This is a genomic window from Hymenobacter qilianensis, from assembly GCF_014489555.1.
GTDB lineage: Bacteria > Bacteroidota > Bacteroidia > Cytophagales > Hymenobacteraceae > Hymenobacter > Hymenobacter qilianensis.
The window spans coordinates 230,687-288,357 of sequence record NZ_CP060784.1; the positions used below are offsets into that span (position 1 = coordinate 230,687).

Genomic DNA, 57,671 nt, shown 5'->3' on the forward strand with positions numbered 1-57,671 from the left:
AAGTTGTGAAAGTTTATGCTTGTTGTTTTCAGCACTTCGCAACTTCACTCCTCATAACTTCACTCTTCGCACCCTCACAATTTGCTATGAAAAACATCTTCTCCCTGGCTGCTTTCGCCGCCTTACTCCTGCTGTTGCCGGCCTGCACAGCCCAGGAAAGCTATCAGAATGCCGCCAGCTGCGCCGAAGTAGAAATCGGTATGACGCAGGAGCAGGTACGCCGCATAATGGGTGAGCCTACGGGCCGCGACACCACTACTGCACCGGGCCAAACGTGGTCTTACCTCTTCGGCAGCGCTACCGACACTACTCCCATCCGCATCGAGTTTGGCGACGATGGGAAAGTCAAAGCTAAGCAGTGCGCGCCCGAAGCGTCCGGCTCCGAGCGCCCGACAGGCAACTAAGCTCATCAAGCTTCAGTCTTATAGAAAAGCCCCCAAGTCGCTTGGGGGCTTTTCGTGAAATACGCTTTTTCCATTCAGCCGATTTATTCACCACTAATCCGCCGCAGTTACCGTTCACTGAAATTCCGTTTCCGGGGGCAAATCCACGACTAGGTTTGAGTCAGTCATTCATCTCAACCCTTACAGCCGTGAACCACTTTTCCTCCTTCCGCCAGTATTGCTACTCGCTCATTCTGCTTTTGCTGCTGAGCTTCTGCCTGCCGGTTCTCCTTTTTGCTGCCGACAATCCGGCCGCGCATCCATCTTTTTCGGTGAAAGTAACGGGCAAAGGCCGGCCGATGCTTCTGATTCCGGGCCTCACCTGCCCCGGCGCCGTGTGGGACGAAACGGTGGCGCGCTACCAGAAGCAGTACCAGTGCCACGTAGTTTCGTTAGCGGGCTTTGGGGGCCAGCCGGCGCAGGCAGCCGTGCCGGAGCATCTGCTCCAAAGCGTCCGCGACGAGCTGCTCACCTACATCAAAACCCAGAAGCTAAACCGGCCAATAGTGCTGGGACACAGTCTGGGGGGCTTTTTGGGCCTTTGGATGAGCACCACCGCGCCGGACGCCATCGGGCCGCTGGTTATCGTCGACTCGCTCCCTTTCCTGGCGGCCGTGCAGAATCCGGCCCTTACTGCCGAAGCCGCCAAGCCGATGGCCGAAGGAATGCGCCAGCAAATGACGGGGGGCAAAATGCCCGTGGCCGCGCAGCGCCAGATGGTAGCCGGCCTGATAACCGACACGGCCCGCATCACTCAGGCCACGCGCTGGGGCCAGGCCTCCGACGCCCGCACCGTGGCCCAGGCCATGTATGATATGTACACCACCGACCTGCGCGCCGACCTGGGCCGCATACAACAACCTGCGCTGGTGCTTGGCGCCTGGGCTGCCTACAAAGCCTACGGCTCGACCAAAGAGAGCACCCGCGCCATTTTTGCCCAGCAATACGCCAAGCTGCCCCAGCATCGCATCGACATGTCGGAGGACGGCAAGCACTTCCTGATGTGGGACGACACGGCGTGGTTTTTCGCCCAAACCGATGCATTTTTAAAGCAAAATGGTATTGCCAAAAAATAGCGGTTTCCCTCCTTCTGCACCGTCAATCAGAAGTGTAGCTGAATGCTGGTGTAGAAGGCAATATTACTCACTGAAAAAGCCCTGAAAATCAACTAGCAATGGTACTCGAAAAGGACTTCACAGCGCTGAAGCTGGAACTGTCGGTGAAGGCAAAAAACGGCGTTGATTTTATTGTGGCGGCCAGCATATTGTGGTCAGTTATTACCGTTATCTGGATGCAGCCGAACCCGCCGGGTCGCAATGCGCTATTCACGCTTATCGTTGGGGGCGCGATGCTTCCTTTGGCGCTTACTTTTTCTAAAATATTCAAGACCAATTGGAAGGTAAAAAGCAATCCGCTGCAGCCATTGGGCTTGTGGCTGAATTTTGCTCAGCTCTTTTATTTTCCTTTTCTATTTTTTGTTTACATAAAACAGCCTCAATACTTTATCATGACTTATGGCATTATAACCGGCGCCCACTTTTTTCCTTACGCCTGGTTTTATAATGTAAAAGCGTACGCGATTATGGCTGGCGTTATTGCCTTTGGCTGCATGTTTATCGGCTTAAATGTTACTGTCGAAGACCTGTATTTAATTCCGCTTTTTGTCACCGTTTCGCTTGTGGTCCTGAGCCTTATGATTTCTGTTTCTTACCAAAAAAACAAAGTGCTTTATAGCGGCCTTGCTGCACCCGTAAATCAGCCGGCAAAAGAGCAATTTGCTTAACTTAATTGACCGTCATGCAGAGGCGGAGCCGAAGCATCTCGCGGGCTGATGTTGTGGTGGTAATTACCTAAAAGAACGTCATGCTGAGCGAAGTTGAAGCATCTCTACTGGTTAGTAGAATCAATACCATTGCAACGAAGCGGTAGAGATGCTTCGACTTCGCTCAGCATGACAATTACTGTGGCAACATCAGCCCGCGAGATGCTTCGGCTCCGCCTCTGCATGACGGTCGATTAGCTAATATGCTAGCTTAATAGTCACACTTGGTGTATAATTCAGCTTCGTTTTAGCTCGACACTTCCCTATGTCCTTTTCATTCTCCCGACGTCGGCTTTACTGGACCTTGCAGATTGTATGCTGGGGGCTATTTGGGGCATTAGGCACCTTAATTATTGTGCTCACAGGGCAGAAGATTACGCCTGGCATGCTGGCGACGCAGGCGTTTATGATGGGCCTTTACATCGCCACCACGCACGGCTTGCGTGCGCTTATTCGGCGAGGCAATTGGCTGAAGCTGTCGGTGCCGAAAGTATTGCTGCGGTTACTGCCGCTCAACCTAACACTCGCTTTGTTGACGCAATGTGTGGTCTGTGTACTGATGATTTATGGATTGAAAGTCTTCACTTTGGAGCAATTCCGGTGGAGCTACCTGCTGCTGTACACCTTAAACATGAACTTCGTATTCTGGCTTTGGTCGGGTTTGTACTTCAGCCTTCATTACCTCGACAACTACAAGCAGGCCGACATTGATAAATGGAAGCTAACTGCCGCCGTGCGCGAAGCCGAGATGCGCACGCTCAAGGCCCAAATCAATCCGCACTTCATGTTCAATGGCCTGAACAACATCCGGGCCCTGGTGACGGAAGACCCGCTCCGCGCCCGCGAGATGATTACGCACCTGTCGGATTTGCTGCGCTACTCCATTCAACTCAACAGCACCGAGCAGGTAACTCTGGCCCGCGAGCTGGAAATTGTGGAGCATTATCTGGAGCTGGAAGCGGTGCAGCTGGAGGAGCGCCTGACCTATTCTCTCGATATAGACCCTGCCGCCTTGGAGGTGCTTATTCCGCCCATGACCTTGCAGCTTTTGGTGGAAAACAGCATCAAGCACGGCATCGCGCCCCGGCCCGCTGGGGGACAAATTACCATCAGCGCCCGCCTCAACGACGCCCACGAGCTGCTATTGGTGAAGGTGCGAAACACGGGCCGCTACCTGCCCATTCCCGGCCACGAGGGCGTAGGGCTGCGCAACGCACGCGAACGGCTGCAACTTTTATTTGGCCAGAAAGCCGGCCTTTCTATTGGCAATGACGCCACCACGCCTGATGTCGTGACGGCCCAGCTCCAACTTCCGCTCACCACCCAACTGCACCCGGCATGAACGCCCTGCTCATCGACGATTCCCGCCTGGCCCGCACCGAGCTGCGCCACCTCCTGCAAGCCTTCCCCGATGTAGCCGTGGTAGGCGAAGCCAAAAACGCCGCCGAAGCCCGCACCCAAATCCAGGTGCTCAATCCTGACCTTCTGTTTCTGGACATCCACATGCCCGGCGGCAGTGGCTTTGAGCTGCTGGCTTCTTTGGAAATTGCCCCCCAGGTTATCTTCACCACCGCCTACGACGAGTACGCTCTGCGCGCTTTTGAGGTCAACGCTTTGGATTATCTGCTCAAGCCAGTGCAGGAAAACCGCCTGGCCGCCGCCCTCGATAAAGCCCGCACCCAGAGTACAGCGCCGCCCATTTTGCCCCCCACCGAGCCCGCCGCCACTCCGCTCAATGCCAACGACCAGGTATTTGTGAAAGACGGCGAGCGGTGCTGGTTTGTACGCCTCTCCGACATTAAGCTGTTCGAAATCAACGGCAGCTACACTCAAATCTACTTCAACGACTGCCGTCCGCTCATTCCTCGCACCCTACAGCACCTCGAAACCCGCCTTGATCCTAAAGTCTTCTTCCGCGCCAACCGTCAGCAGATCATCAACCTAAAGTGGATTGACTCGATTGAGCCGTGGTTTAGCAACACACTTAAGATTAAGCTAAAAGACGGACCGGAGGTAGAAGTGTCGCGCCAACAGTCAGTGCGGTTTCGGGAGGTAATGAGCTTGTGAGGCCCTTCTGGCTTGTTCAACGGGGCCTCACCCCCGGCCCCCTCGCCTAGGGGTAACGCGCTTCAAGCGTTTGCGGGGGAGTCAGACGTCAGTCGTTCAACGCCGCACTTTCGGCTCGCGCCTCAAGTACGGCTACCCGTTCCATCAGCTAAGTTCAGCATCAAAAAAGCCCCCAGATATCTTCTGGGGGGCTTTTTTGCTTTATAAAACCAAGAAAAGAACGCGGTTGCGGTTGCGGAGGTGGCAGCCGACGTGGCCGCGGAGGCTGAGCGGCTGGCTCCCCCGCAAACGCTTGAAGCGCGTTACCCCTAGGCGAGGGGGCCGGGGGGTGAGGCCAATCGTTGCGCGGAGCCGGGGCCAACTAAACCGCCGCCGGCGCCGGCTCGCGGAAGCCAACCCAGGTAAAGCGCTTGATGACAAACTCAGGGTTTGTGAAGGAAGCGTTACCGGCCGGATTGCCGCCCGTCACGTGGAAATCGGAGAAGCCGGCGTTTTGGTTTACATAAATGCCCCCGTGAGGTTGAAACTTACCGGTGTGCCGGCCAGGCTCATCTCATCCATGATCTGCTCCTTTATTTCCTGGTCGGTGGTGTAGGCGCCGCAGCTAATTGCGCCGTGCTCCCGCGCCAGTTGGGCGGCCAAACGGATGCTTTCTTGGGTGTCTTTGGTCTTAATAACCAGCATAATCGGCCCAAACAGCTCCTTGCTATACTGCTCCACCTGGCTCGATTGCACCTCATAGATGCTCGGCGAGCAGGTGCGGGCATTCTGGAACGTTGGGTTGTTGACGGTGCCATGGGCCAGAATGCTGCGACCACCGTTGAGGGCCATCTGCTCTACCCGCTTCTGGGTGTCGGGATTTTGAATAGCGCCCAGCACGTGCGGACCAGCCTTCGGATTGGTAGCCAAGCCCGTAACGGCGGCAGCCAGCTTCTGCACCACTTCCTCATACGGAACCTGCGTACCATTCACGGTTACGCCGGTTTCGGGGATAAAGAAGTTTTGGGGAGCCGTGCACATCTGCCCCGAATACAGACTTACCGAGAAGGCCAGGTTTTGGGCTACCTTATCCAAATCGTCGCAGGAGTCGAGGATGATGCTGTTGACGCCGGTTTTTTCAGTGAATACGGTTTTGCCCTTTAGGCTTTCCACGTAGTCGCCAAACTGAGTACCGCCGGTGTAGTCGATGAGCTTCACGGCGGGGCTTTCGCAGAGGTCTTTGGTGATGAGGCGGTCTTCCGCGTCTACGGCCAGTTGGCAGATGTTAGAGTCGAGACCATTCTCAGCCAGTACCTTCTGCACTTCCGCCACCACAATGGCAATAGGCAATACCGCCTTAGGGTGCGGCTTGATAATGACGGGGTTGCCGGTTACCAACGAGGCGAACATGCCGGGCACCGTATTCCAGGTTGGGAAAGTGGAGCAGCCAATAACCAGCGCAACACCTTTAGGCACAGCGCGCCAGGTTTTTTGAAGCGTGATATTGTACTTGCCCATCGGCTTCTCCCAGGTTGTCTCCTCCGGGAAGCGCGTCTGCTCTTCGTAGCCAGCGGCAATGGCCTCTAAAGCCCGGTCAGCGGCGTGCGGACCTGATGCCTGGAAGGACATCATGTAGGCCTGCCCGGTGGTGTGCATGGTGGCGTAGGCAATTTCAAAAAACCGCTCCTTCATGCCATCCAATACTTCGGTGAGCAACGCGGCGCGCTGGGCGGGCTTCACTTTTCGCCACTCACCAAAAGCTTTCTCAGACCGCTCAATCAGGGTCTGGGGGGCAAAATAGGGATACTTAATGCCTAACGACTGTTGCTCATAAGGCGACTCTTCCTGACCAGCCCAGCCTTCGGGCTCGCCTTGCAGCAGCTCCGTGTAGTGCTGGTTGCGGCGGGCTTCGAAAGCTTCGCGGCCGAGGCGGTCGGCATCGGCGCCGTAGATCTCAGGCGAGGGGTTTTCGGGGAAATGAGCGAAGAAGGTACGGCCGTGTAAGGCCTTGATGGCCGTGTCGAGGGTGGACTGGTGTTTTTGGGTGGTTTCAGTCATTGTGGGGTCAAAAAAGTAACGTAGCTTGTAGATGGGTGCTGAGTGTCGTGTTTTCCTTGAAAAGTGAAACGGCGGCATGAAAAGTGTTTTCACTTTACAGAGCCTAAATTTACAGAATCCGCCCCGAACAGCCCCTATTGCATCTCGCGTATGAAGCCACGATTACTTGCTTTTATCTTTTTACTAAGTACCAGCCTGGGGCTAACGCGGACGGCTACCGCGCAACTAGGGGGAGCCCAGACGCCGGAGCCTGCTACCCAGCCGGGCACCCTGGTTTTCAAGCTTAAATCGGCCGCCGTTTCTGGTGCTCAGCCACCCGGAATTGCCCCCCAGCTGGCGGCGGCTTTGCGTGCGCTAGGGGCTACACGGGTTGAGCAAAAGTTTCCGCGGGCAGTTCCGCCCACTGCTTACCAACCCGGCTCCGTGGAGCTGCGCGGGGTGTATCAGGTCTGGTTTGCGCCTTCTGCCCCACTCCAAAAAGCCCGCTTTACTTTGCTTCAGACGGGCACCCTGGAATACGCCGAGCCTCTTTACGACCGTGGCCTCCTGCGTCAGCCCAATGACCCTTTTGCTGATTCAACGCGTAGCGATGGCCAATTTTACCTTAAAAACATTCGGGCTTACCGTGCCTGGGATGTGACGCAGGGCGATACCAGCGTCGTGATTGGGGTGCTGGATACGGGCATCGTCTTCTCGCACGAGGACATGCAAGGCCAGATAAAGTACAATTACGCCGACCCCATTGATGGAATCGATAACGACGGTGATGGCTACATCGACAACTTTCGTGGCTGGGACTTTGCCGATCAGGACAACAACCCATCGATCAGCGGTACCCGCGACCATGGCTTGCTGGTGGCCGGTCCGGCCACGGGGCGAGCCGACAATAAGCGGGGCATTGCGGGGGTAGGCTTTAAAAGCAAGCTGATGCCGATCAAAGTGTTCTCAAATAGACCTGGGGGGCCTTTTGGCGGCGGCTTTGAAGCAATCGTATATGCTGCCGACCACGGCTGCCGGGTCATCAACGTATCCTGGGGCTCGGTGGGGGGCCGGTCGCAGTACGAGCAGGACGTGATTAATTACGCCGCCATCAACCGCGATGCTGTGATTGTGGCTGCGGCCGGCAACGACGGCCGTGAGCTGGACTATTACCCGGCCAGCTACGAGAATGTAGTCTCGGTGGCCGCTCTTACCGCCCAAGACACGCAGGACGCGACCTACAGCTACCACGTTACCCTATCGGCGCCAGGCCGCGACATTCTGACCACCCGCTACGTGACCGACAGCGCTTACGCGGCCGTGCGCGGCTCCTCGTTTGCGGCCCCTATTGTGGCGGGCGCGGCGGCCTTGGTGCGGGCGCGCTTTCCGCAATACTCGGCGGTGCAGGTAGCTGCGCAGCTGCGCCAGACCACGGATGACATCTATGGTTTGGCGGCCAATGCGCCTTTTCGTGGGAAGCTGGGCACGGGCCGCCTGAATGTGCACCGCGCCGTAGCCCTCACCGACCGGCGCCAGGTGCGCGTTGTGGCCAGCCGATTTGCCCCTCAGCGCACGTATTTCCGCCCCGGCGAGGCTGTGCGCCTGACCACAGAGCTACAAAACCAGCTTCGGGCAATATCAGGGCTTACGGTCACGCTCACGTCGCTTTCGCCCTACCTGAGCGTGCAAAGCGGAACGTTTGCGGTGGGCTCGCTCGTCACGCTGGGCCGCGCTACCAATACCGCTTCGCCTTTTTTGCTGACGGTAGCGGCCTCGGTGCCCCCAAACACCCGCGCTACGCTTCGGTACAATTTCACCAGCACCGATGGCTACACCGATGAGCAATTGCTGGAGGTAGTGCTCAATCCTGATTACGTAGTACTCGATGCCGGCAACCTGCATGTCTCGTTGAACAGTCGCGGCAATCTGGCCTTCGATGATGCCTACTCTACGGTGGGAGCCGGCGTAACCTATCAGGAGGGCCCTTCGCTGTTGGCGGAAGGCGGATTGCTGGTAGGCACCTCCCCTACCCGCGTTGCCGACCGGATTCATAATGACCAAAGTAGTGGCGGGCGGTGGCGTATTGACGAAGACTTTCAAGCGCTTAGCCAAGTGGCCTTGCGCGCTCAGCCAGTGCGGGCTACCCAGGAAGCGGAGGCCAACTTCGTAAATTTGCCCCCACCGGCGAGCTGGGCGCATCGTCCGTGGGGGTGCGCATCCGGCAACGGGCTGCGGCCTGGACCGATGCGCCGCACCGCGATTACGTTGTGCTCGAATACAAGCTCACTAACATAACGCCGGACACGCTACAATCGCTGCACGCGGGCCTTTACCTCGACTGGGACCTGCCGCCGGCCATCAGCCGCAATCTGGCCGAGTGGGATGCCGCTGGTAGCTTCGGGTACGTGCGCGCCACTGGCCCCACCTCCCAATATACTGGCGTGAAGCATCTGGGTGGTGGCACGCCAACGTATTACGCCATCGACAACGAGGTTGTAACGGATGAGCCTGTAACCATGGGTAACGGCTTCAGCACAGCCGAGAAATATGCCGCCCTGAGCAGCGGCACCACCAGGCGCACAGCCGGTGCCATAGCTGGCAGCGACGTATCGCAGGTAGCGGGCGCCAGCTTGGGTACACTGGCTCCCGGCGATTCTATCAAGGTGACGTTTGCGTTGCTGGGGGGCAATTCTTTGCTGGATATACAAGCGGCGGCGGCGGCGGCCCAGAGCCGGTATCGGGCGGTGGTGCTGCCTACCCGCACGGCAGCCGCCACTACGGCGTGGCAGCTCTACCCAAACCCGACCAGCGGCAAGGTACGCCTGGAAGTGCCCGCTGGCTTTGGGGCTAATACGCTGACCGTACATAATGCACTCGGCCAGGAGCTTATGCACCAGACTCTATCTCCCACCCAATCCGCTACAGACCTGAATATGGCGGATCTGCCCAATGGCTTTTACGTGGTTCAGATCAGTGGCCTGGGGGGCAATTTGCAGCGACGGGTTGTAGTGCGGCGCTAAGCCTTGCCACCCAGGCCATACAGCTAGCCTCAACAGAACGCTGGCTACCTGTTGGTGTCATCAGTAAAACGCCCGGCAGAACCGGGCGTTTTTATGCGCTATAATGTAACCCAGGAGTTGTGCATTGCCCATTGGTTTGGCAGCCACCTCACCGCATTTAAGCGCGCCGCAAATACTCCTACAGGCGCGGTGGCAGCGACCGCACCAAAGCCGACTTTTTGGTCACCAATGCATGAATAACGTGCGTCACTACGCCCCACACATCCAGGCGCGCCCCGGCCAGTACCTCCAATGCTGGATAGTCTTCGTTTTCCGCTTCAAGCCAGATACGGTCGTCGCGCAGGCGCAGGCGCTTCAGCGTATGCTCACCGTCGACCACGGCCACCACGATATGCCCATCGGTGGGCGAGATGGCACGGTCGACAGCAATCAGGTCGCCGGCAAAGATGCCTGCCCCCACCATCGAGTCGCCCGTAACGCGGGCCAGGAAAGTGGAAGCGGGGTTGGTAAACAAATGCCGGGACAAATCGAGGGCTGCTTCCTGATGGTCATCGGCCGGTGCAGGAAAGCCAGCCGGCACCGGACAGGCATAAAATGGCAACTCGAGATTCAGGCTCTCCAGCGGAAAATCATAGATCAGAACAGCACTCATCAGCTAGGGGCGGCTTGTACCTGCCCGGGCTGCTATTTACTAAATAAATTAGTAAATAGTTCCGTCTATCTTATTTAAAACCTTGATTAAACAATTTGATTAGCGTAAGGCTTATATATTTAGACAAGCCTAAATTAAACCCTGAGATATATTTACACTCTATATATGTACTGAGATTAGGTGTCAAATTTGACTAATATTTTTAGCTTATCAAGAAAATCAGTATCTTTGTATATGTCGAAAGTAAAGCTTCCTACCCCGCTTCCTGTTCAGCAATACGCACGGTGCGTAGATGACAGCCGCCGCCCCGCCGACTACATCGGCGACTGGCCCACGGCCCAGCAGGTGTACCCGGTACGTGTGCTTCCCAACGCCCGTACCAGGCAGCCGCAGGTCCACGTTTTAGGCTTTTACGCCGAGCGTCCTTATGGTGCATTTGCCCCCCACCGCTTCGAAATGGTGGCGCAGGTGTGGTTGAATTAACCAATTCACTTTTTCGTCAACTCATCTTAGCCTTTCGGCTGCTTCCCTGTATCGGGAGCAGCCGTTTTTGTTTTTACCGGCTGGCTAATTAATGGTCGGGCTTGGGTGAGTTTCTATGCTGGGGGCATTTCTGCCTTCCCTATTCGGAGGCTGGCTTCGCTTATAATTTAAGTTGGCAGTACATCGCCTTTTCGCGGCCAAATCATGGCTGATATTTTCGGCAGCCATTCCAAGAATATATTTGGAAATAATTTTCCCTTATGGAACAGCCCAACGAACAGATTTACAGCATTCCGGCTCCCTACCGCCGCATGGAAAACATGCACATTCTCTTCTGGCTGCTAAAAGATATTGGCTGGTGCATTATCTGGAAGCCGCTTGCGCTCAGCATGATTATTCCAACGCTGAGTATTGCCCTGATTATCACCTGGCGCACCCGCACCATCAAGGCTGAGCTGGCCCACAACCTGGCCATCGTGTTCTGGATTAGTGCCAACTCCTACTGGATGATCAGCGAGTTTTTCAACTTCGAAGCCGTTCAGGTGTGGGGCAGTGTTACCGGCAAGCACATGGCGCTGATTCCGTTTCTGCTGGGCCTTTTGACTTTGCTCTACTACTATCTGGTGCAGAAGCCACGCGAGGCTCGGCTGGAGCCAGTGGTTACTGTGTAGATTCACTTTGTGAAGACTAAAGGCTTGTATGAAGCGTTTGGCTAATGAACATAAAAAAGCGGCTTCTCTGAATAGAAAAGCCGCTTTTTTTAAGCAAAGTCGAATCTTACTTCTGCGACAACTCAGCCGCACCCGATTCCTTTAAGCGAATCAGGTTCAGCGCCGAACCAGCCTTGAACCACTCAATCTGACCTTGATTGTAGGTATGGTTCAGGTTGATCAGATCCGTATCGCCGTCGGCGTGGTGCAGACGGGCCTGAATCTGGCTGCCGGGCGCGAAGCTCGTCAGACCAATGATATCAATCACGTCGTTTTCCTCGATCAGGTCGTAATCGGCCTTATTGGCAAAAGTGAGCGCCAGCATGCCCTGCTTCTTCAGGTTGGTTTCGTGAATACGAGCAAACGACTTCACAATAACCGCCCGTACGCCCAGATGGCGGGGTTCCATGGCAGCGTGCTCACGCGAAGAGCCTTCGCCGTAGTTCTCATCACCCACGACCACCGAGCCAATACCCATCGACTTGTAGGTGCGAGCTACCTGCGGCACAGTGTTGTATGGATTGCCTTGGGTTACCTGATCCCTCACAGAATTGGCCTCGCCGTTGAAAGCGTTGGTAGCCCCGATGAGCATGTTGTTGGAGATGTTGTCCAAGTGACCACGATACTTCAGCCACGGGCCAGCCATGGAAATATGGTCGGTGGTGCACTTGCCCTGCGCCTTGATGAGCAGGCGCAACCCTTTCAGGTCAACTCCTTCCCACGGCTTGAAGGGCTCCAGCAGCTCCAGGCGGTCCGACTCCGGATCAACGATTACCTGCACGCCCAGGCCATTCTCGGCGGGCGCCTGGTAACCGGCATCTTCCACATCGTAGCCCTGGGGGGCATTTCTACGCCCGTTGGCTCATCCAGTCTCACCTGCTGACCATCTTTGGTTGGCAGCGTGTCGGTGAGCGGGTTGAAGGTCAGGTCGCCGGCAATGGCGAAGGCCGTCACGATTTCGGGCGAGGCCACGAAAGCGTGCGTGTTCGGGTTGCCGTCGTTGCGCTTGGCAAAGTTGCGGTTGAAGCTCGTGATGATGGAGTTCTTGCGCTTGGGATCGTCGGAGTGACGGGCCCACTGCCCGATGCACGGACCGCAGGCGTTAGCCAGCACCACGCCGCCCATCTGGGCAAACGTATCGAGCAAGCCGTCGCGCTCCACGGTATAGCGCACCAACTCAGAGCCAGGCGTTACGGTGAATTCTGCGTTTACCGTCAGGCCTTTCTGCACGGCCTGGCCGGCAATGGAAGCGGCACGGGTAATGTCTTCGTAGGAAGAGTTGGTGCACGAACCGATCAAGCCTACTTCCAGCTTTGCGGGCCAGCCATTCTCACGAACGGCCGCAGCAAACTGCGAGATTGGCCACGCGGCGTCCGGGGTGAACGGACCGTTTACATAAGGCTCCAGCGTGTTCAGGTCGATTTCGATCAGCTGATCGTAGAAGTTTGCGGGGTTGGCATACACCTCGTCGTCGGCGCGCAAGTGCTGGGCCACGCCGTTGGCGAGGTCCGCGATTTCGGCCCGGCTGGTGCCGCGCAGATAATCCGCCATCTTCTCATCGTAGCTAAACACCGAGGTAGTAGCACCGATTTCAGCGCCCATGTTGCAGATAGTGCCTTTGCCGGTAGCCGAGAGACTGTTTGCGCCATCACCGAAGTATTCAACAATAGCACCGGTACCGCCTTTCACGGTCAGGATGCCGGCTACGCGTAGAATCACGTCTTTGGCAGAAGTCCAGCCATTAAGCCGGCCGGTCAGCTTCACGCCAATCACTTTCGGGAACTTCAGCTCCCAAGCCATGCCGGCCATTACATCCACGGCATCTGCACCGCCCACGCCAATGGCAATCATGCCCAGCCCGCCCGCGTTCGGCGTGTGCGAGTCCGTCCCGATCATCATACCGCCGGGGAAGGCGTAGTTTTCGAGTACTACCTGGTGAATAATACCAGCGCCGGGCTTCCAGAAGCCGATACCGTATTTATTGGAAACAGAAGCAAGGAAATCATATACCTCACGGTTTTCCTCGTTGGCCTGAGCCAAGTCGGCATCGGCGCCTACGCGGGCCTGAATGAGGTGGTCGCAGTGTACGGTGCTGGGAACGGCGGTTTTGTCTTTGCCGGCCTGCATGAATTGCAGCAGGGCCATCTGGGCGGTAGCATCTTGCATGGCCACGCGGTCGGGGGCGAAATCGACGTAGGAAACGCCGCGCTCGTAGGCTTGCTGCACTTTGCCACCATATAGGTGAGCGTACAGGATTTTCTCGGTCAGAGTAAGCGGACGGCCAACGGCAGTGCGGGCGGCTTCGATGCGCTCGCCCATGCCAGCGTACACGGCCTGAATCATTTCTAAGTCAAACGCCATAGTCGGGAGGGAAAAAGGGTAAAGTGGTAGGCTTCTTAGAAGCAGTACGCAAATATAGGCGGCCGACGTTGCGGTGCATACATTTTATCTTTGCGAACCTATCTTGCTAAAACCTAAAATTGCCCCCCACAGTTTCAGTCTGTGTTTCCTTCGTATTTCCTCCTCTTTATGTCGCTGCGTTCTAAATTTTGCCCCCCAGCTTTAGCTACTGCCTTGCTGTTGAGCCTGGGGGCTTGCCAATCCAATTCCTCGTCTGAAAAAACCGCTGCTGTGCAAAACGAATCCGGCGCTGCTTCCGCCCTCAAGCCCGGCACGTGGCGCGCGGTACTCTCCACGCAGGGTCAGGAAATTCCGTTTTTGTTTGACGTGGAAGCCGTGGGGGGCAAATCTGTGGTGTATCTGCGCAACGGGGAGGAGCGCCTGAAGCTCGACGAAATCACCACGGCCGGCGACTCAACTACCATTACCCTGGGCGTATTCGATGCGGCCTTGGTTGTGCGTCCCGATGGAGCCGATAAGCTGAAAGGCACGTGGGTGAAGTACGACGCGCCGGAGCCGTATAGGGTGCCGTTCACGGCCACGCTTGGGGGGCAAAAATTATTCCCCGCCGCCTCGGGCAAGCCACAGTCGTTCGATGGTACCTGGAGCGTGACGTTTAAAGATAATGAGGGACAGACGTATCCTGCCGTGGGCGTGTTCAAGCAAAATGGCAGCGACATAAAAGGCACTTTCCTGACAACTACCGGCGATTATCGTTACTTAGATGGGCAAGTTGATGGCAATAAGCTCCAGCTTTCCACATTCGATGGCAACCACGGCTACTTGTTTACAGCCACGCGCAACAGCGACACGAACACTATCATCAACGGCGATTTCTACAGCGGCAAAAGCGGCCATGAAACCTGGACGGCCAAGCTCGACGCCAACGCCAAACTCCCCGATGCCAACTCGCTCACGTTCCTGAAGCCTGGCGAGAAAAAGCTCGACTTCAAATTCCCCAACATCTACGAAGGCGGTTCCATCTCCCCTTCCGACCCCAAGTACAAAGGCAAAGTAGTGGTGGTGCAGCTGCTCGGCTCCTGGTGCCCCAACTGCATGGACGAGACCAATTTTCTGGCTCCCTGGTACGAGAAAAATAAAAGCCGCGGCGTGGAAGTAATCGGCCTTGGCTTCGAGCGCAGCCCCGACCAGAAAAAAGCTGCCCAACGCCTCATTAAAATGAAGGAGCGCCTCAACGTTGGCTACGACCTGGCCGTGGCCGGCATCGCCGACAAAGACGCGGCCGGCAAAGCGCTGCCCCAAATCAACAAAGTGCTGGCCTTCCCCACTACCATCATTCTGGATAAAAAAGGCGACGTGCGGAAGATTCACACTGGCTTTTCCGGCCCCGGCACCGGCAAGTATTACGATGAGTTTGTAGCCGATTTCAACAAGACCATCAATCAGCTGGTGAAAGAGTAGAATTGGCTGCGCCTGAACAGCAAGAAGCCCGTTTCCTAGTCTGGAAACGGGCTTCTTGCTGTTTTAAAGAACTTATCAAACTGAGCAAACCAGCTAGTAGTCTGCTGTTACCTGAGCTGACTACCGCTGCCGCTCCAGCAGCACAATTGGCGCGTCGTGATAGGTAGTGCGGGCAAACTCCTGAAAACCGAATTTGCGGGCCAGGCTCAGGGAAGCCACATTTTCGGGGTCGATGATGCAGGTCAGGCGGGCGGTAGGGAAGCGGGGCTCGATCCAATCCAAAGCGGCTTGCACGGCTTGTGAGGCGTAGCCCCGGCCGTGCAGACGCGGATCGAGGACCCAGCCGCCCTCCAGGGTGCCTTTGAGCGAAGGCGTCAGGTCGCGCTGAAAATCGAAGAAACCCACCGAGCCGACGTACTGGCCCGTTGCTTTTTCCTCAATGGTCCAGCTTCCGTACCCAAACATCGCCCAGTGTCCTAGCTGGCTTAGCATGCGCCGCCATACGTCTTCCTCCGTGTGCGGCTTGCCGCCCAGAAAGCGGTAGAAGCCGGGTTGCTGGTGTAGGGCTGCGGCCGCTGGCAGATCGTCGGGTTGCGGGCCACGCAGCAGCAAGTCGGGCGTTTCGAGCGAGGGCACCAGCGGCGCGGGCGCATCGCGTAAGGTTAGCATAGACACAGGGCTGAGATTATTATAGTGGCGAGCAGGTAAATATAGAATTCAAAATACCTTGGGAAAGCTGCTACGCCTTGCGCCGCCGAAAGCGCACCCGGATTTCCTGGCGTGGCCGGAGCGTAATCAGCGGCATCAGGTCAACGGGTGGCTGCTCAATCCGCTCTACCTCGAAGCGGCGCAGCATTTCCAGTAGAACCAGCTGCATTTCGGTGAGAGCAAACTGATTGCCAATGCACAGACGCGGGCCGCCGCCAAACGGAATGTAGGCATACGGTGCCTGTTGGCGCAGCTGATCAGGACCAAAGCGCTCCGGGCGAAAAGCTTCGGGCTCATCCCAGAGCTTCGCAGAGTGATGAATGCCATACAAATACCCCGAAATAAGCGTGCCTTTGGGCAGGGCAAGTCCATTGTAGCTGTCATCGGCGGCGGCTACGCGATCCAGAATCCAGGCGGGTGGGTAAAGGCGCATAGTTTCCTGAATGACTTGCAGAGAATAGCCTAGACCCGGCAAATCGGCGAAAGTGGCGGGCCGGTCACCAAGCACCTGGTCCATTTCGGCCCGCAGCTTGGCCACCACCTCCGGATGCTGAGCCAGCAGATACCACAGCCACGACAACGCATTTGCGGATGTTTCGTGGCCGGCTACCAGAATGATGGCGGCTTCATCCAGCACTTGCTCCTCGGTCATGGGTTCGCCGTTGTCCTCGTAGCGGGCATCGAGCAGCATTTGCAGCAGGTCGTCGGGCGCGGGGCCGCTGGACTGCTGGCGCTGCCGGATGTATTGGCGCACGATGTCGCGCAGCTCGGCTGCCAGGTGGTCGTGGCGCCGAAATTGCCCCCTGGCGTGCTGCCAGGGCCGCAAATACGGCTGGCGCACTGTGCGCACATAAAAGGCCTGAATAGCCGTGAGCAGTTCGGCCATGCGCTGCAACTGCGCCTCGGCTAGGCTGTTGCTAAATACCGAACGCGCGATGATCCGAAACGCCGTGGTCGTCATTAGCTCGTGCACTGCTACTTCCACCGCGCCTCCTTGCTTGGCTGCTTCGCGCTCCAACGGCTCCAGGCAGTCATTGATTTCGGCTTGCATAAGCGTAACCAAACTGCTTATGCGCTGCCGATGAAAGCCGGGCTGAATCAGGCGACGCTGCTGTAGCCAGTAGCTGCCTTCGCTGGTGAGCAGGCCGTGGCCGAGGTAGCGCGCAATGCCGTGCGATAAGTCGGACTTGGGGTAGTTGCGGTGGTTTTTCTGCAAAACATGCTGCACCAGGCCAGGGTCGCGGGTAAGCACGGTGCGCCGAATGCCCCCAGATACACCACAATCGTGTCGCCATAGGTATCGAGGTAATTATTGAGCACCGGAATAGGGTTAGCCGCCAGCGTAATGGAGTTACGCAAGGACTTCCAGCGGGGCACTACGGGCAACGACGCAAAGTGAGGAGGTGGCATACGAGCAAGCTAAGCGGGCCTCAAATTACATCTGCCTCGGCTTTTTACGTGTAGAAAAATGATCTAAAACGCCCAGCCTTATAGGTGTTGGAATTATCGTTCTGGGGGCTTTTTGGTGAATGGCAACACAAAACGCCCGAACGTGCGTACACCTCATCAACGGTGCCCACCGCGTGGCCCTACCGTTACCGCTCCCATTTATCTCCAAAACCAAACACTTCCTCCCTATGTGGATTCAGCAAAAACCCGGCACTCCTGCCCCCTCGACGAATTACAGGGCCGCACCGTAGGCCTCAAATTTGAGTGTAACCACTGCAATACCGAAGTTTTCACCGATCTGATCGGCGTGCCCGCCCCGATTTGCTGGCCAATTCCATGGAGGATGACGGCCAGTTTGAAACCGAGGAAATCAAGTGCCCCGGCTGCGACATGACACATGCTATCACCGTCCGCAGCACATTTGAAGGCGTACAGTTCGATGTGTCGGAGGTGAAGCCCGAGAGCGTGAGCTACCAGGTAGCGGAGCCCGAAGCGTAGACACTCGTTGTTGATCTGACCTTACTTTTCTATACCACCAAGCCTGACGGCTGCCTTTAGAAGGCGGTTGTCAGGCTTGGTGCTTACCGGCCCATTCTTCGCTGATGAAAGCATTTATTTTCGACCTCAATGGCACCATGATCCATGACATGGAATTTCACACCCGTGCGTGGCAATCCATCCTCAACAACGACCTGGGGGGCAATTATTCGTGGGCTGAGGTGAAACAGCAGATGTACGGCAAAAATCAGGAGCTGCTGGTGCGCGTGTTTGGCCCCGACAAGTTTTCGGCGGCCGAGATGGAAAACTTATCCTTGGAAAAAGAGAAGCGCTATCAGCAAGAGTATCAGCCGCACTTACAGCTGTTGCCTGGCTTGCCGGAGTTTCTGGAAGCCGCCCATCAGCGAGGTATTCCGATGGCCATCGGCTCGGCGGCTATTATGTTCAACATCAACTTTGTGCTCGACAATCTGAATATTCGGCATTATTTCCAGGCCATTGTCAGTGCCGATGATGTAACGCTGAGCAAGCCCCACCCCGAAACATTTCTGGAAGCCGCCCAGCAGCTGCACGTTGCGCCCGCCGACTGCATCGTGTTTGAAGACGTGCCGAAGGGCGCCGAAGCCGCTCAGAATGCCGGCATGAAAACCGTGATTCTGACCACGACACACCAGAAAGCTGAGTTCGACGAGCTGGATAACGTGCTTCATTTTGCCGCCGATTTCCACGATCCGTTTATGCAAACGCTGCTATAAACCAGGCGACGAAAGCTTATTTTTCCCGCTCTATTGTGTAGTTGATGAGTTGCTCCAGCGACACGCGCGAGGGCGAATCGGGGAAGGTGCGCAAAATGGTGAGCGCCTCGTCGCGGTAGCGCTCCATCACCTGCACCGCGTATTCGAGGCCGCCGGTTTTCTTCACAAACTCAATCACGGCCTGCACCCGGTCTTTGCGGCCATCATTGTTTTTAACATTGAAAATGACGCGGCGCTTGGTCAGCCAATCGGCTTGCTGCAAGGAGTAGATGAGCGGCAGCGTCATCTTTTTCTCCTTGATATCGATGCCCACGGGCTTGCCGATTTCGTCGGTACCGAAGTCGAAAAGGTCGTCCTTGATCTGGAAAGCCATGCCTACTTTTTCGCCGAAAAGCCGGGCCCGCTCAATCGTTTCTTTATCCGCCCCGGCCGAGGCGGCTCCCACGGCGCAGCAGGAAGCAATAAGCGAGGCCGTTTTCTGGCGAATGATGTCGAAGTACACGTCCTCCGTAATGTCGAGGCGGCGGGCTTTCTCAATCTGTAGCAGCTCGCCTTCGCTCAGCTCCCGCACGGCATTGTTCACGATTTTCAACAAGTCGAAATCGTCGTGCTCAAGCGCTAGCTGCAAGCCGCGCGAAAGCAGATAATCGCCCACGAGCACTGCAATCTTGTTTTTCCAGAGCGCATTAATCGAAAAGAAGCCGCGGCGATAGTTGCTTTCGTCCACCACATCGTCGTGCACAAGCGTAGCCGTGTGCAGCAGCTCAATGAGCGCCGCGCCGCGAAACGTAGCTTCGGGCAGCGGATCGCCGCCGCTGATTTTGGCCGTGAAAAACACGAACATCGGGCGCAGCTGCTTGCCTTTGCGCTTGATGATGTAGCCCATTATCTTGTCGAGCAGCAGCACCTTGGTCTGCATCGAAGCCCGGAATTTGCGTTCAAATTCCTCCATTTCGGCCGCTATCGGGGCCTGTATCACGTCGAGCGTTCCTTTCATGCGGGGCATTGGGCGCTGCAATGATACGCGGCGGCCGCTCAGATTCCTAACCGGCGGCCCCGGCCCCGATCCTGCGCTTTGTTCATTTCAGCTCTGTGGGGGGCAAATTTCGTAGCTTACTTTTGCTTCTCTACTTAATCGGTACAAAAATGCCCCCCAGCCTCTCTCCTACCGCCGTTGAGTTCTTACTGACCTGCTCACGCCACTCCCGGCCCTTTGCCGCCGACGCCCGCTTTCTGCCCGATGGCCAGCCCAAACCTGTAGTTGTGTTTGTGCATGGTTTCAAGGGCTTTAAAGATTGGGGCCACTTCAATGTGCTGGCCGATTACTTTGCCCGTCGGGGCTTTGTGTTTGTGAAGCTCAACCTCTCGCACAACGGCATTGTGCCCGGCGGCACCGGCGACCTAGAAGACATGGAAGCTTTCGGCAACAACAATTTCAGCCTGGAGCTGGACGACCTAGGCGCCGTGCTCGACAGCCTCTACTGGCCCGGCGAAGCGCCTATTCCGGCCGCCGAGATGGATTTGAGCCGCCTGTTTCTGGTGGGCCATAGCCGGGGCGGCGGGCTGGCCATGCTGAAGGCGACTGAAGACGCGCGCGTGCGGGCCGTGGCCGCCTGGGCGCCTATCAGCGACATAGACCAGCGCTGGTCGGAGGAAGTAATGAAGCGGTGGCAGGCCGAGGGCGTGCAGTACATTGATAATACGCGCACCGGCCAGCGCATGCCGCTCTATTACCAACTCGTCGAAGACTTTCAGGCGAATAAAGAGCGCCTCGATATACCAACGAATGTGCGCGAAAAGCTGCGTCAGCCCCTGCTTATTCTGCACGGCGACGAAGACGAAACCCTACCTGTAACCATGGCCCACGACCTGAAAAGCTGGAAGCCTGATGCTGAGCTGGTTATTCTGCCCGGTGCCGGCCATATGTTTGGGGGCAAGCACCCCTGGGACGAGGACCAGCTCCCGAGGCTGGCGCAGGAAGTAGCTGATCGCACCATCGCCTTCTTCCAAGGCATCAAATAGCTTGGCCGCCAGCTTGACCACCCACACGGCCTACCTGCTGCTCGGCAGCAACCTCGGCGACCGAGTTGCCACGCTACGCACCGCTGTGCAGCAGCTAAGCGAGCTGGCCGGCGTGGTTTCTAGCACATCGTCACTTTACGAAACCGCTGCCTGGGGCTTAGAGCAGCAGCCCGCCTTCCTGAACCAAGCGGTGCGGCTTCGCACAAATTTGCCCCCCGAAGCACTGCTGGATGTCTGCCTGCATGTGGAGCAACTGGCCGGCCGCGAGCGGCGCGTGCGCTGGGATGCGCGCACGTTGGATGTTGACGTTCTGCTATATGACGCGCTGGTGCTGGATTCGCCCCGGCTTGTAGTACCGCATCCGGCCCTGCCCCAGCGGCGCTTTGCTTTGGTGCCCTTAGCTGAAATCGCGACTGATGCAGTGCATCCAGTGTCGGGCCAAACGATTGCTGAGCTGCTGGTAGCTTGCCCCGATAAGCTGGAAGTGAAGCAGTGGACTGATGCTTAGCTCGGCGGCTTTCTATCTTTAAAAAGCGAGGGCAGAAACGTGTATTCACATTTCTGCCCTCGCTTTTGTATCATGAGTTTAAATCGGTTAAACCGCCGAGCTAGCCGCCGCTTGGGGGGCAATTTTCTTCACTAATCCCTGCAACACTTTGCCCGGGCCGCACTCTACGAACTCTGTAGCGCCGTCTTGCGCCATCTGCTGAATAAGCTGGGTCCAGCGAACGGGGGCCGTGAGCTGACGCACGAGGTTTTCGCGGATTTCATTGGGGTCAGTGTGCGGGGCGGCATCTACGTTTTGATACACGGGGCAAATACCAGCCGCAAAGGGCGTCGCTTCGATGGCACGGGCTAGCGCAGCTTCCGCCGATTGCATAAGCGGAGAGTGAAAAGCCCCCCCCACACTCAGAGGCAGCGCACGCTTGGCACCGGCCGCTTTCAGCTGCTCGCAGGCAATGGCAATGCCCTGCTGCGTACCCGAAACAACCAGCTGACCGGGGCAGTTGAAGTTGGCCGCCACCACGATATCGCCGCCTTGGCTGATTTCCTGACAGATGCGCACTACTACCTCATCCTCCAAGCCCAAAATCGCGGCCATCGTGCCGGGCTGCTCCTCGCAGGCGGCTTGCATGGCCTGCGCCCGCTGGGCCACCAGTTGCAGCGCATCTTCAAACTTGAGCACCTTCGCCGCCACCAGCGCCGAAAACTCGCCCAACGAATGACCGGCCACCATACTGGGAACCAGCTCGGGTAGGCTGGCGGCCAGCGCTACGGAGTGCAGAAAAATGGCCGGCTGCGTCACGTTGGTTTGGCGCAGATCTTCGTCGGAGCCGGTGAACATAATATCCGTGAGGCGGAAGCCGAGAATGTCGTTGGCCTGATCGAACAGTTGGCGCACGGCTGACTGCTGCTCATAAAGGTCGCGGCCCATACCGCTAAACTGACTGCCCTGACCGGGAAAAATTACTGCTTTCATAAAGCGTGGATTGAAGCGCGATTTAGGATAGGTTGGGTTTAATGAGCGGTCTGGAAACCAACTCAACGGTCGCGCAAGCTGCACAAATTGAGCGGTAAGCCCAAAAAAGCCCCCCAGCATCTATTCTTATAGCCTACCATAAAAAACAGGGCGAACCCGTGGGTTCGCCCTGTTCATGATAATCTTACTGAAGCAGAAATCAGCGCGTGATTTCCACCCATCCTTTATAGGTACGCTTCGTGCTGTTGAAATCAGCAAATTCAACCTCGGCAATGTAATAATACACGCCTTCGGTCACCTTCACGCCACCTTTGCCTTCGGTCGCGTTGCTGGTGCCCTCCCACTCAATGAGCGGCTTTTGGTCGCTTTCGTACACTTTCACGCCCCAGCGGTTAAAGGCCTGGAAACGCGTGCGCCGTATCGGGCTGGCCACTTTGGGCCGGAACGTGTCGTTGCGCTGGTCGGCGTTGGGAGTGAAGATGTTGGGCAGCACAAAGAACAGACAGTTGTCTTTACACTCAATGTTGCTCAGCGCGCTCCGGTTGCCTACCGCATCTACAGCCTGAATGGCGTAGCAGCCCGCAAACGTGGCCTTACCAGGCCGGTTTGGTTTATCCCGGTCCAGCCGGTCCACATAGCTTTGCTGCGTCACGGAGTCGATGACAACTAAAGATCCCTCAGGCGTTTCCCGATACAGAATCCGGTAGTAGGCAATCTCGCGGCTGCAATCGGCGGGCGTGTTGCCCAGCGTCCAGCGCAGCTTGTTGCTATACACCTGGTTGGGTGCCGGGAAGTTAGGCAGCGCGGCCAGGCTGTCGCAGTTGGTTTGCACCAGCGTAAGCACCGGCGGACACGGCACGGCATTCAGCGCGATGCACTTCTCCTGGCTCTTGTTCAACAATGGATCGGGTATATCCGGATTGCTGTACGTGCCGTTTGTCTCCACATAATAACAGTACACCTGTCCTTTGCGCAAGGGCTGAGCCGTAGTGCCCTGATCGACAAATGTGCCCCCGTGGCGGTACCCGTCGCGGTTCCTACCTGCACAAACTGGCTGCCCGGGGCTGAATCGCGCCGATAAATAGTTGTGGGCCGGAGCGCATTATTCCACGGCACGGCATACGTCCAGTTCAGCGTGATACGGTTAAGGCTTGGGTTTGAAACGTCAGCTGTGCCCTCCAGCCGTACGCTCGATGCAGTAGAGGTTTCCGTGAGTACGGCGGAGCCGGGTCCGGCTACTGCATTGCTGAAAAACTCCAGACGGTATGTGAAAGTGTTTGCCAGCGTGTTTATACCAGTATCCACAAACGATAGCTCGTCCAGATTATTCGTGGTGAAAACCAAAGTAGGCGCTGCTGTACCTACCGAACGCAGCAGACGATAGCCTACCGGCGGAATGAAGCCGCTTTGGCTGAAAGGCTTGGTCCAGCGCACTGTAATAGCGCCGTTGGTGGCATCCGTACGATCCACGGTTACATTGGTCAACACTGCGCTCCGACCTTGCAGATTCAGGCACACTTCCGCGGAGGCAATGCTGGCGCCGCCTTTCGGCCGCGGAAACTCTGCATAGATGCGGTAGCAATAGTTTTTGCCCCGCTCAAGTCCTAAACCGCCCCGGTCATCACGGAAAATATCCGTGCCGACCGGCACAGACCCTACCTGCACGAAGCCCGAGCTAGCCGGAATACCTGTTTCGCAAGGGCCAGGAGTAAAGTTAGACGGGCCCTCTTTCCGATAGATCAGAATGCGGCTGGCATTGCTACAGGTATACCGGTCCCAGGTCAGAATAGCGCTGCTGCCTTCCCCGCGGACACCGAGGTTTTGCGGGGTGGCCCTACTACCGTGATACGCCACGCCTTTTCATCAATCAACACGGTGCCGGATGGCGGCTGGTCGTCGGCCTTGAAAACGACGGTATACGGATCGGAAGCAACATCCGTACACTGGGGCGTCCAGCGGAAAGTACCGCTGGCCTGCGGTGGTCCGGTTGAACTCTGCACGAAGGTGGCGGGCGGGAAAATGCCCCCGAAAGCTGATAAGGTTACCTTGTCATTATTCGGGTCAGTGGCCGTAACCGTTTGGGTGATGGGCGTACCGGCTATCACGCAAAGGTCGGGCGGAATGGTAATGGTAGGCCGCAAGTTGTTGGTGGGCTCTACCAGAATCTGCATGTCGCGGATTACCTCCCCTATCAGGCGGGCGGGCCCGGTGCCACTTCGGCGGTACTCCAAGACCGCGAAAGCAAAATTATAGATACCTACTACGTTCGGGGCATTCCACACAATTTGCCCCGTTTGCCGGTCCTGGGTAAAGATTGACGGGCCTCCTCCCGGTGAATTCAGGTAGGGCACCTGCACCCCGCGTGGGTCTGTTAGGTTAGGGAATCTGTAATTAGTAGTAACAACTGGCTGGGGCCGGCAATTATCGATGTTTATTGATCCCTCTACCCCATTGGCCACTTGCTGGCTGGGACGCAGCTCAAATACCAAGGAGTCACCGTCGGCATCGAAAGCGGCGGGGTTGTGCAGCCATACCTGATTGGTGGCGGCCTTATCGTAAGCCGGCGCGTTCAGTACCGGCGACCTGTTTATATTAAGCTCAGGGGCAATCGTGACCCGGGTAGAGATATAAAAGGTTTGGGTATTGGAGTCCGACATATTTCGTACTCCACCATTGCGTAATTCCCCAATGTAACTGACCAAGTAGCTACCAGGAGCATTATAAGTATGCTCAAAGTAATAAACATTAATTTGGGTGCCCGGAATTACCTGACGCAGTGTGGTGCGAGGTATTTCACGAACCCCAGTACAGGTACCATCCCCAAAGAATATCGCGACTTTGTCTTCATCGACCTTAGAGGTTTCATTGTCGGTGAAGAGTACCATCTTGAAGAAAATGCGCCGCGGGTTGCGGGCGCTGACAGGCAGCGTGGTATCTGACTTAGCCTGTATATCGCCGGCCCGGATGTGGGAGGCTTCAGCAGTGGGCGTTACTCCCAAAGAGGCTAGTATGATTAGTACCAACCCCACCAATAACCAACTAACGCGTCGAGGTAGCGGAAGCTTCATATTAAAGGGCGATTAAAGACAATTTTTAGAAGAGCAGAAGGTCAGCAAAAATGCGCTGTTTACCTAACAAACAACGCGCGCATGGTGTTACATATTCGCTATGAAGCTCTAACGGCCCCGCTATTAGATTGATTCACGTCTTTTCTAAACGTCGGATGTCGATTGTTTCGTACTTGGTCGGCCCTTACCTTTGACCATATACAACCGACCTTTCCAAAATCACCAATAACTCCTATGAGTTGGATTACGAAGACGTTTACTAGCAGTATTGGCCGCAAGGTAATTGTGGCCATCACGGGCCTTTTCCTTTGCACTTTCCTTGTTGTGCATTTGGTAGGCAACCTCCAGTTATTTAAGGATGATGGTGGAGCGGCCTTCAATATTTACTCCCATTTTATGGGTACCAACCCGGTAATCCGGACGCTGGAGTGGGTATTGGTGCTGGGCTTTGGTTTTCATATTTATGAGTCGTATACCCTGGCCGCGCGCAACCGTGCCGCACGCAAAGTAGGCTACGTAGATAGCCGCCCTTCGGAAAACAGCCCCTGGTACTCGCGCAGCATGGCGCTGCTCGGCACCCTGATCCTGATTTTCCTGATCGTACACATGTACAACTTCTTCTATCGGGCCCGCTTCGGTGACCTCGATCCAGACATCAACAACAATGACGACCTGTATACTTTGGTTGTCACCTCTTTCAAACAGTGGTGGTATGTGTTGCTCTATGTGGGCGCCCAGATAGCCTTGTGCTATCACCTCATTCATGGCTTCCGTAGCGGCTTCCAGACCTTAGGCCTGAACCACCGCAAGTATACACCTATCATTCGCGTCATCGGCTACATTTTCGCCATCGTCGTGTGTGCTGGCTTTGCCTCGATGCCGCTGTACTTCTACTTTTTTAAATAGTCCTAACCTCGTATTACGATGAATCTGGATTCCAAAATTCCTGAGGGGCCTCTCGCCGAAAAGTGGGAGAAGCACAAGTTCAATGTGAAGCTTGTGAATCCCGCTAACAAGCGGAAGTACGACGTAATTATTGTAGGTACGGGCTTGGCAGGCGCTTCTGCGGCTGCATCGCTGGCAGAACTGGGCTATAACGTAAAAGCTTTCACCTACCACGATTCGCCTCGTCGCGCCCACTCTATTGCGGCGCAGGGCGGCATTAATGCTGCGAAGAACTACCAGAACGACGGCGACTCAGTATTCCGCCTGTTCTACGATACTATTAAAGGTGGTGACTACCGTTCCCGCGAAGCAAACGTGTATCGTTTGGCTCAGGTATCGGTGAATATTATTGACCAATGCGTTGCGCAAGGTGTTCCATTCGCCCGCGAATACGGTGGGTTGCTGGCTAACCGGTCCTTCGGTGGTGCGCAGGTAAGCCGAACCTTCTATGCGCGGGGGCAAACTGGTCAGCAGCTACTGCTGGGTGCCTATTCTGCTTTGAGCCGTCAGATTGCTTACGGCAAAGTGAAGATGTACACCCGCTCCGAAATGCTGGAGTTGGTAGTAGTAGATGGCAAAGCCCGTGGTATTGTAACGCGCAACCTGATTACCGGTGAGATTGAAACGCACGCGGCTCATGCTGTAGTGCTGGCTACGGGTGGTTACGGTAACGTATTCTATCTGAGCACAAACGCTAAGTACTGCAATGTAACGGCGCCCTGGCGTGCGCACAAGAAAGGCGCTTACTTCGCTAATCCCTGCTTCACGCAGATTCACCCCACCTGTATTCCTGTATCCGGTGACTATCAGTCGAAGCTGACGCTGATGTCGGAGTCGCTGCGTAACGACGGCCGTGTATGGGTGCCCAAGACCAAGGAAATGGCTGAACGCCTCCGTGGGGGGCAAATTCGGGTGGCAGATATTCCCGAAGAAGAGCGCGACTACTTCTTGGAGCGCAAGTATCCTTCTTTCGGTAACCTGGTTCCTCGTGACGTGGCCTCGCGCAACGCCAAGCAGGCTTGCGACGAAGGTCGCGGTGTGGGCTCTACGGGTTTGGCTGTTTACCTCGACTTTGCTGACGCTATTAAGCGTGAAGGTGTAGATAAGGTGAGTCAGAAGTACGGCAACCTGTTTGCCATGTACGAGAAAATCACCGCCGAGAATCCTTATGAGCTGCCGATGCGCATCTACCCAGCGGTGCATTACACCATGGGTGGCCTGTGGGTAGATTACAACCTGATGACTTCCATCCCAGGCTTGTACGCTACCGGCGAGTGCAACTTCTCCGACCACGGTGCTAACCGCCTGGGTGCTTCGGCTCTTATGCAAGGCTTGGCAGATGGCTACTTTGTAATCCCCTATACTATCGGTGATTACCTAGCACAAATGCCCCCCACGCCCGTTACCACGCAGCACGCAGCCTTCAAAGAGGCTGAGGAGGCAGTACACGCTCGTACCCAGAAGCTGCTCAGCATCAAGGGCACCCGTACGCCGAACGAGTTTCATAAAGCGCTTGGTCACATTATGTGGGACCACTGTGGTATGAGCCGCAATGCTGAGGGCTTGCAGTTTGCTAAACAGGAGATTCAGAAGCTGCGCCGCGAGTTCTGGTCTGACCTAAAGCTAACGGGCACCAATGAAGAGTTGAACCAAATGCTGGAAATTGCTGGTCGTGTGGCCGACTTCTTGGAGCTCGGTGAGCTTATGGTAGACGATGCATTGAACCGCGAAGAAAGTTGTGGTGGTCACTTCCGCGAGGAGTACCAAACGCCCGAAAACGAAGCTCTGCGCGACGACGAAAACTTCGCTTACGTAGCTGCTTGGGAATGGACGGGTGATAATCAGCCCGAAACCCTTCACAAGGAAGAGCTACAATTCGAAAACGTAAAACTCACGCAGCGTAGCTACAAGTAAGCCCGGAAGTGGGAAGCAAGAAGAAAGAAGTGAGACATTGGTCAGATACTTTTCATCTTGGTTTTCCATCTCACTTCTCTCCTTTCAACTCTCAGTTTCTTATATAAAATGGCCGGTAATAACCCTAATGCAAAACCGATGAACCTTACGCTTAAGGTGTGGCGGCAGCGCAACCGTAATAGCGAGGGCAAAATAGTAGAGTATCAAGTGAAGGATATTTCGCCCGAAATGTCTTTCCTGGAAATGCTGGATGTGCTCAATGAGGACTTATTGCTCAAAGGCGACGAGCCCGTAGCATTCGACCACGACTGCCGCGAAGGCATTTGTGGCTCCTGCGACCTGTTTATCAATGGTCGTGCGCACGGCCCGGAGAAGGGCACTACTACGTGTCAGCTTCACATGCGCAAGTTCAGCGACGGCGACACGATTACCATTGAGCCTTGGCGCGCCAACGCCTTCCCCGTAAACCGCGACCTGAGCGTAGACCGCTCGGCCTTCGACCGGATTATTCAGGCTGGTGGTTACATCAGCGTGAACACGGGCGGCGTACCTGATGGTAACGAGATTCCGATTCCGAAGAACATTGCCGATAAGGCATTTGAGGCCGCTACCTGCATTTCGTGTGGCGCTTGCGTAGCAGCCTGCAAAAACGCGTCGGCTATGCTGTTCGTATCTGCTAAAATTTCTCAATTGGCCTTGTTGCCACAGGGGCAGGTAGAGCGTAAAACCCGTGTAGAGAACATGGTAGCGCAGATGGACAAAGAAGGTTTTGGTGCCTGCACCAACATTGGCCAGTGCGCTGCGGAGTGCCCAGTAGGCATTTCGCTCGAAAACATTGCCCTGATGAACCGCGAGTTTATTAGTGCAAAAGCTACTTCTGACAACCTAGCGTAGGGTTGTGCTGTTATAGTAAAAGAGGGCGAAACGGCTTCCGTTTCGCCCTCTTTTTTGCCCTCTACTTTCCGCTCTCACGCACATGATTACTATCATCATCGGGACAAACCGTCCGAATTCCCGGGCCCGTCGGGTGGCCGTTTTATACGCTGAACTGCTTAAAAACCAAGGCGCCGACTGCCAGCTTCTGGACCTCACCGATTTGCCCTCCGACTTCATTACCTCGGCTCTGTATGCGAATACAGGTCGGCACGATGGCTTCAACGAGCTTTTCGAACTGACTAATAACGCCGACAAGTTGGTGTTCGTGGTGCCGGAATACAACGGCTCTTTCCCCGGCGTGTTGAAAGCATTTATTGATGGCTTGCCCTACCCTGGCGGTATTCGCGGCAAAAAGGCGGCCTTGATTGGAGTTTCAACCGGGGTGCAGGGCGGCATTTTAGCCTTGAGCCATCTGACGGATATCCTGATGTATCTGGGTACGGCAGTGCTGCCGGCACGCGTTCGTTTGCCGGCTATTGATAAGTATTTGAGTGCAGATGGAAAGCTAACGAATCCACTGTACCAGCAGTTGCTGGAGGAGCAAGTGACGCAGTTGCTGGCATTTTAGGCGGTAGCGTATCGGCTACAAATCACGCAGGCGCTTTCCTTGCTGGCGGGCCCACAACCCGTGTTTGGATTGCCCAATCATTTGCCCCCCATAAATACCCTGATGGCCTGAAAACAGATAACTGACCACGCAGGCCAAGCCCGCATACAGGCCGCATTCATGGCCAAATAGCTCCATAGCCATAAGCGTGCAAGCGAGTGGGGTGTTGGCTGCGCCGGCAAATACAGCCACAAAACCCATGCCCGCCAGCAACGGCATAGGTAAAGCTAAGCCAGGCGCCAATACATTGCCCAACGTGGCTCCAATAAAAAACAAGGGCGTCACTTCGCCGCCTTTAAAACTGGCACCCAAAGTGAAGGCTGTGAGCACAAGCTTGAGTAAAAAATCGTAGGGCGGCACCGGTATTTTAAGCGCTTCCTCAATGACGGGAACACCCAGGCCAATGTAGCGCGTGGTACCTAAAGCCCACACGGCCAAGGCTACCAGCGCGCCACCAACTACCGGCCGGAGCGGTGGCCAGGCAATAAACTTTTTAAAAAAGCCCCCCACCAGGTGCGTAAGGCCACTAAAGCTTCGGGCTGCCAGCCCAAAGACAATACCTGCACAGGCGGCGCTGAGCAGCCCGAGCGGTGACAGCGCCGGAACCGCCAGCAGCGGATAAGCGGTGTGCCCCACTCCCCAGTGACGCGTGACATAATCGGCGAAAATAGCCCCCAGAAAGCTGGGCAGAATGGCATCGTAGCGCAGCCGGCCAATCAGGAATACTTCCAGCCCAAAAACGGCGCCCGCCAACGGTGTGCCGAACACGGAGGCAAAACCTGCGCTGACGCCCGTAACCAACAGCAAGGTCCGGTCGCGGGGACGCAGACGTAGTAGGCCGCGGAGTTGGTCGGCTAACGCGCCGCCCATTTGTACAGCGGTACCTTCGCGGCCAGCCGAGCCGCCGAACAAATGCGTGAGCAGCGTACCAATGAGTACGAGCGGCACCATCCGAAATGGCAGGGTGGCCTGAGGAGAATGAATTTCGTCGAGCAGCAGATTGTTGCCGCCTTCCACGCTTCGGCCGAAATAGTAGTATAGTAATCCCACCAGAAAGCCCCCCAGCGGCAACAAGGCAATAATCCAACGGTGGGCTTCGCGCCAGTTCGTTACATAATCCAGCGCCACCAGAAAACCCGCCGAGGCCGTGCCAGCGAGTCCGCCGACGATGGCGCAAATCAGCAGCCAGCGGCCTGCAAACAGCAGTAAGGGCGTGTACTCGGCGCGGAGGGCAGTAAAGTAACGATACATGAATAGGCGATGGCCGAGCGGGAAGTCGGGCGAAGATACATATCCAGCAATAAGCGCCTGCGTGTTCGCATTAGCAGGCCCGGCGCTTACCGCTGAGGGGCTTTTTCTATGCTTCTGACGCTTATTTTATAAAATTTATCTCGTCCGTAAACACTACAAGCAACTCAACGCTTGAATACTTGTCTGTAGGGCAAATCTGATAATTACCGATAGCGGCTGGGGGCTTTTTCTTCGCTAATCGCCTCTCTTCCAAGCTGCGCTGTATCACTTTTTACCTTTATCTCCAAAGTACTTTATGCTAGCCACCCGGAAATTCCGGGTTTTGGCCCCATCCGGCCTCCATTAGTCGAAAAACAAGATAAGCGCCTTCCGGCCCTTCTGCCTTTATTTCATGAAACACACATTACCGTTGTTGCTGGCTGGACTCGGCCTGTCCTTTCACACATTTGCCCAGACGGCCCCAGCCTCTCCTTCTACCTCACGGCCGGCGTTGGTTACGCCGCCAGCTGCCCCACGTGGCACGGCCGGCCTCAGCGGCACCGTTACGGATAGCAAAACCGGTCAGCCCGTAGAATATGCGACCGTCGCGCTGCTCGATCAGACCACCGACAAAGCGGTGGATGGCGGCATCTGTGACGATAAAGGCAGGTTTGCCTTCAGCAAGTTGGCTCCCGGCACCTACAAGGTCAGCATCAGCTTTGTCGGCTACCAAACGAAGGTGCTTGATAATGTGCGTCTGGCTGACGGTGAGGTGAACCTGGGAGGCATTTCGCTGGCTGCCACCACCCAGCAGCTCGGTGAAGTGAAGGTAACGGGCGAGCGGGAGCTAGTGGAAAACAAAGTCGACCGCATCGTTTACAACGCCGATAAGGACATCACAAACAGCGGCGGCACGGCGGCCGATGTACTCAAGAAAGTACCGCTGCTGGCCGTAGATCTGGATGGCAACGTGGAGCTGCGCGGCTCGTCCAACGTGCGCGTGCTTATCAACAACAAGCCCAGCACCATCGTGGCCTCATCCGTGGCCGATGCGCTGCGTCAGATTCCGGCCGACCAGATCAAAACCGTAGAAGTGATTACCTCGCCCTCTGCTAAGTATGATGCAGAAGGCACGGGGGGTATTATTAACATTATTTTAAAGAAAAACGACCTGGCCGGCGTGAATGGGTCGGTGAACGTGTCGGCCGGCACGCGCTCCAGCAACCTGAACACCAGCCTGAACGCGCGCAAAGGCAAAGTAGGCGTCAATGCGAATCTGGGCTCTTTTGGCTTTTATAACCGCGGCCGGGGTGAGACATTCCGCCGCGATTTTGAGGGCACCACCACAATAGCCACGCTGACCCAACTTAGTACAAATCGTACCCTCGGCGGCGGACTTTATGGCCAGGTAGGCGCCGATTACGACCTCACGCCCAAGGATGCTTTCAACATCAGTGCCCGCGGCAATCTGTTTCGCTTTAATGCCCCCCGCACGCTCAGCTCGGAATACATCACCAGCGCTGGCCCCGACATTTACAGCCGCGATATTGAAGTCGACAACCAAAACCGCAACCTTGATCTGAACTTCGGCTACACCAAAACGCTGGCCAAGCCCCGCCAGGAATTCAGCGTTTTGGCTCTTTACAGCGTCAATAAAGGCCTGAACGAATACGACCTCGATCAATTCCGGCCCGAGCTTATCGAACCCGACTACCGCGAGCAGAGCTTCAACGACAGCCGCAACCGGGAAGCCACTTTCCAGGCCGACCTCGTGCAGCCCATCGACAGTACCAGCACGCTGGAGATAGGTGCCAAATCCATTCTGCGCCAGGTAAACACCGATTATCAGATCGAAGCGGATAGCGTGGATGGCCGCGGCTTCCTGCTTCTCCCCGACCGTACCAACCAGTTTCGCTATAATCAGGACGTGTACTCGGGCTACGGCACCTACGGCTTTAGCTTGCAAAAAGTGTACAGCTTCAAGGTGGGCGCCCGCGTGGAGCACACCCGCATCGGCGGCGACTTCTTCTCCAACGACACCGAAATTAGCCAGCAGTACACCAACTTTATTCCCAGCGTTGTAGCCTCCCGCGACTTTGGCAAGGATAAAAGCCAGAAGCTAAAGGTGAGCTATACGCGGCGTGTGCAGCGCCCTAATATCTACTTCCTGAACCCCTATCTGAACACCAGCGACCCTCGCATCTTCTCCTCCGGCAATCCCAATCTGGACGCCGAGCTGACCGATTCCTACGAGCTGGGATACAGCACGTATATCAAAAAGAGTAACCTGAATTTCTCGCTCTACTCCCGCCGCACCAATAACGCTATTGAGAGTGTGTCAAGCCTTGAACCGCTTAAGAGATTTATTACAACCGACACTACCGGGGCTCAGGTAATTTATACCACTTTTCAGAACGTAGCCCGCAATGCTACTTATGGGATGAGCGTGTTTGGCTCGACAAAGCTGACGGAAAAGTGGACCGTGAACGGCAACGTGAATACCTATTATGTAACTCTCAAAAGCTCGAGCTTAAATACCAGCAATAGTGGCCTGATGTACAATGCCAACATCTCGTCGTCCTATCAGTTCGACAAAGGCTACAGTGCGCAGTTCTCAGGCTTCCTGAACTCTCCACGCGTGCAGCTGCAAGGTCGCACCTCGGCTTACCAGTACTATAGCATTGCAGCCAAAAAAGAGCTTTTCAAGAAGAAAGGCAGTATAAGCTTAGGCCTGGACAATCCATTCAACCGCACCATTCGCTTCCGTAATGAGCTGGACGCTGCCCGCTTTACTTCGCGCAGCAACAACTACGTGTACAACCGTGGGGTGCGCGTGAGCTTCAATTACCAATTTGGTAAAATGGATAACCGCGCTAGCCGCCCCAAAAAGAGCATCCGCAACGACGACCAGAAGTCGGGCGGCGACGGGCAGGGACAGGGCCAGCAGTAAGTCCAAAAAAGCCGTTGGTCAGGCCTGACCAACGGCTTTTTTTTGTCAGCGATATTGTGTTCACAGCAAACAAGTAGCCCACGTTTCAGCTTAACTTCAGGAGGCTCAAAATTGCCCCCCAGCCATGAAAAAGGCGTTTCTCCTTCTTGTGTTAGCCGCTCTCTCCGTATTAGGATCGTGTAGCACGACAAGCTCGTCCGGCGCACGTACGCTCAGTCCCGATAGGGAGCTAGCAGATCCCATTCGGCAAGATTCTAATTCTGCCGTAATTGACACGCTTGCCCAACCTTAGCAAACAAACATAAAAGACAGAAGCCGCTGGAGATTCTCCAGCGGCCTCTGTCTTTTATGTTTGTCAGGTAAAACCTAATCTACATTGTCATGCAGAAACCGATTGTCGCCTAACAGCTCATTATCGTCGGAAAGGTTGAAGCGGGAAATATCGCGCTCATTTGATGGCGTTACATTTTCCAGCTTCACATGCCGACGCAGATAAGCGGGGGTTTCCAGCTGATCCTTGATGGCGTCATTGGTCAACCCGTTGCTTAAGTCCTGAAGACGACGGCGACGTTCCTCAGCGCGGGCATCCAGTGTAGGGCGCGGCGCAACATGTTGCTGGGGCTGCGGCGCGGGCTGCTGCACAGCCACAAGTTCCGGAGCCGGCGACGAGGGCGCAGCTACGGGCGGCACATAGTTTGAAACCGACGTTTCCAGATCAAAAGTCACCTTGGGCGGTTCTACCGGGGCAGGCGCCGGTGCAGGAGCCGGCGTGCCAAACGTAGGCACAATCGGTGCAGCGGGCGCTTCCTGACGGTCTTTGTCGAACAAGTTGATCTGAGGATCAGGCTCTTGCTCCTCCGCGACCTTATTGTTAACGAAACCCGTGTTGATGGTGTGTGCATCACGGGCAAAACCCGTAGCAATAACCGTCACGCGGATGCTCTGCCCCAAAGTCGAATCGATGCCGTGGCCGAAGATAACTTCAGCGTCCTGCCCGGCTTTGTCTTGGATGTACTCCGTAATTTCGGTCAGCTCATCCATTTCCAGCTCAGCCTGATCACCCGACATAATGCTGAGCAGAATTTTCTGCGCGCCATGAATATCAGTGTTGTTGAGCAGCGGCGAGGCCAAAGCCTCCTCGGCGGCGCGCTGTGCACGATTTTCGCCATCGGTGATGCTACTGCCCATAACGGCTGCCCCCGAGTCCTTCATGACGGTTTTCACGTCTTCAAAGTCCACGTTCACCTCGCTGGTTACCGTGATAATTTCGGCAATACTTTTGGCCGCTGTGCTCAGCACGTTATCCGCTTTCGCGAAAGCCGCCCGAATAGGCAGGTTGCCAAAAATCTCGCGGAGCTTATCGTTGAGAATCACGAGCACCGTGTCGCAGTTCTCGCTTAGCTCTTTAATGCCATGCTCGGCCTGCTGACGCTTCTTTTTACCCTCAAACAGGAACGGAGCGGTCACGATGCCTACGGTCAGAATGCCTAGCTCCTTAGCCACTTTGGCAATAACGGGCGCAGCGCCGGTGCCGGTACCACCGCCCATACCGGCCGTGATGAACACCATGCGCGTGCCGTTGCTGAGTAGCTCCCGAATCTGCTCGCGGCTCTCGATGGCGGCCTGTTTGCCGCGCTCAGGGTTAGCGCCAGCACCAAGGCCTTCTGTAAGGTCAACGCCGATCTGCAGTTTGGTAGGCACGGTGCTGCTGTGCAGCGCCTGCTTATCCGTATTGCAGATAATGAACTCCACGTCCTTTATGCCCTGGCTGAACATGTGGTTCACGGCGTTAGAACCACCGCCGCCCACACCAATTACCTTGATGATAGACTTTGAAGTGGAAGGAATATCGAATTTATAATTCATGAGGTGAATGGCTAAATGGTTAAATGGCTGTGGGTTGAATGGCTAAGTGGTTGAATGGCTGAATGGTTGGCTGTTCCCGAATCTCGTTGAACAGCCAACCATTTAACCTCTAACCCTTTAGCCATTTGGCCATTTAGTATTGCTTATCGTCAAAATCGTCGATCAACAGGCCTTTGGTGCGGCTGATGATATCCTGAAAGAACTTGCCGGCACCGGATGGCTTTTTGGGTGGTACGGGCGCCTGGGGGGCTTTTTGTGGAACGGCAGCAATAACAGGCGCTTCCATGCGCGGCTCAGGAGCAGCGGGGCGATAGGTTTGCTCTTCGGGCTCGTAGCTGCGGCTCACGCGCTCATCAATTGAACGGTAGCCAGCCAACACCAAGCCGACGGTAGTAGCATACATCGGCGACTTTACAGCCTCAATGCGGCTCTTGCCCAGGTGCTCATTGGGGTATCCAATGCGGGTATCCAGACCTGTTACGTATTCGGTGAGCTGCACTAGGTTTTGGAGCTGCGACCCGCCACCGGTTAGTACAATACCGGCAGCCAGCTTATCGGCGTGGCCGGTACGCTGAATCTCGGCATACACCAACTCCACAATTTCCTCCATCCGCGCCTCAATGATGTGGGCGAGGTTTTTTAGGGAAATCTCCTTAGGAGCCCGATCGCGCAAGCCTGGGATGCTTACAATCTCGTAATCAGAGGCTTCCTCCGCAATGGCCTTTCCAAACTTCACTTTCAGCTGCTCCGCTTGGTTCTGCATTACCAGGCAGCCTTGCTTGATATCGGAAGTCACGATGTTGCCACCGAAAGGCAGTACCGCCGCGTGACGAATGATACCATCCTTGAAAATCGCCAAGTCGGTAGTGCCGCCACCGATATCAATCAGGGCTACACCGGCTTCCTTTTCCTCTTCGCTTAGCACCGACATGCTTGATGCCAGCGGCTCCAGAATCAGATTATCAATTTCAAGCCCGGCTTTGGTAACGCACTTGTTGATGTTGTTGATGGCGGTGCTCTGAGCAGTAATAATGTGGAAGTTGCCTTCCAGGCGCACACCCGACATCCCAACCGGATCCATGATATTTTCCTCGTAATCCACCTTGTAGTCCTGGGGCATTACGTGGATAATCTCGGAGCCGGGCGGAGTTACCAGGCGGTACATATCGTTGGTCAGGCGGTTGACATCATCCACGGTAATCTCGCTATCCTGCGAAGCCCGCGTGATGCTGCCATTGTGCTGCAGGCTCTTGATATGCTGACCGGCAATACCAACGTTCACTACGCCGATATTGATACCAGACTGCTCTTCTGCCTGCCGAATTGCCTTCTTAATCGCGTCTACAGTTTTGTCAATATTGGATACAATACCGCGCACCACACCCTCCGACACGGCTTTACCCATACCGAGGATTTCAAGTTTGCCAAACTCATTTTTGCGTCCTACCAGGACGCAGATTTTGGTGGTGCCGATGTCGAGGCCGACTACAATTTTATCGTTTTGCATGGGGTAGGTACTGGCAGGGTTTGCGGGAAGTTGCAGTGTGTATCTAAAAAAACGCTATTTCGGGCGCTTAAAGGGCCTTTTTAGGCGTTACAGAGATTGTATAGTTATTCGCAAATGATCTGGTCTTTGAACTCGACATTGACGCGGTGGTATGTATCCCATCCTAAAACTGGGGGAATTTGCCGGTAAAATACCATTAGTTTCGCGAATTTTTCTGAAATATTCTCTGGAAACCCAAATTCTACTCGTTGATCTCCTATTTGCTGGGTAAAAGCAAGTTTGCCATTCTGCCCAATAAATACTTCAGCCACTTGAGCCCGCCAAAAGGGGTGCTCGTCGATGTAGCGCAATACTTCGAGGTAGCGGCGGCCCGTGGAGTCACGAAAAAACGTAGCGGGAATGGGAGCTCCGCCCTGACGAGCTACAGGCACAACGCGGGCTGTGAACAGAGGTGAAAGCGGCAACTCATGGCCCTCGGCGTCGAGGTAGCTGTCGCGGCGGGTGTCGGCGTGTATCAGGCGGGCGATGGGACGATTCTGGCGCACGTCGGCGTGCAGGTTGCCGGCCAAGTCGCGGTATACTTCTGCTTCACGCACAAAGCTGTGCGCTTTCAGTCGGGCTTCGAGGGCTTTCAGATTTAATTCTTCGGGTCGGGCACCTTCCAGGCGCTGATAGCCATTACGCGTGAGCAAGGCGGTTACCTCCTGCTCACTGATGAAATAGTTGTTGAATTCGTTACTGATGGTCACGATAACCTGACCCACGGGACGGTTGGCTTGGCGCAGGCCCGCAAACACGGCCAAGCCGATGAGCAGCAACAGGCAAGCCGCTGCAAACAGATAATTTTTGGCGTTAGGCTTGAGTTTCATGCCAGCGGCTGGTTAAAATGGTTCGTAGCTGAGGCACCAATTGATCTATATCACCGGCCCCAACGGTAGCCAGCACGTCAAAATCATTATCGGCAGCGGCCGCCGCTAAGACTTGCTCCTTGGTTTGCAATGACTTCTTGGGAGCTGTTATTTGAGACAGAATCAACTCGGAAGTAACTCCGCTAATCGGCAGCTCACGAGCGGGATATATATCGAGTAGCACCACCTCATCGGCTAGGCTCAGGCTCTCGGCGAAGCCAGGAGCAAAGTCGCGGGTGCGGGTAAAAAGGTGGGGCTGGAAGATGACGCGCAGACGTTTCTGCGGGTACAACGCACGTAGGGAACGAAGGAAAGCTTCGATTTCGCGTGGGTGGTGGGCATAATCGTCAACATAAACCTTATTTTTTGTGGTGACGATAAACTCAAAGCGACGCTTTACGCCCCGATAAGCCGCTACGGCAGCTGCAAGTTCTCCGGCATTTACGCCTTCCAGTTGGGCAGCAAAAATGGCCCCGAGCATATTTTCCACGTTGTGGAAGCCGGGCACAGTCAGCTGCAAATCAGTCAGGTTACCGTGTGGGCTATGCACATCGAAGCGAAACTGGTGGCCATGGGCCGTTACATTCGCGGCGTACAGATTTGCCCCCTGACCTACTTCCAGACCATAATGAATGACCTGCACGTCAGCAGGAACCGCGGTGGCTACACTAGCATCGGCAGTGTGGTTGAGCAACAGCGTGCCGCCGGGCTTTATCTGGCCCACAAACTGCCGGAAGGACTCTATTAGGGCATCCTGAGTGCCATATATATCAAGGTGGTCGGCATCCGTGCTGGTTACGATGGCTACATCGGGGTGCAATGTCAGAAAGCTGCGGTCATACTCATCGGCCTCCACTACAACAGGCTTAGAACCCGCGTCTGCGCCATTGCTTAAGAGTAGATTCGACCCAAGATTCACAGAAATGCCCCCCAGAAAGGCCGAGCAGTCGACGCCCGCGTGGTGGAGCAAGTGCGCCACCATTGACGAAGTGGTGGTTTTGCCGTGGGTGCCGGCTACGGCAATGGTGCGCTTGCCTTGAGTCAGCAAACCCAGCACTTGGCTGCGCTTGCGAATATCGTAGCCTTTTTCGCGCAGCCAGGCCCACTCCTGATGGCCCGCAGGAATTGCCGGCGTAAGCACAACCAGCGTCTGGGGGGCATTTTCACGTACCTCCGCCGGAATATTCTCTACTGCATCCGCATAATGCACGGCAATGCCTTCGGCCGATAAGGCTTCCGTGAGTGGCGTTGGCGTGCGGTCGTAGCCGCTCACCTGGTGACCATTGGCTTGGAACCACCGCGCCAGCGCCGACATACCGATGCCACCGATGCCGAGAAAATAGACGTAGGGAAATGCGGCTACAGGATTCATCGGCGGTCCATGATAGTGAGTAGTTCATCTACAATGGCGGCCGTAGCGTCGGGGCGGGCGAGCTGGCGCACGTTAGCGCTTAGCTGCCGCTGGCGCGACTCGTCGGCTAGTAAGCTCAGCGCCTCATCGTAGAGGCGAACGGGCGCTTCCGCATCCGTGACGAGTATGGCAGCCTGATGGCGAACCAGGGCCGAGGCATTTTTGGTCTGATGATCTTCGGCCACGTTAGGCGAAGGCACCAGCAAACTCGGCTTGCCGGTAAGGCACAGCTCAGACACGGACAAAGCACCAGCCCGCGAAACCACGACATCGGCGGCGGCATAGGCAAGGTCCATGCATTGCACGAACTCTAAAGCTTGAATGCCGTCGGCGGCGAATGGCGCGGCCTGCTCCAGTGCTTTCGGATAGTAGAGTTTGCCCGTTTGCCACAGCAGCTGAACTCCAGCCGCTTTCAGGCGAGGCAGAGCAGCGGCCGTAGCTTCGTTCAGGGTGCGGGCGCCAAGGCTGCCGCCAATCACGAGCAGCGTTTTCTTGTCAGGCGAAAGGCCGAAAAACTTTAATGCTTCGGTACGGTCTCCGGAGGCAATTTCAGTGCGAACAGGGTTGCCAGTCAGTACCAGCTTATCTTTTGGAAAGAACTTTTCCATGCCATCATAAGCCACACAAATGCGGCTTACCCGCCGACTCAGCAGCTTATTTACTAAGCCAGCGTAGGAATTCTGTTCCTGAATAAGGGCCGGAATTCCCCGCGAAGCGGCGGCCAATAAAATAGGAGCCGAAGCGTAGCCGCCAACGCCCACAACCGCTTCAGGGCGGAACTCCTCAATGATTTTACGTGCCTTTTTTACACTCCGAATCACCCGCAGCGGAAACAACAGATTCTGCGGCGTCAGGCGGCGCTGTAAGCCGCTGATATCGAGGCCCACAATGTCGTAGCCGGCCTCGGGCACCCGGGTCATTTCCATGCGACCATTGGCGCCCACAAACAGGATTTCGGCTTCCGGCTGACGCCGCCGCAGCTCGTTGGCGATGGCCACCGCCGGAAAAATATGCCCCCCGTGCCCCCGCCGCTGATAATAATGCGGTAGGGCGCGGCATGCGAAGAAATAAACTGAAGATTCGACTTGGGCATGTAAGCGTAGGCTGTACTAAAGAATTGTGTAGAGTAACCTATGTAGTTACGCGTAGGCGGTTTTCTTGGGAATGCGTGCTGTGTCCTCAGGCTCACCCGTCATGGGGCGAATTTCCCGTTCACCACGGCTGACGCTCAGGATAATACCGATGCTAATACCCGTGAATATCAAGGAGGTACCGCCCATACTCAGCAAGGGCAGCGGCAAGCCCGTGATAGGCCCAAGGCCCACGGCCACGCCCATATTTACCATCGCCTGCAAAACCAGACTAAAGGTTAGTCCGGCCGATAAAAGCCCCCCAAAGGCCCCATAGCTATGGATTACGGTATTCAGGCCCCGATAGAGGAAAGCCAGATACAAAAACAGCACTACCACGCCCCCAATCAGGCCATATTCCTCAATGATAACGGCGTAGATAAAATCGGAATACGGGTGGGGCAGAATGTTGCGCTCGGTGCTTTTACCAGGGCCTTTCCCACTGATACCGCCCGTAGCAATGGCGATATAGCTGTGCTCCAGCTGAAAAGGCACCGGCTTGGTCTTGTCGGTAAAACTCTCAATACGAGTAAGTACCGTTTTGTAGCGCTGACCCGACGAAAGGCCAATACCACCCACAACCGCTCCAATAAGCACCATCACCGCCATCTGCTTGAGTGGCACGCGGCCGATGAACATGAGCAGCAGACAGGTGGCAAACAACAGCAGCGCCGTAGAGGCATTACTCATGATAATAATGCCGCAAATAAGACCCACCCACAGCATTACGGGCAGCAGCGTCGTTTTGAAATCCTGCACATGCTGCTGCCGACGGCTGAGCATACTTGCCAAATGAGAAATCAGGGCCAGTTTGGCCAAGTCGGAAGGCTGGAAGGTTTGGTTGATAACCGGAATAGTCAGCCAGCGCGAGGCTTCGTTGATATTCGAGCCCATGAAATAGGTAAACAGCAACAAGGGCACCGAGAGCAGCAGCGCATACAGCGACAGGCGCGAGTAGTACCGATAGTCGATGCGGTGCGCCAGCCACATAAAGGCCAGTCCCACGAAGATCAGACCCGTGTGCTTAACCAGGAAGTACTCCGTATTGCCCCCCATCTTCTTGTAAGCCAGCGTGCCGGTGGCCGAATACACCACGGCAATACTGATGAAAGAAAACAGCAGCACGATGCCCCACAAAATAGGGTCGCCTTTGAGGTTGCGTTGCAGCCAGAGTTTTACGGGTTCCATAGGCGAATGAGTGAATGGGTGAATGAGTGACGTAATTGAAGCGAGTAGAATGACCGAGCACTCATTCACTCATTCGCCCATTCACTCATAAGCTTTTCCACGGCGGCAGAAAATTGCCCCCCACGGTCTTCGTAGTTCTTAAATAGATCGAAGCTGGCGCAGGCAGGCGAGAGCAGCACCACGTCGCCGGGGGCGGCTAGCTCGGCGGCGCGGCGCACGGCGGTTTCTATACTTTGGGTTTCTTCCAGGTGCGGAACAACGGTGCCGAAGCTGGCTTTCAGCTTTTCGTTATCCACGCCGAGGCAGATCAGCGCTTTCGCTTTTTGCCTGGCCAGCGGCAGCAGGGAAGTATAATCGTTGCCCTTATCCGTGCCGCCCGCAATCCAGATGATGGGCTGCTGCACGCCATCGAGGGCAAACCACGCCGCTTCCACATTCGTGGCTTTGCTGTCGTTGATAAACTTAACGCCATTGATTTCCCCAACTAATTGTAGGCGGTGGGGGCATTTTTGAAGGAAACCAAGCCCTTCTCAATCTGCTCGGAACTCAGCCCCACAACGCGGGCCGCCAAGATAGCCGCCGCCATGTTCTGCTGGTTGTGCTGACCAATCAGCGGCGAGTTGTCCACTGTAATGCTCTCCACCTGACCTTGGGCCCATTCGGGCAAATGCAGCTGAAGCGTGCCATCTTGCCCGTACCAAGCAGCTAAGTTTTCGCCCGCTTCACTATTCTGTTGCTGATCAAAGGCCAAAGCGGTTTTCTCGTAAGCCGAAGCGGCTACCGCTTTGCGCGTTTCCGGGTCGCCGGCATTGTAGATAAAATAGCGGCTTACGTTGCGGGCAACACGCATTTTGGCTGCCGCATAGTTTTCTAAGTTGTAACCGTAGCGGTCGAGGTGGTCGGGGGTGATATTGAGCAGAATAGCCAGCCAGGGGGCAAAATCGTGGGTATCGTCGAGTTGAAAGCTGCTCAGCTCCACCACGTAGTAGTCGTGCTTATCCTCCATAACCTGCTCAGCGAGGCTGTAGCCCACATTGCCGGCCAACCCTACGTTCAGGCCAGCCTCCTTCAGTAAATGATAGGTGAGCAGCGTGGTCGTCGTCTTGCCGTTCGTGCCGGTGATGCAGATGCACTTGGCCTGCGTATAGCGGCCCGCCAACTCGATTTCGGAGATAATGGGCGTTCCTTTGGCACGCAGAGCCTGAATGACGGGGGCCTTTTCCGGAATGCCGGGGCTTTTTACCACTTCGTCGGCGCGCAGAATTTCTTCCAGCGTATGCTGGTTTTCCTCGAAGCGAATACCAGCCTGCGTCAGCTTCTCCTTATAGGCTGGCTTAATAGCTCCCCCATCAGACACGAAAACGGCGTGGCCTTTGGCTTGCGCCAACAGCGCCGCCCCTACCCCACTTTCTGCTGCTCCTAGTATTACGATGTGCATATTTCGGGTTGAATTTCTCGCAGTGTTTCGCGGTGAAGGGCGCAGTGTCGGGCAGTGTGCTGACGATTGAACACTGCGCGACACTGCGCTTCAGCACTGCGTAACACTGCGAGAAATGTCATTAGCGTAGTTTCAAAGTGACCAGAGTAAACACCGCCAGCATAATGCCCACAATCCAGAAGCGTGACACGATTTTGGATTCGTGATAACCAAGCTTTTGATAGTGATGGTGCAAGGGCGACATGCGCAGCAAGCGGCGGCCTTCCCCATACTTGCGCCGCGTGTATTTGAAGTAGCTCACCTGGGCCATTACAGAGAGGTTCTCAATCAGAAACACTCCGCATAGCACCGGAATAAGCAATTCTTTCCGAACAATCAGGGCCAGCACGGCGATGATGCCGCCAATGGCCAAGGAGCCCGTATCGCCCATAAAAACCTGGGCCGGGTAGCTATTGTACCACAAGAAACCCACACACGCCCCCACAAAGGCAGTACAGAATATCACCAGCTCCCCCGAGTTCGGGATGAACATAATATCCAGATAATCAGCAAGAAGGGCGTTACCACTCACGAAGGCGAAAATGGCCAGCGTGATACCGATAATAGCAGAAGTGCCTGCCGCCAGGCCATCGAGGCCGTCGGTGATATTGGCCCCGTTGCTAACCGCCGTAATGATGAAGATGACAATAGGAATGTAGAGGAAGCTGTAGAGGCCGTTGAAGTACGGACCGGCGTAGGCGAACAGGTTGCCGTAGTTCAGTTCGTTGTTCTTGGCAAAGGGAATGGTCGTAATCATCAGCTTCACATCCTGATACACGGTGCTGGCATCCACGGCGGAAAGCTGCCCGTTGGGCAGCAGGTACTGGCGCACAGTTACATCGTTGCTGAAAAACAGTACCCAGCCGACAGTAATACCTAATCCGATCTGACCCAACACTTTAAAGCGCCCACTCAGGCCTTCTTTATTCTTCTGAAACACCTTGATATAGTCGTCCAGAAAGCCAATCAGGCCTAGCCAAACCGTACTCAGCAGCATCAGTACGATGTAGATATTATCGAGTTTGGCAAATAGGAGCACGGGCACTAGTATGGCCAGAATGATAATCAGGCCGCCCATGGTTGGGGTGCCTTTTTTCTCCAACTGCCCTTGCAAACCCAGGTCGCGGATGCTTTCGCCCACCTGCTTTTTCTGCAAAATCCGGATCAGGCTTTTACCAAAAACCTGCGCAATAAGCAGGGAAGTAATGACGGCCATAGCCGCCCGAAACGAGATAAATTGAAACACGCCCGCCCCAGGCAGATTGTAGTGCTCACTGAGGTACGTAAAGAGGTAATAAAGCATGGGCGAGGGGTCAGCGGATAGAAAGTGGAGTTAGGCCAAGATGCAAAGGTTTAGTTTTTTAGGTTGGGGTCAAACGTTGTGTTTTCAGGATTTTTGCCGTAGCGCATGGGTCATTTATTCAGCAAGTCGAACATCTCTTGCAAGACTTGCTTGTCGTCAAATGCCCCCCGCACGCCTTGCACCTCCTGGTAAGTCTCGTGGCCCTTGCCGGCTACCAGCACAATATCGCCGGGCTGGGCCAGGGCAACGGCCGTTTTGATAGCCTCGCGCCGATCTGGAATCGTCAAAACTTTACCTAAATCCTGGGCTTGTACTCCAGCCTGCATCTGGCTTAAAATGGCGTTAGGATCCTCGAAGCGCGGATTATCGGAGGTGAGCACTACGCGGTTGGAGCCTTTAGCGGCCAGGTTGGCCATTACGGGGCGCTTGGCTGCGTCGCGGTTGCCGCCGCAGCCGACCACCGTAATTACCTGCTGGCTGGGCTGCCGAATCTGGGCGATGGTAGAAAGTACATTCTCCAGCGCATCGGGCGTATGCGCATAGTCTACGATGCCTGTCACGCGGGTGCGCTCGGCCACAATGGGCTCAAAGCGGCCCGGCGCCGACGTCAGGCCCGACAGCACGGTAAGTGCTTCCGTGGGGTCTTCGCCCAGCAACACGGCCGCTCCATACACGGCCAGCAGGTTGTAGGCGTTGAAAACCCCAATCAGCCGAAACTGCACCTCGCGCCCATCTATTTCCAGATGCAGGCCATGCACGGCATTCTCCAGCAGCTTCCCCCGGAATGTAGCCATACTGCGCAGCGAATAGGTTTCGCGGCGGGCGGCGGTGTTTTGCAGCATCACCGGACCGCGCTTGTCGTCGGCGTTGGTTAGAGCGAAGGCATCCTTCCCCAGCTGATCGAAGAATCCCTTCTTGGCCTTCAGGTACTCATCGAAAGTGCCGTGATAATCGAGGTGGTCGTGGGTGAGATTGGTAAAAATGCCCCCACGAAGCGCAAAGCCGTGGTGCGGTGCTGCACTACCGCGTGGGAGCTGACCTCCATAAACACATAGGTGCAGCCGGCGCGCAGCATCCGGGCCAGCAACTCGTTCAGCCGAATAGCATCAGGCGTGGTGTGCGTAGCCGGAATTACCTCCTCGTCGATCTGATTCTGTACCGTGGAAAGCAAGCCCACGTGGTGGCCCAACTCCCGGAACAGCTTGTGCAGCAGCGTCGCGCAGGTGGTCTTGCCATTGGTGCCCGTCACGCCTACGAGTTGAAGTTGGCGCGAAGGATGACCGTAAAATGCTGCGGCCATGTGGGCCATAGCTTCAGCGCTATCAGGCACCTGCACGTAAGCGGTGGCCGGGTCGAGGCTGGGGGGCAAATTTTCGCAGACCACCACCGCCGTACCCTGGGCCACGGCTTTGTCGATGAACTGGTGGCCGTCGGTCTGGGCGCCGCGCAAGGCAAAAAATACCATGCCGGGGCCTGCTTGCCGCGAGTCTAGCGTGAGGCCTTGCACCACTACATCGGTAGGGCCATGCTGCGCCATCACCTTTACGGCGGGCAGCAGGTCAACTAGGGGGTGCGCTATGGGAGCTGAATTGGTCAATGTATTCCGGGTGCTGTTTGTACTAGTGAAGGCTAGTTATCAATACCTTCTTTTTATCCTTGCCTACTTCCGGCTTTTTAGCCTCTACTGGCTCTGTTTCTTCGCGGAGCTTCTTTTTCAGTTGTTCCTGGCGCAAAAGCAGCTTCGCTCTTTGCTTCACCGGATCCGGATCGGCGGGGGTTAGTAGCTTGTTTTCTACCAACTTGGTTCGTGCTGGCGGGGGCTGAGGCTTGGTGCCAGCCATAGCGCCAATGGGCTGCAACTCCAGCATAACCACTGTGCCACGGCGCAATGGCGTACCCGCTGCTACCGACTGGCGGTGCACGCGTCCGCTGCCTACGGCATGCACACGCAGCCCCCGGTTTTCAAGCAGAAACAGCGCGTCGCGCAGGGTCATGCCATTTACGTCGGGCACCTGGCCACGGCGCACGGGCTGCGCATGCCAGGCCAACGAGCGGGTATTGGTGTCGGCTCGGACCCATTCTTCGCCCGCCGCTTGCGACTGTTGGTTCACACCCAACTTTTCGCACACCAGCGTCAGCTCATCCTGCAAACCTGCTTTCACGACAGGCACCTGCGTTTTATTCAGCGGCACCCGAGCCAACAATGGGCGCTGGCTAGCAATGTCGCGGGCCATGGCTTTGTCGGCAACTTCGCGGAAAACCGGCGCGGCCACGTCAGAGCCATAAATACGGCCCCGTTTCGGCGAGTCGACTACCACGATGCAGCTGTACTTGGGCTTGTCGGCCGGGAAGTAGCCGCAGAAGCTGGTGGAATACGTGCGCGTGTACTGGCCATTCTTAAACTTCCAGGCAGTGCCCGTTTTGCCCGCAATGCTGAAGTCGTTCGATTTGATGGCTTTGGCCGTTCCTTGCAGCACCACGCCTTCCAGCATCGCGCGCACTTTACGCAGGGTCTCCTCCGAGCAGATCTTGGGGTTTAAAATCTTGGGCTCGAAAGATTCAATCACCTTATCCGCCTGCCGGATTTCCTTTACAATGATGGGCTGGATTTTCACGCCATCGTTGGCAATGGCATTGTAAAAAGCCAGCGTTTGGAGTGGGGCTAATTTCAGCTCGTACCCGATGCTCATGGTGGTGAGCGAGGTGCGGCTCCAGCTCCGGTCGGTGGGGTCTTTTACGTAAGGCCTCGCCTCACCGTGCATCTGAAAACCCAATGGCTTATCAAGTCCAAAGCGCTTGAGGTAATCAGTGTACTTGTCTGGCTTCTGCTGAAAATGGTCGTTTACTAGCTTCGCCACCCCAATATTGGATGATTGTTCCACCACTTTCTGCACCGAAATCTTACCATTGGCGTGCGAGTCGGTTTTCACGGCCCCGCCAATGTACATGCGGCCGTTGCCGGTATCCACCATATCGGTTAGCTCCAGGTCAGGGTTGTCTTCAAACAAAGCCATCATCGAAGCCAGCTTGAAAGTGGAACCCGGCTCGGTGCGGCCTTGGTCGGCAATGGCGTAGTTGTAGTCCTCGCGGTACACGCCATCCGCAGCCTTGCCTAAGTTAGCCACAGCCTTGATTTCCCCCGACTGCACTTCCATCAGAATTACGCAGCCGTATTGCGCATCATTATCCACCAATGACTTGTAGAGGGCATTTTCGGCCACATCCTGCAAGTTGATGTCAATGGTCGTCTTGATGTCGTAGCCGGGCAGGGGCTTTATTTCGGTGCCATCGTAGATGGGCTTATTGCCGCCTGGCAAACGCTCAAACAGTGCTTCGCCATCTTTGCCGGCTAGCTGGCTGTTGTAAGTAAATTCTAGGCCAGCGCCATTTTTGTCTTCATTCAGGAAGCCCACAGTCCGCTGGGCCAAGCCACCGAAAGGCCGAAAACGCTTGTCAACCTTCTCGAAGATTACGCCGCCTTTGTTCTTGCCCGACCGGAAAATGGGCCACTGGGCCAGCTTCTTTTTGTCCTGATAATTGATTTGGCGTGAATTCAGCCGCAGGTAGCGCACCGTCTCTTTCGAGTTTTTGGCGTTCATCAGCTTGCGCTTGTATTCCTTAGCCGAACGGTCGCCGAAGAATTGCGACAAGAGCAAAGCCAGCGAGTCTACGTTCCGATTCAACAGCTGCTTATCGACCACACTTGGGTCCCAGGCCACGCGGTAAAAAGGTAACGAGGTGGCCATGATGCTGCCGTTGTCTGACAGAATAGTGCCACGGGTAGCAAACACGGGCTGGTAAACCACGCGCCGCTCCTGCTCCAATGCCCGCCACCGGTCACCCTCCTTAAACTGAATCCGAGTCACCTTCCACACGATGGCCGCCGAAAACAGGCAGACGCCCAAAAACGCCAGCCGTACGCGGGTAACGATGGATTTTTTAACGTTGCCTTTCAAAGTATTCCGTGTGTATTGCGTTGAACAAGTACCTGGGGGCTTTTTGACCCCCCAAAAGCATAAGCTGGGCTAAAGCCCGAAGTCGTTGATTACTCCTCGATTTCGCCCTCCGCCAGCGCCACCGAGTCAGCAGCGACGGTAGCCAACGAATCGCGCACAGCCCGCGCCATCAACGAATCGGCTGTGATGATGGGCAGTTTATCCAGCTCTGCTTCGTCGAGACGACCAGCAGGCACAGTGATGCGAAACGGTGGTGAGGAGCTTTCAACCAAGCCGTAAGCGGCCACCTTGCGAGCTACCTCACTCTGCTTGCTGGCCTCCATGTAGTCCGATTTCAGGGTTGTATAGTCGGCACGCAAATCTTCCGTTTCCAGCTTTAGCTTCTGGATGTTGCGATTCATGCGGTAGCCGTAGTGCGTGTTGCCGATGTAAAGCAAGGTCAGGAACATGATGAACAGCACGTGCGGCAGGTAGCGCACCGGCAAACCTTCCCGAAACAGGCCATCCATGCGCGTAATGCGCTCGAGCAGCGTAAACACGCTCCAGGAGCTGCGCGCCTTTGTCGGGCGCGGGGCGCGGGGGGCTTCTTCCTCCGCCGGTTCAGGCTCGGGCTCGGGTGCCGGGGGGCAATTACCGGCCGGGGCACGTTGGCGCGGGGCGTCGCCGCAGGTGGTTTAATCGTATTTATAGCCATATCAACTCAACTCTTAGCTTTTTCCTGACTCCGCTCCGCAATGCGCAGCTTGGCACTGCGTGCGCGGCTATTCTCGGCTACCTCCTCCGCCGACGCTTCCACCGGGCGGCGCGTGAGCACCGTAAAGGGCGTATGTTGGTGGCCATAAAAGTCCTTCTCCACTTCGCCGAAAAACTTTCCCTTGGCCATGAAGTTCTTCACCAGCCTATCCTCCAATGAATGGTAGGACATGACCACCAGCCGACCGCCGGGCCGCAGTACCTGAGCCGTTTGCAACAGCATTTCCTGCAAAGCTGTCAACTCATCGTTTACCTCGATGCGAAGGGCCTGAAATACCTGGGCCAAATACTTGTTCTCTTTGCCGCGGGGTGTGCAAGGAGCAATTGCTTTTTTCAGCTCGCCGATGGTCCGCACAGCCTGACCGCGCCGCGCCGTCACGAGCGTGTTCGCTAGCGTGCGGGCGTTGGTCACCTCGCCGTACATCCCGAAGATGCGGTGCAATTCAGCCTCCGAATACTCAGCGACTACCTCAGCGGCTGTGCGGTCGGCCTCAGGGTCCATGCGCATATCCAAGGGGCCATCGAAGCGGGTGCTGAAGCCACGCTCGGCGGTATCAAACTGATGCGAGGAAACTCCCAAATCGGCTAGTATTCCATCGACGGGTAGGGCACCGTGGGCAGCTAGCTCCTGCTGCAAGTCGCGGAAGTTGGCGCGGATAAATGTGAAGTTGGGGCCGGCTAAAGCCGCAGCTTCGTGCTCAGCATCCGCGTCCTGGTCGAAGCTGTAGAGGTGACCGGTGGTGAGCTTTTCCAGAATAGGCTTGGAATGCCCGCCGCCGCCAAACGTGACATCTACGTAGCGGCCTTCGGGCTTAATATCCAGCGCTTGCAGGCACTCGGCCAGCATCACGGGGCGGTGATACACCGAGCCGTTGGTGGGCTGCGCAGTACTCATGCGGCCAGTTGCCCACCGGGGGGCGTTTCGGTGGACAAAAATTTCTGGGCCAGCTTAGAGAAGCTCTGCTGGTCTTTAATCAGGAACTCATCATAGCGCTCCGGGTCCCAGATTTCGCACCGGTTACCCAGGCCCACGATGATGGCTTCCTTTTCGATACCAGCATAGCGCAGCATGGTGCGCGGCAGCATAAAACGGCCAATGCTATCGAAATCGACTTCCGTCATGCCGCGAAAGAAGTTGCGCTGAAACTGCCGGTACTCCTCGTTGAACTCGTCGAGGGCCATCACTTTGTCGTGGATGATGCGCCAGGCGGCGCGCGGGTACAGCACCAGGCAAGGCTCGAAGCCGCGCACCAGCACCAGCTGGTTGCCTGACGCTTCCGGCAGATTTCCCTTCACTTTGGCGGGCAGCACCAAGCGCCCTTTCGGGTCAAGCTTGCACTCATATTCGCCAGAGAGAAGATTCATAGGGAGGGATCAGGCCGATAGGCCACGAAAAAGGGAGGTTAGCAAAAGTACAGATTGCCTATGAAAAGGCAACCACTATTTACCATTTTCTACCACAACGTAAAAACTCATTTTTTGAGATACTGGGGGGCTTTTTTGACTGATTAAACTCAAATGATTGAGTAAAGTGGTAAGCAGTGGTAGCGCTTTTGCCAAAATGTCAGTATCCGTTTTAAGGCGAATCGTAAGCTTTATTGCTGCATTTAATTGCTTCAGAGAGGCTTGACTCTCAGGCTGCCCATCTAATTTTCTGGCTGGAATTACAACTCACAATCCCGCGGGCTGTGTGCCCTATATCCTGCACCTTTCCCGCCGCATTTTGCAAGTGCGGTATCGTATCTTTGCACCCGTGAAGCGCCCACTTACTCATCGGATTTTTAGCGGTCTGCTGGCCTTGCTCATCCTCGCCGCTTCGGTGGGGCTGACGGTGCAGCGGCGCACCTGCAACGTGAGTGGGCGCAGCACGGCCAACATCACCTTCCGTGCTGCTGTCGATGCGTGCCAACCAAGCAACAATGTGCTTGATTGTGGCGCTTCTGTTGCCTCGCAGCTCCGGCAAGCCTGCTGCGACCTTGCTACCGATTTTCACAAGCTGAGCGCGCCTGCTCCCGCCTCGCTGGGGGGCAAATTTCTTGCTGGTCCGGCCATCAGCCCTTGGCCAGCAACCACGGTTTGGCCGCCCATTCCAGCTTCGCCCCTACTGGCGCAGGCTGCTTGCCGCTGGTATGCCTCCGACGCCTCGCCTCCTTCGCGGGCGGGTCGTGTGCTGCTTGCTTTCGGTTGCATTCTGGTAGTCTAGCGTTTCTCCTGATCACTGGGCCTGGCTGAACTGTATCGGCTCAGGCACGCGGGCCATTTGGCTCCGCCATTGTCTTTGGAAATACTTCTACCTCTTTCTGTTATGAATTCCTTTTCAGGGCGCAAGCTGTTGGCGCTGGGGGGCTTTTTGCTACTCCTCAGCGAACCAGCCGCCGCTCAAACTCCGGCTAGCTTGCCCGTACGTGGGCAAGTGACTGATGCTGCCGCCACGGCACCGCTGCCCGGTGCCATAGTGCGCTGGCTCGAAGACCAATCGGGCGCTACAAACACCGACGCGGGGGGCATTTTTAGCATCTTGCGGCCCGCCCGTGGGGCTTCTCATCGCCTCATCATTCAAGCACTAGGCTATCGGCCTGATACCGTTATTGTTGGGGCCACCGAGCAGTCCTTTGTGCGCATCGCGCTGCGCCGTTCTGCCGAGCTAGGCGAAGTGCGCGTGGAAGAGCGGGCGCCTTCTTATTCCGGCCTTACGCCCACCAATACCCAAGTCATCACGAGCCGCGACTTAACCAAGTCGGCCTGCTGCAACCTCGCAGAGAGCTTCGAGACCAATGCTGCCGTAGAGGTGTCGACCACCGATGCGGTGTCGGGGGCAAAGCAGATTCAGCTGCTGGGGCTAGATGGCGCTTACTCACTGCTTACCGTGGATAATCTGCCAGCCCTGCGCGGCCTGGCTACGCCTTACCGGCTGAGCTATCTGGCGGGCCCCTGGATCGAGAGTATCGACATTATAAAGGGTATGGGATCCGTGGTGAATGGCTACGAAGGCATGGCTGGCCAGGTGAACGTGCGCCTGCAGGATCCCGCCAAAACCGACCGCCTGCTCTTCAACGCTTACGTCAACGATCTGGGCAAATTCGACCTTAATCTTAACCTTTCAGCGCCCGTCAGCAAGAAGCTCAGCACGGCCCTGCTCCTGCACTCCGACCACCTCAGCCGCCGCGTCGACCGCAATAAGGATGGCTTTCTGGATTTGCCCCTCGCCACCCAGTACAACGTGTTCAATAAGTGGAAATACCAGTCGGGCAATGGCATTGTAAGCGAACTAGGACTTGGAGCGCTGCGCGAAACTCGCCAGGGCGGGCAGGTGGGGTTTCGGGAAGAAGCCGGCAACCCGTACTACGGCACCTCGCTCGCGACTGACCGCTATACAGGTTACTCCAAAACCTCTTACACCTGGCCCGGCCGCCCCTATCAGAGCCTGGGTTTGATGCTCACCGCCACCGACCACGCCTTTGACTCTCAGTACGGCCGCCGCACGTATGATGGGCGGCAGCGCACGGGTCTGGCCACCTTGCTGTTTCAAAGCGTACTGGGCAACACCGCCCATACCTACCGCGTGGGCCTTAGCTATCTGCACGATAATTACCGCGAGGTTTTACTACAGCCTGACTACGCCTCCGCGCCCTCCGAAACACCCGCTCAGCGCTACCAGCGCGAAAACCGTATCCGCCAGGAGCGGGTACCGGGCGCCTTCGCCGAGTACACGTATCAGAACGCTCGTAACCTGACGGTAGTCGGGGGCCTGCGCCTCGACCGCCATAACCTGTACGGCTGGTTTCTGACGCCCCGCCTCAATATCAAGTACGACGCCACCAAGAATACGGTGTTGCGCCTAGCCGGTGGGTCGGGTTTCCGCACGGCCAATCCCATTGCCGAAAACACGGGCATGCTCGTTAGCTCCCGCGACTTTGTGGTGTCGAATAATCTGCGGCCGGAGCAAGCCTGGAACGTGGGGGCAGTTTTACCCAATACTTCACCCTGCTTGGCCGGCCCGCTACCTTCGTAGCTGACTATTACCACACCGAGTTCCAGAACCAGGTAGTAGCTGATGCCTATTACTCGCCCTATCAGCTTAACATCAGCAACTTGCTGCCGGGTGGCCGCTCATACTCGCGCAGCTTCCAGGCCGAAGTGCAGGTGGAGCTAGTGAAGGGCTTAGAGGCCAAAGCCGCCTATAAATACCTGGATGTGCGCACCGATTATACGGGCCAGCTGCTGCCTAGGCCGCTCACGTCACCCCACCGTATTTTTGCTAATATAGCCTACGCTACCGCTTTTGATAAGTGGCGCGCCGACCTCACAATGCAGGGTTTCGGCAAACGTCCCCTGGCTATGAGCCCCGGCGAGGGTGGGCAGCATGGAGGGCACGTACCGGGCCAGCCACTGCCTAGAGCGCCACGCTTCGCCTTATTCAACACCCAGGTTACCCGCGCCTTCAAGCACTGGGAAGCTTATATTGGCGTTGAGAACCTAACGAACTATCGTCAGCGCGACCCCATCATGGGAGCCAACGACCCATTTGGGCCGAACTTTGACGCCGCAATGGTCTGGGGGCCTGTGTATGGCCGAATGGCTTACGTTGGTTTTCGCTTTCGGCTGGAGTAGTTTACCAGCTAAATACTGTTGCAGCTAAAAAGCCCCCCAGAGGCTTATACTTTCGATTTTCACTCAACAAACACTCTTCATATGAATCGCCTTAAGTCCATCCTATTCACCTTCCTGTTCATTGCCTTAGCGCCGCTGGCCCACGCCCAAACCAAGGCAACTGCCAAGACAAAGACGGATGCTACGGCGCAGATAGCGCTCAAGACCTCCGCTGTGTGCGACATGTGCAAAACCCGACTTGAGAAGTCGCTGGCTTACGAGAAAGGCGTTCAGGCTGCCAACCTCGACGTACCTACCCAGATGCTCACGGTCACGTATCGCCCTGACAAGACCAACCCCGCCGCCCTCCGCACCGCCGTACAACGCACTGGCTACGACGCCGACGACCAGCCCGCTGACACCCGCGCCTACGATAAGTTGCCGGAGTGCTGCAAAAAAACCAACGCAGTTCACAGCGACGGAGCCAAGCACTAGTCACCTAAAATCCAGCAAAAAGCCCGGATTGGGAATGGTCCGGGCTTTTTGCTGGATTTGAATTTTAGAATTGCCTTATAAGCTGTTTATTACCAACAGTATATATATAACGCATCATAGAGGAAGGCTGATAAGGCACGCTCTAAAGACACTGCAAATTTTCCAGCAATACTTATAATCTAAGAACCCATCTAAATAAGGGCCACAACTTTTTTATTTGCGTGTTAATAGATCAAGAAGGTGTCAGAGTAGACCAGAATGCCCCTTTTACGGTTGAATATTTAATCTAGTCTACCAACGTTATTCCTAATTATCTAAATCTTATTATATTCACACCCTACTAATTATCAAATTTCCATTTATGAAGATCAGTTGTCTGCTTCTCGACGATGACCCGCTGGTGCTGGAGTTGTTGCAGGCGTATATAGCCATGACGGATGTGTTGGAAGTGAAGGCTGTCTTCACCGATCCGCTGGAGGCTCATAGCTATCTTACCAGCCACGATGTGCAGGTGCTGTTCTCCGATGTTACGATGCCCCACCTCAGCGGCCTCGACCTGGTGCGTGCCCTGCGCCAGCCTCCGCTGGTCGTCCTGATGACGTCCTTCCCACAGTACGCCATGGAAGCCTTCAACCTTGACGTAATTGACTTTTTATTGAAGCCTATCTCGCTCGATCGTTTTTTGCGCTCCGTAAGCAAAGTAGTGAGCCTGATTCGCAATTCTTCGTCGAGCGAGGCTGAGATCTACGACCAGATTCTGCGGCCGGGCTCCTTTTTCATCCGCACAGATTCCCAGTTCGTGCGCCTGCATTACCGCGAGGTACTTTACATGGAGGCCCTCAAAGACTTCACGAAAATCAATACTGCCGACGGACGCACTCACCTAACTCTGGTCAACCTCAAGAATTTGGAAGAACAATTACCCACCGGCATGTTTGTGCGTACCCATCGCTCTTACTTAGTCAATGCCAACCATATCGAATCGATAAGCGCCCAAGAAGTCAGGGTGGGCGGCCATAGCTTGCCTGTGGGGCAAACCTACCGGGAGCGCCTGACGGAAGGTGTTATCGGCCGCTCGCTTATCCGGCGGCAACACTAGTATTCCGGCTAATTGCCAGAATCTGAGTGGCGGCGGGTAAAGTAAACCGGAAGGTACTGCCCTGCCCTACTTCACTCTCAAAGGACAATTTTCCGCCGTTACGCTCGACAAAATCCTTGCAGAGCAACAGGCCCAGACCGGTACCTTTCTCGCGGGCTGTGCCGAGCGTGGTATGAGGCCCACCCTGCCCGAAGATTTTCTCCCGATCGGCAGCGGCAATCCCCGTCCCGGAGTCGGTGACCGTAATTTCCCACATAGTACCCAAGGGCTGCGCCGCTACGGTTACGGTACCAGCGGCGGGCGTAAACTTAATCGCATTCGCCACCAGATTGCGCAGCACCAGCCGAATCATGTTCAGGTCGGCGTGCACCACAACGGGCTCTTGCACATGGTTTAGCAAGTGAATCCCTTTTCGCTCGGCATCACTGAGCAGCAATGACAGTGTCTCTTCCACGATCTCATCCAGGTATACTGGCTCGGGCCGGGTCGCTTCGCCTCCCATTTGCGCCGCCGACCAATTCAACAGGTTGTCAAGCAGGCTCAAGGTAGTATCCAGCATACGACTGAGCCGCTCGGAGTGCACGGCGAGCCGCTCGGGCGGTAGTGCGCCCATATTCAGCAGAGAAAGCATGGAATACAAAGACCCCAGCGGACTGCGCAGATCATGCGAAATCACAGAGAACAGCGTGCTTTTGGTACGATTCAAACGCCCCAGCTCATCCCGCTGCGCCTGAATATCTACGTTCTGCTGCTGAAGCAGGCCATTGAGGCGGCGATGGCGTCGCCGACTGCGGTACAGTATAATAGCCAGCGCTATCAGTACAACTGTTCCTGTCAGGAGCACATTACGCAGCAGTTGCTGACGGCGCAGCTGGCTGGCCTGAATCTGCCGATCTTTAGTCAGGAGCTGGATCTCGCGCTCTTTCTTTTCGGTTTCGTAGCGCGTCTGAAGTTCAGCTACCTGCGCCGAACGCTGCTCCGCAAACACGCTATCCTGCAGGTCTGCATAGTGACGCAAAGCCTCCAGACTCAAGGAGTAGCGGTTGTCGCGCTGATAGAGATTGGATAACGATTGATAAATGCTACTGACCCGGCCAAGTGCGCGCGCTTTCCGGGCTAAGGGCAAAGCTTGCTGCAGATAAGCGCTGGCTTGCTCATGATTACCAATAGAATCGTGGGCGGTGGCCAGGGAGTGCAGTAAGTCGGCTACATAGCCCGGAGCCGTGGTGGGGGGCAAATTGGTGAGCGCCTGCGTATAAAAGCCCATTGCCACCTCCTGGTTGTTCATGGCCTGATATACCTGCCCAATGCTGGTAAGTGTCTGGCCGGTGCAAGCGCTATCCTGATACTCTAACGCCTTGCGATAAGCACGTTGCAGGTGGTAGAGCGCGCGGCTGTAATGGCGCTGTTGGCGGTGCACATGCGCCATGTTGTTCATGGCTACCACCGTCTGGTACTCATTGCCGGCTTTCTGCCAAGTCACCAGCGCCTGCTCGTGGCTTTTCAGGGCCTGGGGCCATTTAGCCTCGCTGGTATACAAGTGGCCCAGCAGTTCATATCCCTGAGCCACGCCCGCCAAGTTCTGGAGCACAGTGAATGACTTTAAAGCCAGCAGATAGGTTTCGCGTGCTTTGCCGGTGTCGCCTTGGCTAAACTGGGCACTACCTAAAGCATAGCGGACACTAGCAGCTTTATAGGCATTGCGCGTACGTACGTGGTAGCGCAGTGCGGCGGCAAAGTGTGGCACCGCTTCATCGTAGCGACGGAGTGCTTCATAGGCGCGACCCACCTGAAGTTGCGCGGCAGCAGCCTGGGGGGCATTTTTGGCGTTTGTGGCAGCTTTCAAAGCAAGTCTGGCTTGCTTTAACGAGTTCTGCGGGTCGTCTACGGCAATGGGGTGGCTGGCTTGCTGATGCTGCTGCGCAAAGGTGAGCGGTTGTGGACTGGCGGCGTGAGCCGCTGAAGCCGCGCTAACGCATATTACTAACCCAATAAATAAAGCAGCCCCAGATTTAAGAGACTGGCTTGAAAACTCATTAGCTTTCCCTTTTACCCAGCCTACATCCACCATTTTCAGGCATGCCCGCACCAGCCACCCTTGACGGGCGCTGGTCGTTAGGAGAGCGCTGAAAACGGTCGTAACTATCAAAATATCAACCCAGAACACTATATAGCGCTAAGTTGGTATTTTTTTAGTTAGAAAAAAATACAATTCAAATTCAGTATTCGGTAAATAGGCTTCATACCTATATGAAGCCTCAAAAACGCCGGTTTGGCGATAATAATATTCTAAACTGTAATATAATTATTCTTATTATAACAAATACTGAATACGCCTCTGATGTCATACACAAAGCGCGAATTCAGCCTACAATATCCTGCTAAGACCTA

The 57,671-nt window shown here is 55.7% G+C and carries 50 protein-coding genes and 2 pseudogenes (1 of these 52 cut by a window edge); 24 read left to right on the forward strand and 28 right to left on the reverse strand.

Annotated features, from left to right (window positions below):
• Positions 1 to 86 precede the first annotated feature (86 nt).
• The 5 genes from H9L05_RS01035 (at position 87) to H9L05_RS01055 (ending at position 4,332) form a co-directional block, all read left to right on the forward strand.
• Positions 87 to 404 (forward strand): outer membrane protein assembly factor BamE, encoded by a 318-nt coding sequence (locus H9L05_RS01035; protein ID WP_187732667.1) that lies wholly within the window; start codon positions 87 to 89, stop codon positions 402 to 404.
• 188 nt (positions 405 to 592) lie between these two features.
• Positions 593 to 1,519 carry an alpha/beta fold hydrolase gene (locus tag H9L05_RS01040; RefSeq protein ID WP_187732668.1) on the forward strand — a complete coding sequence of 309 codons (927 nt, stop codon included), beginning with the start codon at positions 593 to 595 and terminating at the stop codon, positions 1,517 to 1,519.
• 98 nt (positions 1,520 to 1,617) lie between these two features.
• Entirely contained in the window at positions 1,618 to 2,226 is a 609-nt protein-coding gene (locus H9L05_RS01045) for a DUF7010 family protein (RefSeq protein ID WP_187732669.1), read from the forward strand.
• Positions 2,227 to 2,530: 304 nt separating this feature from the next.
• The gene (locus H9L05_RS01050) at positions 2,531 to 3,607 is read left to right on the forward strand and encodes a sensor histidine kinase (protein ID WP_187732670.1); all 1,077 of its coding nucleotides are present in this window, start codon (positions 2,531 to 2,533) and stop codon (positions 3,605 to 3,607) included.
• Positions 3,604 to 4,332, forward strand: a complete 729-nt coding sequence (locus H9L05_RS01055) for a LytR/AlgR family response regulator transcription factor (protein WP_187732671.1) — start codon at positions 3,604 to 3,606, stop codon at positions 4,330 to 4,332. The genes H9L05_RS01050 and H9L05_RS01055 overlap by 4 nt, the downstream gene beginning before the upstream one ends.
• Positions 4,333 to 4,830: 498 nt before the next feature.
• Here H9L05_RS01055 and H9L05_RS01060 read toward each other — a convergent pair whose 3' ends face one another.
• Positions 4,831 to 6,369 (reverse strand): aldehyde dehydrogenase family protein, encoded by a 1,539-nt coding sequence (locus tag H9L05_RS01060; protein WP_223284655.1) that lies wholly within the window; start codon positions 6,367 to 6,369, stop codon positions 4,831 to 4,833.
• A gap of 150 nt (positions 6,370 to 6,519) precedes the next feature.
• Here H9L05_RS01060 and H9L05_RS01065 point away from each other — a divergent pair, with 150 nt between their 5' ends.
• Both H9L05_RS01065 and H9L05_RS01070 read left to right on the forward strand, forming a co-directional pair.
• Positions 6,520 to 8,643, forward strand: coding sequence for a S8 family serine peptidase (locus H9L05_RS01065; protein WP_187732672.1), 2,124 nt, complete (start codon positions 6,520 to 6,522; stop codon positions 8,641 to 8,643).
• Positions 8,559 to 9,368, forward strand: a complete 810-nt coding sequence (locus H9L05_RS01070; RefSeq protein WP_187732673.1) for a T9SS type A sorting domain-containing protein — start codon at positions 8,559 to 8,561, stop codon at positions 9,366 to 9,368. The genes H9L05_RS01065 and H9L05_RS01070 overlap by 85 nt, the downstream gene beginning before the upstream one ends.
• 178 nt (positions 9,369 to 9,546) lie before the next feature.
• Here H9L05_RS01070 and H9L05_RS01075 read toward each other — a convergent pair whose 3' ends face one another.
• Positions 9,547 to 10,020, reverse strand: a complete 474-nt coding sequence (locus H9L05_RS01075) for a LexA family protein (protein ID WP_187732674.1) — start codon at positions 10,018 to 10,020, stop codon at positions 9,547 to 9,549.
• A gap of 234 nt (positions 10,021 to 10,254) precedes the next feature.
• Between H9L05_RS01075 and H9L05_RS01080 the strand changes: the two genes are divergently transcribed.
• Positions 10,255 to 10,503 carry a hypothetical protein gene (locus H9L05_RS01080; RefSeq protein WP_187732675.1) on the forward strand — a complete coding sequence of 83 codons (249 nt, stop codon included), beginning with the start codon at positions 10,255 to 10,257 and terminating at the stop codon, positions 10,501 to 10,503.
• 260 nt (positions 10,504 to 10,763) lie between these two features.
• On the forward strand, positions 10,764 to 11,174 hold the full coding sequence (locus tag H9L05_RS01085; RefSeq protein ID WP_223284656.1) for a hypothetical protein: 411 nt from the start codon (positions 10,764 to 10,766) through the stop codon (positions 11,172 to 11,174).
• A 106-nt stretch (positions 11,175 to 11,280) separates the two neighbouring features.
• On the opposite strand, the pseudogene H9L05_RS01090 reads toward H9L05_RS01085, so the two are convergent.
• Positions 11,281 to 13,574: pseudogene (locus tag H9L05_RS01090) on the reverse strand (aconitate hydratase).
• 270 nt (positions 13,575 to 13,844) lie between these two features.
• Here H9L05_RS01090 and H9L05_RS01095 point away from each other — a divergent pair.
• The gene (locus H9L05_RS01095) at positions 13,845 to 15,035 is read left to right on the forward strand and encodes a peroxiredoxin family protein (RefSeq protein ID WP_223284657.1); all 1,191 of its coding nucleotides are present in this window, start codon (positions 13,845 to 13,847) and stop codon (positions 15,033 to 15,035) included.
• A 120-nt stretch (positions 15,036 to 15,155) separates the two neighbouring features.
• On the opposite strand, the gene H9L05_RS01100 is transcribed toward H9L05_RS01095, so the two are convergent.
• From H9L05_RS01100 to H9L05_RS22880, 3 genes are all read right to left on the reverse strand, one after another.
• Positions 15,156 to 15,704, reverse strand: coding sequence for a GNAT family N-acetyltransferase (locus H9L05_RS01100; protein ID WP_187732677.1), 549 nt, complete (start codon positions 15,702 to 15,704; stop codon positions 15,156 to 15,158).
• Positions 15,705 to 15,774: 70 nt separating this feature from the next.
• Entirely contained in the window at positions 15,775 to 16,959 is a 1,185-nt protein-coding gene (locus H9L05_RS01105) for a cytochrome P450 (protein ID WP_223284658.1), read from the reverse strand.
• Positions 16,842 to 17,153 carry a hypothetical protein gene (locus tag H9L05_RS22880; protein WP_223284659.1) on the reverse strand — a complete coding sequence of 104 codons (312 nt, stop codon included), beginning with the start codon at positions 17,151 to 17,153 and terminating at the stop codon, positions 16,842 to 16,844. Before H9L05_RS22880 ends, H9L05_RS01105 begins: the two co-directional genes overlap by 118 nt.
• A 360-nt stretch (positions 17,154 to 17,513) precedes the next feature.
• Here H9L05_RS22880 and H9L05_RS01110 point away from each other — a divergent pair, with 360 nt between their 5' ends.
• Both H9L05_RS01110 and H9L05_RS01115 read left to right on the forward strand, forming a co-directional pair.
• Complete coding sequence (locus H9L05_RS01110) at positions 17,514 to 17,690, forward strand: hypothetical protein (RefSeq protein WP_187732679.1); 177 nt, start codon at positions 17,514 to 17,516, stop codon at positions 17,688 to 17,690.
• A 104-nt stretch (positions 17,691 to 17,794) separates the two neighbouring features.
• On the forward strand, positions 17,795 to 18,445 hold the full coding sequence (locus tag H9L05_RS01115; protein WP_187732680.1) for an HAD family hydrolase: 651 nt from the start codon (positions 17,795 to 17,797) through the stop codon (positions 18,443 to 18,445).
• Between the two features lie 16 nt (positions 18,446 to 18,461).
• On the opposite strand, the gene H9L05_RS01120 is transcribed toward H9L05_RS01115, so the two are convergent.
• On the reverse strand, positions 18,462 to 19,442 hold the full coding sequence (locus H9L05_RS01120; RefSeq protein ID WP_187310992.1) for a polyprenyl synthetase family protein: 981 nt from the start codon (positions 19,440 to 19,442) through the stop codon (positions 18,462 to 18,464).
• 149 nt (positions 19,443 to 19,591) lie between these two features.
• Here H9L05_RS01120 and H9L05_RS01125 point away from each other — a divergent pair, with 149 nt between their 5' ends.
• Both H9L05_RS01125 and folK read left to right on the forward strand, forming a co-directional pair.
• Entirely contained in the window at positions 19,592 to 20,467 is an 876-nt protein-coding gene (locus tag H9L05_RS01125) for an alpha/beta hydrolase family protein (protein ID WP_187732681.1), read from the forward strand.
• Between the two features lies 1 nt (position 20,468).
• The gene (gene folK, locus H9L05_RS01130) at positions 20,469 to 20,975 is read left to right on the forward strand and encodes a 2-amino-4-hydroxy-6-hydroxymethyldihydropteridine diphosphokinase (protein ID WP_223284660.1); all 507 of its coding nucleotides are present in this window, start codon (positions 20,469 to 20,471) and stop codon (positions 20,973 to 20,975) included.
• 87 nt (positions 20,976 to 21,062) lie between these two features.
• Here the strand turns inward: folK and fabD are convergent, their stop codons facing one another.
• The 4 genes from fabD to H9L05_RS01150 all read right to left on the reverse strand — a co-directional run bounded on the left by fabD (position 21,063) and on the right by H9L05_RS01150 (position 24,946).
• The gene (fabD, locus tag H9L05_RS01135; RefSeq protein ID WP_187732682.1) at positions 21,063 to 21,947 is read right to left on the reverse strand and encodes an ACP S-malonyltransferase; all 885 of its coding nucleotides are present in this window, start codon (positions 21,945 to 21,947) and stop codon (positions 21,063 to 21,065) included.
• A gap of 199 nt (positions 21,948 to 22,146) precedes the next feature.
• Positions 22,147 to 22,893, reverse strand: coding sequence for a gliding motility-associated C-terminal domain-containing protein (locus tag H9L05_RS01140; RefSeq protein WP_187732683.1), 747 nt, complete (start codon positions 22,891 to 22,893; stop codon positions 22,147 to 22,149).
• On the reverse strand, positions 22,842 to 23,801 hold the full coding sequence (locus H9L05_RS01145) for a fibronectin type III domain-containing protein (protein WP_187732684.1): 960 nt from the start codon (positions 23,799 to 23,801) through the stop codon (positions 22,842 to 22,844). The genes H9L05_RS01140 and H9L05_RS01145 overlap by 52 nt, the downstream gene beginning before the upstream one ends.
• On the reverse strand, positions 23,729 to 24,946 hold the full coding sequence (locus H9L05_RS01150) for a hypothetical protein (protein ID WP_187732685.1): 1,218 nt from the start codon (positions 24,944 to 24,946) through the stop codon (positions 23,729 to 23,731). The genes H9L05_RS01145 and H9L05_RS01150 overlap by 73 nt, the downstream gene beginning before the upstream one ends.
• Before the next feature lie 303 nt (positions 24,947 to 25,249).
• Between H9L05_RS01150 and H9L05_RS01155 the strand changes: the two genes are divergently transcribed.
• The 4 genes from H9L05_RS01155 to H9L05_RS01170 all read left to right on the forward strand — a co-directional run bounded on the left by H9L05_RS01155 (position 25,250) and on the right by H9L05_RS01170 (position 29,378).
• A complete protein-coding gene (locus H9L05_RS01155) occupies positions 25,250 to 25,921 on the forward strand; it encodes a succinate dehydrogenase cytochrome b subunit (protein ID WP_187732686.1) in 672 nt (223 codons plus the stop codon).
• An 18-nt stretch (positions 25,922 to 25,939) separates the two neighbouring features.
• Complete coding sequence (locus H9L05_RS01160) at positions 25,940 to 27,874, forward strand: fumarate reductase/succinate dehydrogenase flavoprotein subunit (RefSeq protein ID WP_187732687.1); 1,935 nt, start codon at positions 25,940 to 25,942, stop codon at positions 27,872 to 27,874.
• 138 nt (positions 27,875 to 28,012) lie between these two features.
• Positions 28,013 to 28,768 carry a succinate dehydrogenase/fumarate reductase iron-sulfur subunit gene (locus H9L05_RS01165; protein WP_187732688.1) on the forward strand — a complete coding sequence of 252 codons (756 nt, stop codon included), beginning with the start codon at positions 28,013 to 28,015 and terminating at the stop codon, positions 28,766 to 28,768.
• A gap of 82 nt (positions 28,769 to 28,850) precedes the next feature.
• A complete protein-coding gene (locus H9L05_RS01170; protein ID WP_187732689.1) occupies positions 28,851 to 29,378 on the forward strand; it encodes an NADPH-dependent FMN reductase in 528 nt (175 codons plus the stop codon).
• 15 nt (positions 29,379 to 29,393) lie between these two features.
• Here the strand turns inward: H9L05_RS01170 and H9L05_RS01175 are convergent, their stop codons facing one another.
• Positions 29,394 to 30,668 carry a voltage-gated chloride channel family protein gene (locus H9L05_RS01175; protein WP_187732690.1) on the reverse strand — a complete coding sequence of 425 codons (1,275 nt, stop codon included), beginning with the start codon at positions 30,666 to 30,668 and terminating at the stop codon, positions 29,394 to 29,396.
• Between the two features lie 391 nt (positions 30,669 to 31,059).
• Here H9L05_RS01175 and H9L05_RS01180 point away from each other — a divergent pair, with 391 nt between their 5' ends.
• Entirely contained in the window at positions 31,060 to 33,597 is a 2,538-nt protein-coding gene (locus tag H9L05_RS01180; RefSeq protein WP_187732691.1) for a TonB-dependent receptor, read from the forward strand.
• 366 nt (positions 33,598 to 33,963) lie between these two features.
• On the opposite strand, the gene ftsZ is transcribed toward H9L05_RS01180, so the two are convergent.
• From ftsZ to mraZ, 14 genes and pseudogenes are all read right to left on the reverse strand, one after another.
• Positions 33,964 to 35,463, reverse strand: coding sequence for a cell division protein FtsZ (gene ftsZ / locus H9L05_RS01185; protein ID WP_187732692.1), 1,500 nt, complete (start codon positions 35,461 to 35,463; stop codon positions 33,964 to 33,966).
• A gap of 133 nt (positions 35,464 to 35,596) precedes the next feature.
• A complete protein-coding gene (gene ftsA / locus H9L05_RS01190) occupies positions 35,597 to 36,970 on the reverse strand; it encodes a cell division protein FtsA (RefSeq protein WP_187732693.1) in 1,374 nt (457 codons plus the stop codon).
• A 104-nt stretch (positions 36,971 to 37,074) separates the two neighbouring features.
• Positions 37,075 to 37,839: a cell division protein FtsQ/DivIB gene (locus tag H9L05_RS01195; protein WP_187732694.1), complete on the reverse strand. Its 765-nt coding sequence runs from the start codon at positions 37,837 to 37,839 to the stop codon at positions 37,075 to 37,077.
• Positions 37,823 to 39,250: a UDP-N-acetylmuramate--L-alanine ligase gene (murC, locus tag H9L05_RS01200; RefSeq protein WP_187732695.1), complete on the reverse strand. Its 1,428-nt coding sequence runs from the start codon at positions 39,248 to 39,250 to the stop codon at positions 37,823 to 37,825. Before murC ends, H9L05_RS01195 begins: the two co-directional genes overlap by 17 nt.
• The gene (murG, locus tag H9L05_RS01205) at positions 39,247 to 40,287 is read right to left on the reverse strand and encodes an undecaprenyldiphospho-muramoylpentapeptide beta-N-acetylglucosaminyltransferase (protein ID WP_317175059.1); all 1,041 of its coding nucleotides are present in this window, start codon (positions 40,285 to 40,287) and stop codon (positions 39,247 to 39,249) included. Before murG ends, murC begins: the two co-directional genes overlap by 4 nt.
• 141 nt (positions 40,288 to 40,428) lie before the next feature.
• A complete protein-coding gene (locus H9L05_RS01210) occupies positions 40,429 to 41,607 on the reverse strand; it encodes an FtsW/RodA/SpoVE family cell cycle protein (protein ID WP_187732696.1) in 1,179 nt (392 codons plus the stop codon).
• 65 nt (positions 41,608 to 41,672) lie between these two features.
• Entirely contained in the window at positions 41,673 to 42,083 is a 411-nt protein-coding gene (locus tag H9L05_RS25645; protein ID WP_317175173.1) for a glutamate ligase domain-containing protein, read from the reverse strand.
• 8 nt (positions 42,084 to 42,091) lie between these two features.
• The gene (murD, locus tag H9L05_RS01215; RefSeq protein ID WP_317175060.1) at positions 42,092 to 43,045 is read right to left on the reverse strand and encodes a UDP-N-acetylmuramoyl-L-alanine--D-glutamate ligase; all 954 of its coding nucleotides are present in this window, start codon (positions 43,043 to 43,045) and stop codon (positions 42,092 to 42,094) included.
• Between the two features lie 121 nt (positions 43,046 to 43,166).
• Complete coding sequence (gene mraY, locus H9L05_RS01220; protein WP_187732697.1) at positions 43,167 to 44,387, reverse strand: phospho-N-acetylmuramoyl-pentapeptide-transferase; 1,221 nt, start codon at positions 44,385 to 44,387, stop codon at positions 43,167 to 43,169.
• Positions 44,388 to 44,497: 110 nt separating this feature from the next.
• Positions 44,498 to 45,924: pseudogene (locus H9L05_RS01225) on the reverse strand (UDP-N-acetylmuramoyl-L-alanyl-D-glutamate--2,6-diaminopimelate ligase).
• 82 nt (positions 45,925 to 46,006) lie between these two features.
• Positions 46,007 to 48,343: a penicillin-binding protein gene (locus H9L05_RS01230; RefSeq protein WP_187732698.1), complete on the reverse strand. Its 2,337-nt coding sequence runs from the start codon at positions 48,341 to 48,343 to the stop codon at positions 46,007 to 46,009.
• 89 nt (positions 48,344 to 48,432) lie between these two features.
• Positions 48,433 to 48,882 (reverse strand): FtsL-like putative cell division protein, encoded by a 450-nt coding sequence (locus tag H9L05_RS01235; protein WP_187732699.1) that lies wholly within the window; start codon positions 48,880 to 48,882, stop codon positions 48,433 to 48,435.
• 161 nt (positions 48,883 to 49,043) lie between these two features.
• A complete protein-coding gene (gene rsmH, locus H9L05_RS01240; protein WP_187732700.1) occupies positions 49,044 to 49,991 on the reverse strand; it encodes a 16S rRNA (cytosine(1402)-N(4))-methyltransferase RsmH in 948 nt (315 codons plus the stop codon).
• Positions 49,988 to 50,461, reverse strand: coding sequence for a division/cell wall cluster transcriptional repressor MraZ (gene mraZ, locus H9L05_RS01245; RefSeq protein ID WP_166074599.1), 474 nt, complete (start codon positions 50,459 to 50,461; stop codon positions 49,988 to 49,990). Before mraZ ends, rsmH begins: the two co-directional genes overlap by 4 nt.
• Positions 50,462 to 50,786: 325 nt before the next feature.
• On the opposite strand from mraZ, the gene H9L05_RS01250 reads away from it, so the two are divergent.
• The 5 genes from H9L05_RS01250 to H9L05_RS01265 all read left to right on the forward strand — a co-directional run bounded on the left by H9L05_RS01250 (position 50,787) and on the right by H9L05_RS01265 (position 55,280).
• Positions 50,787 to 51,299, forward strand: coding sequence for a hypothetical protein (locus H9L05_RS01250; RefSeq protein ID WP_187732701.1), 513 nt, complete (start codon positions 50,787 to 50,789; stop codon positions 51,297 to 51,299).
• 102 nt (positions 51,300 to 51,401) lie between these two features.
• A complete protein-coding gene (locus tag H9L05_RS01255) occupies positions 51,402 to 53,108 on the forward strand; it encodes a TonB-dependent receptor (RefSeq protein WP_223284661.1) in 1,707 nt (568 codons plus the stop codon).
• Positions 53,081 to 53,707 carry a TonB-dependent receptor domain-containing protein gene (locus H9L05_RS22885; RefSeq protein ID WP_223284882.1) on the forward strand — a complete coding sequence of 209 codons (627 nt, stop codon included), beginning with the start codon at positions 53,081 to 53,083 and terminating at the stop codon, positions 53,705 to 53,707. The genes H9L05_RS01255 and H9L05_RS22885 overlap by 28 nt, the downstream gene beginning before the upstream one ends.
• 81 nt (positions 53,708 to 53,788) lie before the next feature.
• Positions 53,789 to 54,181, forward strand: coding sequence for a heavy-metal-associated domain-containing protein (locus tag H9L05_RS01260; protein ID WP_187732702.1), 393 nt, complete (start codon positions 53,789 to 53,791; stop codon positions 54,179 to 54,181).
• A gap of 361 nt (positions 54,182 to 54,542) precedes the next feature.
• Complete coding sequence (locus H9L05_RS01265) at positions 54,543 to 55,280, forward strand: LytR/AlgR family response regulator transcription factor (protein WP_187732703.1); 738 nt, start codon at positions 54,543 to 54,545, stop codon at positions 55,278 to 55,280.
• Here H9L05_RS01265 and H9L05_RS01270 read toward each other — a convergent pair.
• Together H9L05_RS01270 and H9L05_RS01275 are read right to left on the reverse strand one after the other, a co-directional pair.
• Positions 55,261 to 57,126: a tetratricopeptide repeat-containing sensor histidine kinase gene (locus H9L05_RS01270; protein ID WP_187732704.1), complete on the reverse strand. Its 1,866-nt coding sequence runs from the start codon at positions 57,124 to 57,126 to the stop codon at positions 55,261 to 55,263. The genes H9L05_RS01265 and H9L05_RS01270 overlap by 20 nt on opposite strands.
• Before the next feature lie 542 nt (positions 57,127 to 57,668).
• On the reverse strand, positions 57,669 to 57,671 hold the 3' portion of the coding sequence (locus H9L05_RS01275; protein ID WP_187732705.1) for a fatty acid desaturase. It continues 744 nt past the right edge of the window; the window shows 3 of its 747 coding nt (coding positions 745–747); the start codon falls outside the window, past its right edge; the stop codon is at positions 57,669 to 57,671.

Bases quoted from the DNA above. Each gene is read 5' to 3' on its own strand.
- H9L05_RS01035 (WP_187732667.1), top strand. From the start codon at position 87: ATGAAAAACATCTTCTCCCTGGCTGCTTTCGCCGCCTTACTCCTGCTG.
- H9L05_RS01045 (WP_187732669.1), top strand. From the start codon at position 1,618: ATGGTACTCGAAAAGGACTTCACAGCGCTGAAGCTGGAACTGTCGGTG.
- H9L05_RS01050 (WP_187732670.1), top strand. From the start codon at position 2,531: ATGTCCTTTTCATTCTCCCGACGTCGGCTTTACTGGACCTTGCAGATT.
- H9L05_RS01055 (WP_187732671.1), top strand. From the start codon at position 3,604: ATGAACGCCCTGCTCATCGACGATTCCCGCCTGGCCCGCACCGAGCTG.
- H9L05_RS01060 (WP_223284655.1), bottom strand. From the start codon at position 6,369: ATGACTGAAACCACCCAAAAACACCAGTCCACCCTCGACACGGCCATC.
- H9L05_RS01065 (WP_187732672.1), top strand. From the start codon at position 6,520: ATGAAGCCACGATTACTTGCTTTTATCTTTTTACTAAGTACCAGCCTG.
- H9L05_RS01075 (WP_187732674.1), bottom strand. From the start codon at position 10,020: ATGAGTGCTGTTCTGATCTATGATTTTCCGCTGGAGAGCCTGAATCTC.
- H9L05_RS01080 (WP_187732675.1), top strand. From the start codon at position 10,255: ATGTCGAAAGTAAAGCTTCCTACCCCGCTTCCTGTTCAGCAATACGCA.
- H9L05_RS01085 (WP_223284656.1), top strand. From the start codon at position 10,764: ATGGAACAGCCCAACGAACAGATTTACAGCATTCCGGCTCCCTACCGC.
- H9L05_RS01100 (WP_187732677.1), bottom strand. From the start codon at position 15,704: ATGCTAACCTTACGCGATGCGCCCGCGCCGCTGGTGCCCTCGCTCGAA.
- H9L05_RS22880 (WP_223284659.1), bottom strand. From the start codon at position 17,153: ATGCCACCTCCTCACTTTGCGTCGTTGCCCGTAGTGCCCCGCTGGAAG.
- H9L05_RS01115 (WP_187732680.1), top strand. From the start codon at position 17,795: ATGAAAGCATTTATTTTCGACCTCAATGGCACCATGATCCATGACATG.
- H9L05_RS01120 (WP_187310992.1), bottom strand. From the start codon at position 19,442: ATGAAAGGAACGCTCGACGTGATACAGGCCCCGATAGCGGCCGAAATG.
- H9L05_RS01125 (WP_187732681.1), top strand. From the start codon at position 19,592: ATGCCCCCCAGCCTCTCTCCTACCGCCGTTGAGTTCTTACTGACCTGC.
- fabD (WP_187732682.1), bottom strand. From the start codon at position 21,947: ATGAAAGCAGTAATTTTTCCCGGTCAGGGCAGTCAGTTTAGCGGTATG.
- H9L05_RS01155 (WP_187732686.1), top strand. From the start codon at position 25,250: ATGAGTTGGATTACGAAGACGTTTACTAGCAGTATTGGCCGCAAGGTA.
- H9L05_RS01160 (WP_187732687.1), top strand. From the start codon at position 25,940: ATGAATCTGGATTCCAAAATTCCTGAGGGGCCTCTCGCCGAAAAGTGG.
- H9L05_RS01165 (WP_187732688.1), top strand. From the start codon at position 28,013: ATGAACCTTACGCTTAAGGTGTGGCGGCAGCGCAACCGTAATAGCGAG.
- H9L05_RS01170 (WP_187732689.1), top strand. From the start codon at position 28,851: ATGATTACTATCATCATCGGGACAAACCGTCCGAATTCCCGGGCCCGT.
- H9L05_RS01175 (WP_187732690.1), bottom strand. From the start codon at position 30,668: ATGTATCGTTACTTTACTGCCCTCCGCGCCGAGTACACGCCCTTACTG.
- H9L05_RS01180 (WP_187732691.1), top strand. From the start codon at position 31,060: ATGAAACACACATTACCGTTGTTGCTGGCTGGACTCGGCCTGTCCTTT.
- ftsZ (WP_187732692.1), bottom strand. From the start codon at position 35,463: ATGAATTATAAATTCGATATTCCTTCCACTTCAAAGTCTATCATCAAG.
- ftsA (WP_187732693.1), bottom strand. From the start codon at position 36,970: ATGCAAAACGATAAAATTGTAGTCGGCCTCGACATCGGCACCACCAAA.
- H9L05_RS01195 (WP_187732694.1), bottom strand. From the start codon at position 37,839: ATGAAACTCAAGCCTAACGCCAAAAATTATCTGTTTGCAGCGGCTTGC.
- murC (WP_187732695.1), bottom strand. From the start codon at position 39,250: ATGAATCCTGTAGCCGCATTTCCCTACGTCTATTTTCTCGGCATCGGT.
- H9L05_RS01210 (WP_187732696.1), bottom strand. From the start codon at position 41,607: ATGGAACCCGTAAAACTCTGGCTGCAACGCAACCTCAAAGGCGACCCT.
- murD (WP_317175060.1), bottom strand. From the start codon at position 43,045: ATGCACATCGTAATACTAGGAGCAGCAGAAAGTGGGGTAGGGGCGGCG.
- mraY (WP_187732697.1), bottom strand. From the start codon at position 44,387: ATGCTTTATTACCTCTTTACGTACCTCAGTGAGCACTACAATCTGCCT.
- rsmH (WP_187732700.1), bottom strand. From the start codon at position 49,991: ATGAGTACTGCGCAGCCCACCAACGGCTCGGTGTATCACCGCCCCGTG.
- mraZ (WP_166074599.1), bottom strand. From the start codon at position 50,461: ATGAATCTTCTCTCTGGCGAATATGAGTGCAAGCTTGACCCGAAAGGG.
- H9L05_RS01255 (WP_223284661.1), top strand. From the start codon at position 51,402: ATGAATTCCTTTTCAGGGCGCAAGCTGTTGGCGCTGGGGGGCTTTTTG.
- H9L05_RS01260 (WP_187732702.1), top strand. From the start codon at position 53,789: ATGAATCGCCTTAAGTCCATCCTATTCACCTTCCTGTTCATTGCCTTA.
- H9L05_RS01265 (WP_187732703.1), top strand. From the start codon at position 54,543: ATGAAGATCAGTTGTCTGCTTCTCGACGATGACCCGCTGGTGCTGGAG.